This window comes from Rhodopila globiformis, assembly GCF_002937115.1.
GTDB classification, from domain to species: Bacteria; Pseudomonadota; Alphaproteobacteria; order Acetobacterales; family Acetobacteraceae; genus Rhodopila; species Rhodopila globiformis.
Genome location: NZ_NHRY01000229.1, coordinates 1 through 54,760, shown reverse-complemented (window position 1 = coordinate 54,760; position 54,760 = coordinate 1). Strand labels below are relative to the sequence as shown.

General features: G+C 67.8%; 52 protein-coding genes and 3 pseudogenes. 26 read left to right on the top strand and 29 right to left on the bottom strand.

Annotation, left to right across the window (positions count from 1 at the left end; translation table 11 throughout):
• Positions 1-845: 845 nt before the first annotated feature.
• The 3 genes from CCS01_RS22345 to CCS01_RS22335 all read right to left on the bottom strand — a co-directional run bounded on the left by CCS01_RS22345 (position 846) and on the right by CCS01_RS22335 (position 3,582).
• Positions 846-1,271, bottom strand: a complete 426-nt coding sequence (locus CCS01_RS22345) for a hypothetical protein (protein WP_104520975.1) — start codon at positions 1,269-1,271, stop codon at positions 846-848.
• Between the two features lie 455 nt (positions 1,272-1,726).
• Complete coding sequence (locus CCS01_RS22340) at positions 1,727-2,566, bottom strand: aldo/keto reductase (protein ID WP_104520974.1); 840 nt, start codon at positions 2,564-2,566, stop codon at positions 1,727-1,729.
• Positions 2,566-3,582, bottom strand: a complete 1,017-nt coding sequence (locus CCS01_RS22335; RefSeq protein ID WP_239992352.1) for a dipeptidase — start codon at positions 3,580-3,582, stop codon at positions 2,566-2,568. Before CCS01_RS22335 ends, CCS01_RS22340 begins: the two co-directional genes overlap by 1 nt.
• Before the next feature lie 10 nt (positions 3,583-3,592).
• On the opposite strand from CCS01_RS22335, the gene CCS01_RS22330 reads away from it, so the two are divergent.
• Together CCS01_RS22330 and CCS01_RS22325 are read left to right on the top strand one after the other, a co-directional pair.
• Positions 3,593-4,333 carry a hypothetical protein gene (locus CCS01_RS22330; RefSeq protein ID WP_104520972.1) on the top strand — a complete coding sequence of 247 codons (741 nt, stop codon included), beginning with the start codon at positions 3,593-3,595 and terminating at the stop codon, positions 4,331-4,333.
• 198 nt (positions 4,334-4,531) lie between these two features.
• Entirely contained in the window at positions 4,532-4,747 is a 216-nt protein-coding gene (locus tag CCS01_RS22325) for a hypothetical protein (protein ID WP_204848394.1), read from the top strand.
• A gap of 271 nt (positions 4,748-5,018) precedes the next feature.
• Here CCS01_RS22325 and CCS01_RS22320 read toward each other — a convergent pair whose 3' ends face one another.
• Positions 5,019-7,616: a CaiB/BaiF CoA-transferase family protein gene (locus CCS01_RS22320; RefSeq protein WP_204848393.1), complete on the bottom strand. Its 2,598-nt coding sequence runs from the start codon at positions 7,614-7,616 to the stop codon at positions 5,019-5,021.
• Between the two features lie 27 nt (positions 7,617-7,643).
• A complete protein-coding gene (locus tag CCS01_RS22315; protein ID WP_104520970.1) occupies positions 7,644-8,510 on the bottom strand; it encodes an alpha/beta fold hydrolase in 867 nt (288 codons plus the stop codon).
• A gap of 113 nt (positions 8,511-8,623) precedes the next feature.
• On the opposite strand from CCS01_RS22315, the gene CCS01_RS22310 reads away from it, so the two are divergent.
• The 3 genes from CCS01_RS22310 to CCS01_RS22300 all read left to right on the top strand — a co-directional run bounded on the left by CCS01_RS22310 (position 8,624) and on the right by CCS01_RS22300 (position 10,349).
• Positions 8,624-9,217 (top strand): metallophosphoesterase family protein, encoded by a 594-nt coding sequence (locus CCS01_RS22310; RefSeq protein ID WP_158258545.1) that lies wholly within the window; start codon positions 8,624-8,626, stop codon positions 9,215-9,217.
• Between the two features lie 464 nt (positions 9,218-9,681).
• Complete coding sequence (locus tag CCS01_RS22305; RefSeq protein WP_104520968.1) at positions 9,682-9,930, top strand: type II toxin-antitoxin system Phd/YefM family antitoxin; 249 nt, start codon at positions 9,682-9,684, stop codon at positions 9,928-9,930.
• Positions 9,927-10,349: a type II toxin-antitoxin system VapC family toxin gene (locus CCS01_RS22300; protein ID WP_204848392.1), complete on the top strand. Its 423-nt coding sequence runs from the start codon at positions 9,927-9,929 to the stop codon at positions 10,347-10,349. Before CCS01_RS22305 ends, CCS01_RS22300 begins: the two co-directional genes overlap by 4 nt.
• Here the strand turns inward: CCS01_RS22300 and CCS01_RS22295 are convergent.
• The 5 genes and pseudogenes from CCS01_RS22295 to rplU form a co-directional block, all read right to left on the bottom strand.
• Entirely contained in the window at positions 10,346-10,702 is a 357-nt protein-coding gene (locus CCS01_RS22295; protein ID WP_158258544.1) for a VOC family protein, read from the bottom strand. The two genes, CCS01_RS22300 and CCS01_RS22295, sit on opposite strands and share 4 nt — an antisense overlap.
• Positions 10,703-10,905: 203 nt before the next feature.
• Complete coding sequence (gene proB, locus CCS01_RS22290; protein ID WP_104520965.1) at positions 10,906-12,021, bottom strand: glutamate 5-kinase; 1,116 nt, start codon at positions 12,019-12,021, stop codon at positions 10,906-10,908.
• Entirely contained in the window at positions 12,018-13,043 is a 1,026-nt protein-coding gene (gene obgE / locus CCS01_RS22285) for a GTPase ObgE (protein WP_104520964.1), read from the bottom strand. Before obgE ends, proB begins: the two co-directional genes overlap by 4 nt.
• 69 nt (positions 13,044-13,112) lie before the next feature.
• A complete protein-coding gene (gene rpmA / locus CCS01_RS22280; protein WP_104520963.1) occupies positions 13,113-13,382 on the bottom strand; it encodes a 50S ribosomal protein L27 in 270 nt (89 codons plus the stop codon).
• Between the two features lie 126 nt (positions 13,383-13,508).
• Positions 13,509-13,817: pseudogene (gene rplU / locus CCS01_RS22275) on the bottom strand (50S ribosomal protein L21); the annotation flags it as partial.
• Positions 13,818-14,119: 302 nt separating this feature from the next.
• Between rplU and CCS01_RS22270 the strand changes: the two are divergent.
• From CCS01_RS22270 to CCS01_RS22255, 4 genes are all read left to right on the top strand, one after another.
• Positions 14,120-15,352, top strand: a complete 1,233-nt coding sequence (locus tag CCS01_RS22270; protein WP_158258543.1) for an MFS transporter — start codon at positions 14,120-14,122, stop codon at positions 15,350-15,352.
• A gap of 919 nt (positions 15,353-16,271) precedes the next feature.
• A complete protein-coding gene (locus CCS01_RS22265; RefSeq protein WP_104520960.1) occupies positions 16,272-17,030 on the top strand; it encodes a hypothetical protein in 759 nt (252 codons plus the stop codon).
• 122 nt (positions 17,031-17,152) lie between these two features.
• Positions 17,153-18,124, top strand: coding sequence for an FkbM family methyltransferase (locus CCS01_RS22260; protein ID WP_158258542.1), 972 nt, complete (start codon positions 17,153-17,155; stop codon positions 18,122-18,124).
• A complete protein-coding gene (locus CCS01_RS22255) occupies positions 18,117-18,935 on the top strand; it encodes a glycosyltransferase family 9 protein (RefSeq protein WP_104520958.1) in 819 nt (272 codons plus the stop codon). The genes CCS01_RS22260 and CCS01_RS22255 overlap by 8 nt, the downstream gene beginning before the upstream one ends.
• Before the next feature lie 99 nt (positions 18,936-19,034).
• Here CCS01_RS22255 and serA read toward each other — a convergent pair whose 3' ends face one another.
• Both serA and CCS01_RS22245 read right to left on the bottom strand, forming a co-directional pair.
• Complete coding sequence (gene serA / locus CCS01_RS22250) at positions 19,035-20,621, bottom strand: phosphoglycerate dehydrogenase (RefSeq protein WP_104520957.1); 1,587 nt, start codon at positions 20,619-20,621, stop codon at positions 19,035-19,037.
• Between the two features lie 36 nt (positions 20,622-20,657).
• On the bottom strand, positions 20,658-21,833 hold the full coding sequence (locus CCS01_RS22245; protein ID WP_104520956.1) for a phosphoserine transaminase: 1,176 nt from the start codon (positions 21,831-21,833) through the stop codon (positions 20,658-20,660).
• A 267-nt stretch (positions 21,834-22,100) separates the two neighbouring features.
• Here CCS01_RS22245 and CCS01_RS22240 point away from each other — a divergent pair, with 267 nt between their 5' ends.
• On the top strand, positions 22,101-22,373 hold the full coding sequence (locus CCS01_RS22240; protein WP_146101900.1) for a hypothetical protein: 273 nt from the start codon (positions 22,101-22,103) through the stop codon (positions 22,371-22,373).
• Positions 22,374-22,420: 47 nt separating this feature from the next.
• Complete coding sequence (locus tag CCS01_RS22235) at positions 22,421-22,738, top strand: hypothetical protein (RefSeq protein ID WP_104520954.1); 318 nt, start codon at positions 22,421-22,423, stop codon at positions 22,736-22,738.
• 1,131 nt (positions 22,739-23,869) lie between these two features.
• Here CCS01_RS22235 and CCS01_RS22230 read toward each other — a convergent pair.
• The 4 genes from CCS01_RS22230 to CCS01_RS22215 are packed head-to-tail and all read right to left on the bottom strand — an operon-like array spanning position 23,870 to position 27,472.
• Positions 23,870-24,982: a DegT/DnrJ/EryC1/StrS family aminotransferase gene (locus tag CCS01_RS22230; protein ID WP_104520953.1), complete on the bottom strand. Its 1,113-nt coding sequence runs from the start codon at positions 24,980-24,982 to the stop codon at positions 23,870-23,872.
• Entirely contained in the window at positions 24,979-25,950 is a 972-nt protein-coding gene (locus tag CCS01_RS22225; protein WP_104520952.1) for an NAD-dependent epimerase/dehydratase family protein, read from the bottom strand. Before CCS01_RS22225 ends, CCS01_RS22230 begins: the two co-directional genes overlap by 4 nt.
• Positions 25,951-26,003: 53 nt before the next feature.
• Complete coding sequence (locus tag CCS01_RS22220; RefSeq protein ID WP_104520951.1) at positions 26,004-26,852, bottom strand: metal ABC transporter permease; 849 nt, start codon at positions 26,850-26,852, stop codon at positions 26,004-26,006.
• On the bottom strand, positions 26,852-27,472 hold the full coding sequence (locus CCS01_RS22215; protein ID WP_239992351.1) for a metal ABC transporter ATP-binding protein: 621 nt from the start codon (positions 27,470-27,472) through the stop codon (positions 26,852-26,854). Before CCS01_RS22215 ends, CCS01_RS22220 begins: the two co-directional genes overlap by 1 nt.
• A 218-nt stretch (positions 27,473-27,690) precedes the next feature.
• On the opposite strand from CCS01_RS22215, the gene CCS01_RS22210 reads away from it, so the two are divergent.
• Positions 27,691-28,962: a DUF445 domain-containing protein gene (locus tag CCS01_RS22210; protein WP_104520949.1), complete on the top strand. Its 1,272-nt coding sequence runs from the start codon at positions 27,691-27,693 to the stop codon at positions 28,960-28,962.
• Positions 28,963-28,978: 16 nt separating this feature from the next.
• The gene (locus CCS01_RS22205; protein ID WP_104520977.1) at positions 28,979-30,010 is read left to right on the top strand and encodes an LLM class flavin-dependent oxidoreductase; all 1,032 of its coding nucleotides are present in this window, start codon (positions 28,979-28,981) and stop codon (positions 30,008-30,010) included.
• Here the strand turns inward: CCS01_RS22205 and CCS01_RS22200 are convergent.
• Entirely contained in the window at positions 29,975-30,250 is a 276-nt protein-coding gene (locus CCS01_RS22200; protein WP_104520948.1) for a hypothetical protein, read from the bottom strand. The two genes, CCS01_RS22205 and CCS01_RS22200, sit on opposite strands and share 36 nt — an antisense overlap.
• A 686-nt stretch (positions 30,251-30,936) precedes the next feature.
• Here CCS01_RS22200 and CCS01_RS22190 point away from each other — a divergent pair.
• Positions 30,937-33,372, top strand: a complete 2,436-nt coding sequence (locus CCS01_RS22190; protein WP_104520946.1) for a TonB-dependent receptor — start codon at positions 30,937-30,939, stop codon at positions 33,370-33,372.
• A gap of 95 nt (positions 33,373-33,467) precedes the next feature.
• On the opposite strand, the gene CCS01_RS22185 is transcribed toward CCS01_RS22190, so the two are convergent.
• The 3 genes from CCS01_RS22185 to CCS01_RS22175 all read right to left on the bottom strand — a co-directional run bounded on the left by CCS01_RS22185 (position 33,468) and on the right by CCS01_RS22175 (position 35,682).
• Positions 33,468-33,884 (bottom strand): EF-hand domain-containing protein, encoded by a 417-nt coding sequence (locus tag CCS01_RS22185; protein ID WP_104520945.1) that lies wholly within the window; start codon positions 33,882-33,884, stop codon positions 33,468-33,470.
• 224 nt (positions 33,885-34,108) lie between these two features.
• The gene (locus tag CCS01_RS22180) at positions 34,109-34,687 is read right to left on the bottom strand and encodes a hypothetical protein (protein WP_104520944.1); all 579 of its coding nucleotides are present in this window, start codon (positions 34,685-34,687) and stop codon (positions 34,109-34,111) included.
• A 215-nt stretch (positions 34,688-34,902) separates the two neighbouring features.
• Complete coding sequence (locus CCS01_RS22175; RefSeq protein ID WP_239992350.1) at positions 34,903-35,682, bottom strand: inositol monophosphatase family protein; 780 nt, start codon at positions 35,680-35,682, stop codon at positions 34,903-34,905.
• A gap of 169 nt (positions 35,683-35,851) precedes the next feature.
• On the opposite strand from CCS01_RS22175, the gene CCS01_RS22170 reads away from it, so the two are divergent.
• Genes CCS01_RS22170 through CCS01_RS22155 form a run of 4 tightly spaced genes read left to right on the top strand, consistent with a single transcriptional unit; the run spans position 35,852 to position 38,652 of the window.
• Positions 35,852-36,586: a 3-deoxy-manno-octulosonate cytidylyltransferase gene (locus tag CCS01_RS22170; RefSeq protein WP_275112946.1), complete on the top strand. Its 735-nt coding sequence runs from the start codon at positions 35,852-35,854 to the stop codon at positions 36,584-36,586.
• The gene (locus CCS01_RS22165) at positions 36,583-37,437 is read left to right on the top strand and encodes a prephenate dehydratase (RefSeq protein ID WP_104520942.1); all 855 of its coding nucleotides are present in this window, start codon (positions 36,583-36,585) and stop codon (positions 37,435-37,437) included. The genes CCS01_RS22170 and CCS01_RS22165 overlap by 4 nt, the downstream gene beginning before the upstream one ends.
• A complete protein-coding gene (locus CCS01_RS22160) occupies positions 37,437-38,219 on the top strand; it encodes an enoyl-CoA hydratase-related protein (protein ID WP_104520941.1) in 783 nt (260 codons plus the stop codon). Before CCS01_RS22165 ends, CCS01_RS22160 begins: the two co-directional genes overlap by 1 nt.
• A gap of 52 nt (positions 38,220-38,271) precedes the next feature.
• Positions 38,272-38,652, top strand: coding sequence for a PRC-barrel domain-containing protein (locus tag CCS01_RS22155; protein WP_104520940.1), 381 nt, complete (start codon positions 38,272-38,274; stop codon positions 38,650-38,652).
• A gap of 174 nt (positions 38,653-38,826) precedes the next feature.
• Here CCS01_RS22155 and CCS01_RS22150 read toward each other — a convergent pair.
• Positions 38,827-39,398, bottom strand: a pseudogene (locus tag CCS01_RS22150) (aldo/keto reductase).
• Positions 39,399-39,591: 193 nt separating this feature from the next.
• On the bottom strand, positions 39,592-39,987 hold the full coding sequence (locus CCS01_RS22145) for a (R)-mandelonitrile lyase (RefSeq protein ID WP_104520939.1): 396 nt from the start codon (positions 39,985-39,987) through the stop codon (positions 39,592-39,594).
• 125 nt (positions 39,988-40,112) lie between these two features.
• Between CCS01_RS22145 and CCS01_RS22140 the strand changes: the two genes are divergently transcribed.
• From CCS01_RS22140 to CCS01_RS22120, 5 genes and pseudogenes are all read left to right on the top strand, one after another.
• The gene (locus tag CCS01_RS22140; RefSeq protein ID WP_104520938.1) at positions 40,113-41,030 is read left to right on the top strand and encodes a LysR family transcriptional regulator; all 918 of its coding nucleotides are present in this window, start codon (positions 40,113-40,115) and stop codon (positions 41,028-41,030) included.
• A gap of 90 nt (positions 41,031-41,120) precedes the next feature.
• On the top strand, positions 41,121-41,744 hold the full coding sequence (locus CCS01_RS22135) for an enolase-like domain-containing protein (RefSeq protein WP_104520937.1): 624 nt from the start codon (positions 41,121-41,123) through the stop codon (positions 41,742-41,744).
• Positions 41,745-41,756: 12 nt separating this feature from the next.
• A pseudogene (locus CCS01_RS22130) lies at positions 41,757-42,296 on the top strand (enolase C-terminal domain-like protein); the annotation flags it as partial.
• A gap of 17 nt (positions 42,297-42,313) precedes the next feature.
• Positions 42,314-43,360 carry a C-terminal binding protein gene (locus tag CCS01_RS22125; protein WP_104520935.1) on the top strand — a complete coding sequence of 349 codons (1,047 nt, stop codon included), beginning with the start codon at positions 42,314-42,316 and terminating at the stop codon, positions 43,358-43,360.
• A 174-nt stretch (positions 43,361-43,534) separates the two neighbouring features.
• On the top strand, positions 43,535-44,548 hold the full coding sequence (locus CCS01_RS22120) for an LLM class flavin-dependent oxidoreductase (RefSeq protein ID WP_104520934.1): 1,014 nt from the start codon (positions 43,535-43,537) through the stop codon (positions 44,546-44,548).
• 67 nt (positions 44,549-44,615) lie between these two features.
• Here the strand turns inward: CCS01_RS22120 and fghA are convergent, their stop codons facing one another.
• Complete coding sequence (gene fghA / locus CCS01_RS22115) at positions 44,616-45,506, bottom strand: S-formylglutathione hydrolase (protein ID WP_104520933.1); 891 nt, start codon at positions 45,504-45,506, stop codon at positions 44,616-44,618.
• Between the two features lie 360 nt (positions 45,507-45,866).
• Here fghA and CCS01_RS22110 point away from each other — a divergent pair, with 360 nt between their 5' ends.
• Complete coding sequence (locus CCS01_RS22110; RefSeq protein WP_104520932.1) at positions 45,867-47,180, top strand: MFS transporter; 1,314 nt, start codon at positions 45,867-45,869, stop codon at positions 47,178-47,180.
• Positions 47,181-47,531: 351 nt separating this feature from the next.
• On the top strand, positions 47,532-48,086 hold the full coding sequence (locus CCS01_RS22105) for a tetratricopeptide repeat protein (RefSeq protein WP_158258541.1): 555 nt from the start codon (positions 47,532-47,534) through the stop codon (positions 48,084-48,086).
• Between the two features lie 46 nt (positions 48,087-48,132).
• Here CCS01_RS22105 and CCS01_RS22100 read toward each other — a convergent pair whose 3' ends face one another.
• From CCS01_RS22100 to CCS01_RS33095, 5 genes are all read right to left on the bottom strand, one after another.
• Positions 48,133-48,426 (bottom strand): antibiotic biosynthesis monooxygenase, encoded by a 294-nt coding sequence (locus tag CCS01_RS22100; RefSeq protein ID WP_104520930.1) that lies wholly within the window; start codon positions 48,424-48,426, stop codon positions 48,133-48,135.
• A 180-nt stretch (positions 48,427-48,606) separates the two neighbouring features.
• Positions 48,607-50,178, bottom strand: coding sequence for a Ppx/GppA family phosphatase (locus CCS01_RS22095; RefSeq protein ID WP_104520929.1), 1,572 nt, complete (start codon positions 50,176-50,178; stop codon positions 48,607-48,609).
• A gap of 370 nt (positions 50,179-50,548) precedes the next feature.
• Complete coding sequence (locus CCS01_RS22090; protein ID WP_193540161.1) at positions 50,549-51,154, bottom strand: c-type cytochrome; 606 nt, start codon at positions 51,152-51,154, stop codon at positions 50,549-50,551.
• A gap of 259 nt (positions 51,155-51,413) precedes the next feature.
• Positions 51,414-52,649, bottom strand: a complete 1,236-nt coding sequence (locus CCS01_RS22085) for a PQQ-dependent sugar dehydrogenase (RefSeq protein ID WP_204848391.1) — start codon at positions 52,647-52,649, stop codon at positions 51,414-51,416.
• Between the two features lie 434 nt (positions 52,650-53,083).
• Entirely contained in the window at positions 53,084-53,386 is a 303-nt protein-coding gene (locus CCS01_RS33095) for a hypothetical protein (RefSeq protein ID WP_146101899.1), read from the bottom strand.
• Positions 53,387-53,467: 81 nt separating this feature from the next.
• Here CCS01_RS33095 and CCS01_RS22080 point away from each other — a divergent pair, with 81 nt between their 5' ends.
• A complete protein-coding gene (locus tag CCS01_RS22080) occupies positions 53,468-54,265 on the top strand; it encodes an IS5 family transposase (protein WP_104520926.1) in 798 nt (265 codons plus the stop codon).
• A gap of 319 nt (positions 54,266-54,584) precedes the next feature.
• On the opposite strand, the gene CCS01_RS22075 is transcribed toward CCS01_RS22080, so the two are convergent.
• A partial coding sequence (locus CCS01_RS22075) for a transposase (protein ID WP_146101497.1) occupies positions 54,585-54,760 on the bottom strand: 176 nt, incomplete at its 5' end.

The following is a 54,760-nucleotide window of genomic DNA, read 5'->3' as shown; positions in this document are numbered from 1 at the left end:
CTGAACCGGCCACTTTAGTGGCCAACTGAACCCGGGACCGCGTTAGCGGTCCCGCTTGCCGCTTTGAGCGGCTCACACTCAACGGGCCGCGTCAGCGACCCGCCCGGCCGCTTTGAGCGGCCAACACTATAAAGCCCCCGGCTCTGCCGGGGGATATTTACTTGCGACTGATTTGTGACGGCGGGTGGCGGGCCTGGACAGAAACGTTTCGAATGAAACGCCCGTCCACAGTCAAATGGCCACCGTTTCGGCCTTGCGTCCGCCGCTCGATCAAGCCAATGCCCAGGCCACGAATGCCAAAATGCGAAGGCTGTTGTCGGGTTCCGGGGTGGTCGGGTGAGGCGTTTCACGGTCCCGCAATCCAACCGGAACCGTGCTGAAAAGGTCCACGACAATGCCCTGTCGGACGACGTGCGCCCCCGCTGCGGCAACAGCCCTGCTGCATTTGCGTTCATCTGCGGTTCCATTTCTCCTTTGGAGCAGCACGCAGGCGTCGGAACATCCCTCCCGCCGCCACGCTGATTCAGGAACCGCAGATGAACGCAAATGAACGCAAATGGCCCGGTGGTGAAACGGACCTCCGAACGTACTGTCGGCCGCGCGCCGATCGTTGCCAGGGCGCTCGGTTGCGGTTTTCAAGGCTCCTGCCGGGTTCCGGATGGGCGGTGAAGCGTCTCACCACCCCGAAATCAAGAGCCAATGCGAATTGCCGGGTCGTGCCGATGGTGGTTCACCGCCGTGGATGACGCACGCGAGGCGCCACCATGCCGCCGCGCCGCCAGCCGCAGCGGGCGTCCGTCCGCGGCGGCATCCGTAGTGCCGCGGCGCCTCGGCGCTTGCCGCTGTCAGCGGTATTCCGGCGGGATCGGCAGGTTGTTCGCCGGGTTGGTGTCGTGCTTCGACAGCCGGGCGACGATCGCGCCGCCGGCGAGCGGGCGCAGGTCCGCGGCGAGCGCGTCCGCGGTGTCCTCGGGATACACCTCATGCCCGCGGACGTGCAGCGTGAACGAACGGCTGTGCTTCGCCGTCTTTTCCGGATCGTCCAGCGTCGCCTTGGTCCACTTGTAGAGCGGGAACTCGTCCGCGCCTTCCTTCTCCGCCTCCGCGACGTAGGCGGCGAATGCGTCAAGCTGGCATTTCAGCGTCGCGTGGTGCCGGTTCAGGATCTCCGTCAGCGGCTTCAGGGCGAGATTGCCGGGATCGCTGCGCGCCAGTCCGGCGTGGTCGTCGGTGAGATTGACCCGGATCTGGTATTGCCACGGCGCGCTCATCTCTGGCCTCCCTGCCTGTGGCGGAGGTTATAGCGCGGGCCAGCCGGCCGGAGCCAGATGGCATAACGGCCCTTGGTGGTGCGGCCGGCGGCCCGGGCGGTTGCCCTTCGTTACGGCCGGACGTACCCCCTGTGAGACATGCACATCCCGGAAGCGGTCGCCGCGGCGCGGGTTGGGACGGGCCGACGGCGCGCTTTCACCATCATGGTGGCCGCAGGGCCACCATCCACGCTTGCCACAAGCACACTCGGGACAGGCCGGTGCGGTGTGTTCCGTTGCGTTGACACAAGGATACGAAGCCGCCCCGAATGCGCCTGAACAGGCCGGCATGGCTCGGCCGAATCATTTTTTCCCCGTACTTTTCTGCATGCCGATCGCCTTACTGGGATAGGCACTCAGGCTGGTGATCCGCCGTTGTTATCTGGCCGGAACGGATTGGCTGCCGGGCCTCGCCGCTACAGCAGGTCGAGCGCCCGCTTGCGCTTCGGCGGCGGGTGCGCGGCATCGATCTCGGCCAGGTCCTGCGGCGTCAGCGCCAGCTCGGCCGCCGCCGCGTTCTCCCGCACATGCGCGGCATCCGCCGCCTTCGGGATCGAGATCACGTGGCCGTCGCGCAGCCCCCAGGCGATCGCCACCTGCGCCAGCGTCACCCCATGCCGATCGGCGACGGCCCGCAGCGCCGCCGACCGCGCCAGGCGCTGCACGTTGTGCCCCAGCGGCGAATACGCCATCACCGGCACCCCGCGCTGCGCGCACCACGGCAGCAGGTCGAACTCGATCCCGCGGCTGTCGGGATGGTACAGCACCTGGTCGGTCGCGCAGGCCGCGCCACCGGGCAGGCCTGCCACTTCCTCCATGTCGGCGACATCCAGGTTCGATACGCCCCAGTGGCGGATCTTGCCCGCCGCCCGCAGCGCCTCGAACGCCGCCACCGTCTCCGCCAGCCGGTGGCTGCCGCGCCAGTGCAGCAGGTACAGGTCGATCCGGTCGGTCCCAAGCCGCCTCAGGCTGCGCTCGCACGCCGCCGGCACGCCGCTGCGGGAGGCGTTCTGCGGCAACACCTTGCTGACGATGAACACCTTGTCCCGCTGGCCCGCCACCGCCCGGGCGACCACCTCCTCGGCGCCGCCCGAGGCGTACATCTCGGCGGTGTCGACCAGCGTCATGCCGAGGTCGATGCCCAGGCGCAGCGCGTCCGCCTCCCGCGCCGCCTGGTCCGCGCGTTCGCCCATGTTCCAGGTCCCCTGCCCGACCGCCGGAACCGTCTCGCCGCCTGGAAGCGTCACCGTGCGCATCAGCCTGCCACTCCCTCCGCTGCCCGCATGACTCGCAGGAAATTGCCGCCCCAGAGTTTTTCAAGGGCGCCGCGATCATAGCCGCGTTTCGCCAGTTCGATCGTGATGTTCGGCGTCTGCGCGGCGTCGTTCCAGTCGCTGATGCCGCCGCCGCCGTCGAAGTCCGACGAGATCCCGACATGGTCGATGCCGATGCGCCGCACGGCGTGGTCGATGTGATCGGCAAAGTCGGCGACCGTGACGTCCTCGGGCTTGGCGTTCAGCTTCAGGAACGCCGACACCGCGGTGATCTGGATCACCCCCTTGACGTCGCGGATCACGTCGAGCTGCCAGTCGGCCATGTTGCGCGAATGGTCGCACAGCGCGCTGACGCAGGAATGGCTGGAGACGATGGGCGAGCGGGATTCCTCCGCCGCCTGCAGCATGGTGTCGCGCGCGGTGTGCGCGACGTCGACCAGCATGCCGACGCGGTTCATCAGGGCGATCGCCGCCTTGCCGAAGGCCGACAGCCCGCCGTGCTCGACCTCCCGGTCGCCCAGGTCGCGGCGGGGGTTGCAGGAATCGCCCAGCGCGTTGTGGCCGTTGTGCGTCAGCGTCATATACACTGCACCGCGCGCCCGGAACTCCGCGATCCGCGCCAGGTCGGTGCCGATGGCGAAGCCGTTCTCCACGCAGGGGACGATGGCGACGACGTTGTCGCGCCGGGCGGCCTCGATCGCGTCGGCGCGCGGGGCGAGGCGCAGCGGCACCAGCGACGGCATGCGCGCCATGAGGTTGATGTGGTCCAGCATGGCCAGGGCGCGGGTATAGGCCGCCGTCTCGAACACCGGCGCCCGGGTGGACTGTGGGACGTAGGCGACGAAGCAGCCGGCGCGGAGGCCGCCGCGGGCCATCTTCGGCAGGTCGACCTTCCGGGCGCCGTCCTGGAACGGATCGGGCCCGGATGGCCAGGGTATGTCGATGTGTGTATCCAGCGTCAGCAGGGTACGGTGGATCGAAAGCGCGTCAGGCTGCATGGCATCATTCATGACCCAACGGTTGCAGATTACCGCGCGGCGCGGAAGAGGAGTCTGCGCCGGCGGATGGAAATGGCTGGGTGTCGCCGGCCTGCTTGCCTGCCTCACGGCACCGGACCCGGCCGCGGCCGCGGATGAATCCATCGGCAGCTGGATCCTGAGCTGCCGGGGCCAAGCCTGCGTGCTGCGCCACAAGGACCGGTTGCTCGATGCGGCCGGCATCGTCGCGGACCTGGAGGCGCGCGCCGCCGGCTCCGCCGCGGACCCACCGATTGGCGGCAAGCCTGTATCGACAGGTGCCGGCGGCACCCAACTGGTGCCGGTGATCGTGGTGCGCGGCGTGTCCGATGAGCTTCTGCTGGCGGCCACGGCGGCCGGCACGCTGCACGCCTCCCTGCAATTCCTCCGCGCGGCGCCCGTGGACCTGCCCTGCGCCCTGGATGCGGCCGGCTTTCTCTGCGCGCCGCGGGACGAGGCCGTGCCGGCGCTGGCGGCGGCGTTCATCCTGGCCCGGTCGCTGACGGTGCGGATGTCGCTGTCGCTTGCGGGATCCAACCCGTTGACCGTGAAGGACCGGACGCTCCCGCTGGCCCGGACGCCGAAGGCCCTGGCCCGGCTGCGCGCGGCCGGGCCTCCGCCGGCGGCGCCGGACGGCTGGCTGAGCCTGCTGGACCGCGGCCTGAAGGCCATCGGCTACCGGAACGGCATGGCCGATCTTCGGGCATTGCTGCTGGAATATCTGCGGCGCTGAGGCCGGCGGGCCGGGACAGCAAGGGCCCGCTTCCGCAGCCTGCCGGTCTGTGAAGCACTTCAGAGCCAGCCCCCGCACACGGTGATACTCGACAAGCCGGCGAGACGAATGCGCCGTAACCGGGAAATGGGGGGTATCATGTGGCATCGCCTTTCGACAGTGGCGACCGTGGCTTGCGTGCTGGGCGGATCCGCCGCAATGGCCGCGGAGCTGCCGACCTACGAAGTGATGGGATTTCCGGCCTCGCCGCATCAGCTCGCGGTGCTGAACACGGCCGCGGTTCAGGAGTCTCCGCCACGTCCTGAGCTGACACTGGACGGCATGCCGGCAAGCCCGCATCAGATCGCGGTCCTGACGCGGCGGCCGAAGCAGCAGATCGTGGCGCAGGAGCGCCAAGGGGCCGGCAGGGAATAACCGCTGCATTGGGTGCAGGGCACCGTCTTCTCCGCGTCATGGTCCGCGAAGGCGGGCCATGACGCGGAGGGGCCAGCGCGCCCGCTCCGGCGGACCGGTATTTCTCGCCAATGTTCAGGCGGCGAAAAGGCGCGCCGGACGCCTGGGCCATTCCAGCACAAAAACGCATTGGTTTGTTCCGGACCATGAAGCGGTGACCGGGGTTGATCCGTGCCTGCGTGAACTGTCCCGGGATCAGGACAACAAGGGCCGCCTGCGCATCCTGCCTGCATCATATCACGCCTTCCTCAGCCAGCCGCTCCACGTCAGACGCCGACATGCCCAGCAGTTCAGTCAGCAGCCATGCATTATCCTCGCCGTAGCACGGCGCGCCGCGGTTGATCGGGCCGCCGATATAGGCCGGCGTGCGCGACAGTTTCATCGGCAACTCATAGACCGGCCAGGTGCCGATCTTGCTGCCGGTGACTTCGGTGAGCCAGTTGAGGTGGCGAAGCTGCGGGTCGTGGTCGCAGCGGTCCTCGGCGTTCTGGCAGACCCCGGCGGGAACGCCAGCTTCCTGCAGCGCCATCATTGTTTCCTCGGCGGACCGAGTGATGGTCCACGCCCCAACCGCCTCATCCAGCGCCTCCTGGTGCGCCAGCCGATCGGCCAGCGTCATGAAGCGCCGATCGGCTAGCCAGCCGGGGTGATCGGCGACGCGGGCAAGGGACTGCCAGTCCGTCTCGGTGAAGCAGGCGATTGCCACCCAACGGTCGTTGCCCGCGCAACGATAGACGCCGTGCGGCGCCGCCGGCTTGTAGGGCGAGCGGTTGCCATGGCGGCGCCATTCCCGGCCGTTGGCCGCCCAGTCCAGGATCGCCGTGCCGGTGAGGAAAATGCCCGACTCGCACTGCGACGCGTCGATCCACTGGCCCTGCCCGGTGCGGTCGCGATGGTGCAGCGCGCCCAGCAGCGCCAGCGCGTAGCCGTAGGCGCCCATCCAGTCGAGATAGGAATAGCCCCATCCCACCGGCATCGCCGGCTCCGGCAGGCCGGACATGTCGGCCTGGCCAGCGAACGCCGCGGCGACGGGGCCGACGGTGCGCATCCGGCCATAGGTGCCGTGAGCGCCCATGCCGGCCTGCTGGATGTAGATGATGTCCGGGCGGATCTTGCGCATCACGTCGTAGCCGAGGCCGAGGCGTTGCAGCACGCCGGGCGAGAACCCCTCGGCCACGATATCGCAGAGGCGGACAAGGTCCTTCGCGATCGCCAGTCCCTTCGGATGGCGGATGTTCAGCGAAATGCCGCGCTTGCCGGCGTTCTTGTTGAGGAACTGCCCGCCCATGTCGGGGTCCTTCACCCCCGGCAGCGGTCCCGTCGCCGCCTGCCGCGCCGCGCGTCCGCCCACCGGCGCCATCGCGGCGAGGCGGGTGTCGGGATTGTCCTTCCACTCCACCTTGTAGCTCTCCGCCCCCAGCGCGGCGAGGAAGCGCGTGCCGCCGGCCGAGGCGAGGAACCAGGCGAAATCCAGGATCTTCACCCCTTGCAACGGAAACGGCTTGCCGTGCAGGGCAGAAACGACCGCCCCGGCGTCGCCCTTGGGCCGCGTGGGCACGGACGGTTGGCGCGGCGCCTCGGCCAGCAGCGCTTCGGTGTCCTCGCCCAGCAGCGGCGCCCGCCGGCCGATCTGCCAGCTTGTCTGCGTCGCCAGCCACTTGCTGGTGGGATAGAGGAACGAACGGCCGAGTTCCGGATGCGGCACCTCGGCGAAGGTCTTTCGTTTCAGCCAGTGCTCGTCAAGCGCGTTCTCATGCGGCTTGCGGATCGGCGCCCACAGCAGGCCGGCTTCCTGCGCCTCCAGCCACGGCATGTCGTGGTAGGTCCAGGCGCGGGCGAAGCGCTGCACGACGTCGAGCATGTGCGCCTTCGCCTCGTCCCCGACCGTGGAACCCGGCACCGCCCGCGCCTTCAGATCGGCGTCCGGCGGCGGCGGTTGCAGGTCCGCCTGCATGTCGTATTTTGACAGTAACGGCACCAGCGCCTTCAGGTCGCGCGCGCCCATGCCGTGCGAGATGTACCAGCGGCCGTCCTTGGTGTGCATGATGCTCGGCGAGTGGTTCGGCGTCTCCAGCGCATGCCGGCAGGTCAGCCGCCACAGCGGCACGCGGCGCATCACCCAGTGCATGATGTCGAGCTCCGGGTTCTTCGCCACCGCCTCGTGCACCGCGATCGAAACATCCTGGCCGAGGCCGTTGCGGCGCCGCGCGATCAGCGCCGCGACGACGCCGGCGGCAAGCTGCTCGCCGGCGATGTGGTACGCATGCCAGACCTGCGGCGCGATCGGCGGCGTGTCGTACTGCCAGTTCGGATCCGGATCGTAGCCGCAGTTCATCATCACTCCGCCGAGCGCGAGATGCACCAGGTCCGAGCCCTTGAAATGCGCCCATGGCCCGTCATCGCCGAACGGCGTCATCCGCGCGGTCACCAGCGTCGGGAAGCGCGCGTTCAGCGCATTCCGGTCCAGCCCGAGCGCGGTGTTCAAGGCGCCGCAGGAGGAATCCAGCAGGATGTCGGCGCCCTCCAGCAGCCGCAGCAGCGCCGCGGGCTGGGCCTGGATGTCCAGCACCACCGATTTCTTGGCGCGGTTATAGGCCCAGAAGAACAGCGAGCGTTCCAGCCCGGGCTGGTCGTCCAGGAACGGGCCGATGCGGCGGGTGGCGTTGCCCTCGGGCGGCTCGATCTTCACCACCTCGCAGCCCAGGCCGGCGAGCAGCAGGCCGGCATATTCGGCACGCTCGTCGGCGATTTCGATCACCCGCAGCCCCGCCAGCATGCCCGGGCCGGCGTTGCCCATCATCGCGCCGGGGCCGGTGGACAGCTCGGTCATTGTTTGTTCCCTCCAACGATTAGCCCTTCAGGGGCGGGTGCGCGCGAGCATGTCCAGCAGCGTGGCGTTGACGGTATCGGCGGCCTCGTAGGCGGCCCAGTGGCCGGTGGCGGGGATCAGCCGCACGTCGGCGTCCGGGCGGTGGGCGCGCAGGATGGCGACCCGTTCCGGTCCCTTCGGGTTGGCCGGCGCGTCGAGTTCGCCCCAGATGCCGTTCAGCGGTGATTGCAGGCGGTCGATGGCGCGCATGACGGCGCCGCTGCGGGAAAGCGCCGGGGTGCGCAGGCGCGAACGGATGGTGTTCCAGTCCTGGATCACCAGCGCCAGATCGTCGATTTTCCGCCGATCGGCGATCATCAGGCGATTGAGGTTGGTGCGGTGGGTTTCCCGGCGCTCGTCGCCTTCCAGGTGGCGCACCTTCTCCAGGTTGACGGCGGAGCCGAGCGCGCCGACGCCGGAGGAGCCGATGATCGTAACGGAACGAACCCGCTTGCCGCGCAGCGCGCCGACGCAGGCCGCCATGGTGCTGCCGAAGGAGAACCCGACGACGTCGTAGGACACGCCGGCGCCGATGATCGCGTCGATACCGTCTGCAACGATACCGGCGATGGCGTCGGCGTCGTCGCTGACGGGCGGCATGTCGGACTCGCCCAGGCCCGGCAGGTCGGGCACCAGCACGCGGTAGCGCGGCAGCAGCGCGGGGATGGTGCGGACCCAGTGCCGCCAGGACCCGGCGCCGCCGTGGAACAGCGCGACCACCGGGGCGGCGCCGCCGGATTCGTCCCACAGGTGCCAGATCATCCGGCCGTCGCCGCACGGCGTTTCATGCCGCGTGGCCTGGCGTTGCAGGCGGTCGAGGATGGTGTGCGGGTCCTCGGCAAGCTGGTCGTTCATCCTGGCGGCGTTCCTCTGTCCGGTTTCGGCGACAGCCTACAGACAGGCGGGCGGTGTCGCCAAATCCGCGGGCCGCGTGCTATGGCCTGGGACAGCGGAACGGGAGGACATTGTTGAAAGTCGGTATCGTATCGGATCTTCACTGCAACATCCAGGGGCTGGACCTGGCGCTGGCGGCGATGGGCAGCGTCGACGAGCTGCTGTGCCTCGGCGACAGTATCTTTGAATACCAGTTTTCCAACGCCGTCGTCGCCCGGCTGCGCGAGCGTGGGGCGCATGTCATCCAGGGCAACCACGAGGAAGTTTTTCTTTCCGACGCCGGCGCGCGGGCGCGGGAGCGGCCGGGGATCGATCCGGAGCTGCTGGGTTTCCTCGCCGCGCAGCCGCATCGGAAATATCTGGAATTGGGGCGGAAGCGCCTGCTGCTGATCCACTCCACGCCGTGGGAGCCGCGTGGGGACTATGTGCATCCGCATAGCCCGAAGCTGGACCGGTTCGCGGAGGCAGATGCGGATATCGTGCTGTATGGACATACGCACTGCCAGGTGGTCAGACGTATCGGTGGCGTTCTGGTCATCAACCCGGGCTCGGCCGGGGACGCGCGCGACAGCCGGAACGACCGGCAGCTCAGTTGTGCCGTGCTCGATACGGATACCGAGGAGGTGAGCGTTATCGATTATTCCGATCCGCGCTTTGCCGCGCGCTGAGGACGGCAGCTGCCGATCCGGGCCGCATTGCCCTGAATGCCGGGCCGCGAGTTGCAACAGGAACAGCCCGGCCGCGGCCGCGCCACCGCGACCGTTGGCCGCCTGATTCCTTCTCTGCGTGCTCTGCGCCCCGCTTTGCGAACTCTGCGTTGAAGCGCGGTGGTCGGGGCGCCACCGGCGCTTCGGGTTGGGCGGCTCACCGGCAACGCGGCTCTTTGTTGCGGCGCCGCATTTTTGCAACGCAGAGCGCGCAGAGCGGCGCGCAGAGCACGCAGAGAAGAAATTGGGGCGGCCTGCGGCCGCGACGGCTGTGCGTTGATCACCGCGCCTTCATGGCCAGGATAGTGAGGGCCGGACCTGTCAGCAGCAGCCAGGGCCGAACCGTGGATCACATCGACCGACCGGGCCGCAACGCCTCGGAGAGCGCTTGAAAATAGCCATCGGATGGTTATAATTCACCCGCCATGACCCAGCACAGCGTCGCCGAAGCCAAGAATCAGCTTTCCGATCTGATCGACCGGACCCTGGCCGGAGAGGATATCGTCATCACCCGGCATGGTCATCCGGTCGTGGCACTCAAGGCCATCCGGCCGCCTGTCAGGCCACTGACCCGGGACGATCTGGCATGGCTGGCCGCGAATCGGGTCCGCTCATCAGCCACTACCGATGCCGGGACGCTTCTGAGCCAAATGCGCGACGAAGACGAGCGGTGAGACTGTATCTCGACGCAAGCGTTCTCGTTGCGCTTGTTTCAGCCGATCCTTTCACGGCACGCGCCGAGGCACGCCTGGGCGCCGGTACGCATGTGCTGGTGGTCAGTGACTTCGCGGCCGCGGAGGTGGCATCTGCGATCGCCCGCCGTGTGCGCATGCGCGAAATGATTGAGACGGAGGCGCGCAATGCCTTTGCGCTTTTCGATGCCCTGGTGCTACGGGTTGCCGAACGGGTCGTGACAGATCCCAGTGATGTGAGAGCCGCAGAGGCGGCACTGCGCCGGCTTGACTTGCCGTTGCGTACCCCGGATGCACTGAACATCGCCATTGCGCAGCGGGTTGATGCGACTCTGTTAACCTTCGACATGAAAATGGCCGAGGCAGCCCAGGCGCTCGGCCTGGAAGTCGTGGCGGGCTAGATCTTTTCGATCACCTCCATCTGCGCGCCGTCGGTGGCGGCGACGAAGGCGACGCGGTTACCTTTCTCGCCTTTCAGTTCCTCCAGCACCGCTACGCCGTTCTCCCGCAGCTTCGCCAGGGTGCCGGGATAGTCGTCGGTGACCACCGCCATGTGCTCGATGCCGTATTGCTGCTCGTGCTTCTGCTCGGCGATGATGCCGGTGATGTTGAGCTGGGTGCCGTGCAGGTCGAGCTGCCAGCCGCGGCCGGGGATTTCTGCTTTCCGCGTGGCGCCGAAATTGTCGATGTAATACTGCACGGTCGCCTGCACGTCGCGGGTCTTCAGGTGCACGTGCTGGAAGGTGAGGGCCATCGGCGTCTTTCCTGTCGGTAGGAGCGAAGCGCGGATGGTCGCCGGTTTCGGCACAGGCTGCAAGCACCGGCACCGCCGGGACGCTGGTGGGCAAAGCAGGTTCGTCTGTTCATCGGCATCGCCGGGCGTCCCGGCCATCCACCCCCGACCGTCGAAGCGCGGATGGTCGGGACAAACCCAACCATGACGGAAAAGAAACGGCCCTAACCCAGCACCAGGTCGTCGCGATGCACCATCTCGTCGCGGCCGCGCCAGCCCAGGATCCTCTCGATCTGGTCCGACCGGTGCCCGGCAATGCGGTCCGCGTCGACGCTGGCATAGGCCGACAGCCCGCGCCCCAGTACCGCCCCGTCCGGCCCGGCGATCGTCACCGGGTCGCCGCGCTCGAAGGTGCCCTCCACGCCGCGCACGCCGGCCGGCAGCAGCGAGCGGCCGCAGCGCAGGGCCTTGACCGCGCCGGCGTCCACCGTCAGCACGCCCTGCGGCGACAGGCTGCCGGCGATCCAGCGTTTCCGGGAGGTCCGTCCCTCCGGCGCCGGCAGGAACCAGGTGCAGCGGGCGCCGTCCAGCAGCGCGCGCAGGGGGCGCTCGACGTTGCCGATGGCGATCGCCATGGCGCAGCCGGCCTGGGTGGCGATCCGCGCCGCGACCAGCTTGGTGCGCATGCCGCCGGAGGAATATCCCGGCGGCGGTTCGCCACCCATCGCCTCGATTTCGGGAGTCAGCGCCTCCACCACCGGGATGTGCTGCGCGCCCGGATCGCGCCTGGGATCGGCCGTGTACAACCCGTCGATGTCGGACAGCAAAATCAGCTGATCGGCTTTCACCATCTCCGCCACCCGGGCGGCGAGGCGGTCGTTGTCGCCGAAGCGGATTTCCGCGGTGGCGACGGTGTCGTTCTCGTTGATCACCGGCACGCAGCCCAGGTTCAGCAGCGTGTCCAGCGTCTCGCGCGCGTTCAGGTAGCGCCGGCGGTCTTCCGTATCGTCCAGCGTCAGCAGCAACTGCGCCGCGGTCAGGCCGAGCGCCGACAACGCCTGGCTCCAGGCCTGGGCCAGCCGAATCTGCCCGACGGCGGCGGCGGCCTGCTTCTCCTCCAGCCGCAGCCGCTTCTGCGTCAGGTTCAGCGTCCGCCGCGCCAGGGCGATGGCGCCGGAGGACACCACGATCACATCGGTCCCCCGCGCCCGCAGCGCGTCGATATCGGCGGCGACGCTGTCCAGCCAGACGGCGCGCGGCGCGCCCTGCGCCTGGTCCACCACCAGGGCGCTGCCGATCTTGACGACGATGCGGTGGGCGGTGGTGAGGGAGGGAGTCACGCGGCGTGCTCCCGCTCCGCCCGGTCGCGGCGGGCCTCGTGGACCGTGTCCTGCAGGACCCGCAGCACCTCCGGCACGCCCTGGCCGGTGGCGCCCGACAGCAGGTACACTGGCCGGCCGGAGACCTTGCGCAGCGCCGACAGGCGGGCCGACGCCTCGCGCGGGGTCATCGCGTCGGCCTTGTTCAGGCCGATGATTTCCGGCTTGTCGGCCAGGCCGCCGCCATATGCCTCCATCTCGCCGCGCACGGTGCGCCAGGCCCGGACCACGTCGCCGGCGGCGCCATCCACCAGGTGCAGCAGCACGGCGCAGCGCTCGACATGGCCCAGGAAGCGGTCGCCCAGCCCCGCGCCTTCGTGGGCGCCCTCGATCAGGCCGGGGATGTCGGCCAGTACGAATTCCTCGGAAGCCGACAGGCGGATGACGCCAAGTTGCGGGTGCAGCGTGGTGAACGGGTAATCGGCGATCTTCGGCCGCGCCGCCGAGACCACCGACAGGAAGGTGGACTTGCCGGCATTCGGCAGCCCCACCAGGCCGGCATCGGCGATCAGCTTCAGCCGCAGCCAGACCCACATCTCCTGCCCCGGGAAACCCTTGATGGCATGGCGCGGCGCGCGATTGGTGGAACTCTTGAAATGCGCGTTGCCGAACCCGCCGTCGCCGCCGCGCAGCAGCGTCACCCGCTTGCCGGCCGTGGCCAAGTCCGCCAGCAGCGTCTCCTGGTCGTCCGCGAGGATCTGCGTGCCGACCGGGACCTTGATCACCACGTCGGACGCCCCTGCCCCGGTGCGGTCGGAGCCCGAGCCGTTGCCGCCCTTGGCGGCGCGGAAATGCTGGGTGTAGCGGAAATCAATCAGCGTATTGAGATTGTGCTCAGCCACGAACACGATGTCGCCGCCCTTGCCGCCGTTGCCGCCATCGGGGCCGCCGAACTCGATGTATTTCTCTCGCCGGAAGGCGACCACCCCGTCGCCGCCGTCGCCGGAGCGCAGGTAGATCTTGGCCTGGTCGAGGAATTTCATAACAAATCACCAAACAGAACGGGGGCCGGCACGCACCGACCCCCGTCCGGAAAACTGAGGCAGGCGCGGTTACTCGGCGGCGGCCGGGAACGGCTCGACCGAAATATGCACCTTGCCCTCAGCCTTGCGGGCGAACTTCACCCGGCCGTCGATCAGGGCGAAGATGGTGTGGTCGCGGCCGAGGCCGACATTGGTACCAGGATACCACTTGGTGCCGCGCTGGCGCACCAGGATGTTGCCGGCGAGGACCTTCTCGCCGCCGAACTTCTTGATGCCGAGGCGCCGGCCTTCGGTATCGCGCCCGTTGCGGGATGAACCGCCTGCCTTTTTATGTGCCATGGCTGATTACTCCTGCGTTTCGACGGCTTCCGGGTTCTCGCCGGAGACGACGGCGGCCGACTCGGCGGCATCCAGCGCGGCGGGCGGCACGGTCTCGGCCTGCGGGGCGGTGTAGGTCTGGCCGTTGGCGTTGATGCCGGCGACCCGCAGCACGGTGACATGCTGGCGGTGGCCGTTGCGGCGGCGGCTGTTCTGCCGGCGGCGCTTCTTGAAGATGATCACCTTGTCCAGGCGGTCCTGGGCGATCACGGTGGCGGTCACCGACGCATCGGCGACAGTCGGGGCGCCGACGGTCAGGTTGCCGTCCACGCCGACGGCGAGGACGTCGGTGAACGTGACGGTGCCGCCGGCCTCGGCATCCAGCTTCTCTACCTTCAGGACCGCGTTGGGTGACACGCGGTACTGTTTTCCGCCGGTGCGGATGACAGCAAACATGGGGTCAAACTTTCAACACACTACAAATGGGCCGCGCGGGACGCGATTGCACCCCGGCGGCCGGAAGCGCGCGTTATAGCGACGCGGACGCGCGTGTCAACCACAATGGGCGCGAAAATCGTTGGTGCGTCAGCAACTTGCCGATGTCACCCGGATGTGCGCCGGTTCGTTGCGAAGGCTGGGCGAAGCCCGGGCCATCCCCGCGGCCGCGGGGTGGTGGCCATCGGAAACCGTATCGGCGAAAGCGCCTGCTCGCCGAATGGCGACTTGCCGTGACCTGGCGGAACGGGATTATCCGCCGGATGACAGCATCGCCCCCGATCCGCCGTCTCATGTGGTTCTTCGCCATCGTCTATGCGGTGGAGGGCATCGGACAGGCCAAGGCCGGCATCCTGGGACAGCCGGTGACGTACTTCCTGAAGCAGGTCTGCCACTGGGACCCGGTGCGGATCAGCGTCTCGCTGGCAGCGCTGGATATCCCGTGGGTCATCAAGCCGCTCTGGGGGGCGATCTCGGATTTCGTGCCGCTGTTCGGCTATCGCCGCCGGCCCTACCTGGTCATCGCCAATGCCGGCGCGGTGGCGGCGTTCGTCACCCTGGCGCTGATCGATGACCCTGCGACGCTGATCCCGGTCCTGGTGATGACGGCGGTCGCCATGGCGGTGTCGTCCACGCTGTGCGGCGCGCTCCTGGTCGAGACCGGGCAGCGGCACAACAGCAACGCGCAGTTCGTCAACCAGCAATGGCTGTGGTTCAACATCGCGCAGATGCTGTCGGTGCTGGCCGCCGGATTCCTGATCGAGATCTTCTCCCCCACCGGCGCGCTGCATGTGGCTGCCTGGATCGCCGCGGTGGCGCCGCTGACCGTGTTGGGCAGCCTGCGGCTGATCCAGGAACAGCACGCCGGGATCGACCTGGCGGCGTTCCGCAGCCGGCTGGGCGCGCTGCTGCTGGCGTTCCGGACGCGGAACCTGTGGCTGGTCGCGGCGTTCCTGTTCCTCTACTACTTCAGCCCGGGGCTGGGCACGCCGCTGTATTTCGAGATGACCGATCGGCTGGGATTCTCGCAGGGCTTCATCGGCCTGCTGGCCTCGATCAGCGCCGGCGGATGGATTCTGGGCGGCGTGCTCTACAGGGCGTGGCTGCATAACCTGTCCCACGTGGACCTGCTGCGCTTCAGCATCATCGGCGGCATGCTGGCCACGCTGGGCTATCTGCTGCTGGCGAGCCCGGGCAGCGCCGTGGCGATCTGGGTCTTCAACGGCATGGCGGCAATGATCACGATGATCGCGACCATGACGCTGGCGGCGGATGCCTGTCCGCGGGGTGTCGAGGGCTTCGCGTTCGCCGGCCTGATGTCGGTGTTGAACCTGACCTACCCGCTGCACGATGCGCTGGGATCATTGCTTTACGAGCATGTGTTCAATCGCCAACTGACGCCGCTGATCCTGGTGTCGGCCACGGCAACCGGGGCAGTCCTGTTTCTGATCCCCCTGGTCACGGCCCGATCCAGCTCGGGTACCGAGGTGACGTAGGGAAACGGTCAGCAGGTCCAGCGGCTGGGCATCCCGCCCTCAGCGACGGTTGGACGATGGGCCTGTCGCCTGCGCTCCGGCAGGGACGCGGTTGGGTCATACCCCAAGCGCGCCACAGCAAACCGCAAATGGGTTGGGATGAGCCGATGGCGTGCCTTCATCGCCATGGCCGGTACCCGGGACAAGCCCGCACGGGGGTTATTGCGTTGGCCTGCATTGTCCTGAACGCCGGGCTCCGGGACTGCCACAGGCGCATGCCGATCGGCATCGATTCACCGGGGGCGCAGGCCGCAACACGATCGACTCTGCGCGCTCTGCGCTCCGCTCAGCTATCTCTGTGTTTCAAAGGCGGTGGCCGAGGCGCCACCGGCGTTTGCGGCCGGACGACTCATTGGCAACGCCGTTCTTGGTTGCGGCACCGCTTTTAAAGCACAGAGATCGCTGAGCGGAGCGCAGAGTCCGCAGAGAAAGGATTCGGGCGGCCTGCGGTCGCGTTGGCGGCGCCGCGACAGCCGTGCCTTGTGCATCAAGGCCGGAGCAGCCGAGCGGCCGCGGCAACAAGCGCAACCAAAGGCATCGCCGTTCCGGCCACATGAAAGCCCAGACCCAGACACCGCCTGGCTGATGCCGGCGCGGCATGGGATCACGACACGGTCCATGCGACTCTCCATCCGGGCGACTCTCCATCCGGCAGGTGCGGTCTTCCCGCCGGTTCCGGGCGATGTCGAACGGTGCGGAAGGAATGGCGATGTGATCACCATTACGGACCCGTTCTGCGCCGATAACATCAAATGGTTAATAACTCGCTAACATCTCTTTGCTGTTTTTTTGCCCGGGCACAGGCTGGTCTCCAGAATCTACTTGCATTGTGTATGCTTCATCCTTCATTTTGCCGGTCGTTACATGCAGGAGGGTTCGCTTGCGCTGTTTCATCGGTTTCTTCGGCCTGACACGATCGCTGAAGCAGACCGTGGACTCGATCCGCAGCGGATTCTATGCGCCGCTCTTCGCCGCCGGCATCCCGATGCTGCGCGCGGGCCATTTCAATCTGCCCGATTGCATCGACAATCCCCGTTCCGGCGAGGCCGCGCTTGTCCCTGACCGCCGCGAGACCGCGCTTCTCGACCTCGATCTCTGCTGGGTCGAGCCGCAATCCGACGCCATGATCGCCGAGGCCTGGCAATTCGCCCGCGCCTATCCCGATGCGTTCGGCGACGGGTACCGCAGCCTCGCCAACCTGTGCCACCAGTTGCACAGCCTGCGACGGCTGTGGTCGCTGCTGCGCATGCTGGGCGCCGAACGGCGTGACATCGTGCTGCTGCTGCGCCCCGATCTGCTTTACCTGGATGTCCTCGATATCGAGGCGCACGTGCAGCCGCTGCTGTCGGGCCAGGCCGACATCATCGTGCCAGGCTGGCAAGGCTGGGGCGGCCTGAACGACCGGTTCGCTTTCTGCACCGGCCATGCCGCCAGCCTCTACGCAACCCGTTTGCGGCGCTTCCGGGACGGATGCAGGGCGATTGGGACCATGCACGCCGAAACCTTCCTCAAATGGCTGCTGCAGGAACAGGAGCTTCGTGTCATGACCACCGGCTTACGGGCCGTGCGGCTGCGCGCCAATGGCGCGATCGCCGCCAACGATAGGCCGATGGCGCAGGGCTTCGTGGCGGCCGGTTGACCATGCCTGGCACAGCTCGCCACCTGGCCGGGACAGATGCCGCGCTGCCTGGAAGCGCGGCTGGGTAAATCCACCGTGGCGATCGAATGACGTCGATGGAACGCAGATCGGAGAGGTCGCAAATGGGCGAAACGATTAATCCGGCGCCGACCGATGCAGCCAGCCGGGATGTCGAGCTTTGGCGAATGAATGGTCTGGTCGGCACAGCGCTGACCCGGCACGGGCCTATGCTGTTCTTCAAGAATGACTGCGGCGCGCTGACCAGTTCACTGCAAGCTTACGGCGAATGGGCGGAGCATGAAATCATGTTCTGCAAACGCTTTCTCAGCCAGGGAGATATCGTCCTGGACGTTGGCGCGTATATCGGAAGTCACTCGCTGGCATTCGCGCAGTTTGTCGGGCCGACGGGTCACGTGTATGGCTTCGAAGCCCAGCCGGCATCGTTCGCACTGCTGGTGCAGAATCTGCTTGCGGCGCGAATTACTAATGTGACGGCAAGAAACGCGGCGGTAGGCGCCGTCGATGCCGAGACACTGATCGCTCTCGACGAGATCGACATAGCCCGGCAATGCAGCTTCGGCAGCACAGCCGTCTCAGCGACGGGTGATGCAGGTCTTCGAACGCAGGTTCCAGCGACATCGCTCGACCAGCTGGATCTCGGACGTTGTTCATTCATGAAAATCGACGTTGAGGGCATGGAGGACCGAGTCCTGGCCGGCGCGCAGCGATTGCTGCGCTCATGTGCGCCGGTGGTCTATGCCGAATGCAACACCGTTGATGCTGGAAGCCGGACCATCGCGCAGTTGCGGGCCGCCGGATATGATGTCTGGCTGCATGCGGCTGCAGCATTCAACCCGGAAAACTGGCGAACAAATCCGGTGAACATATTTGGCGACGCCAAAGAGATGGCGCTGGTCGGCGTGCCACCCCACCTGGGTGCAGCGTGCGGATCATTACGGGTCGGTGTGCATGAACGGTTCTTTGCCATAAATACAATCGACGATCTTGTCGCCGGCATGTTGCTTAAGCCGCAGTATCCGCGGGAAGTCCTTTTGCGCACGACAGCATGTCAGGCAGACGGGCGCCATGTCTGAATTCAGCGTGCGTGTCGATATCGTTCATACCGAAACCAAACTGGGCGACACGCTCTGCGTATTGCCGCTGATCATGCAAATGGCTGATGAATATGCGATGGCGATACACGTGGCGGGCGCATTTGCAGAGCCGGCCAAAGCGCTGCTGTCCCGCCTTCCGATCCGGTTCGCCGCATGCAACCACAGCAGCGCCGTGAACGTGCGGGTGGATATTCAAGCAGCCTATAATCAAGGCCGAGGGTTGAACCAGCACATGGCCGCCTCGATCTGCCGGCTGGCCGGCTGGCCGCTACCGATGCTGCCGATCACGATCGACCTGTCTTCGGCGCCGGCCAGGCTGCCTTCGGGCATTGTAATCAGCCCGTTCAGCGGCTCAAGGAACCCGTGGTACAAAGCCTGGCCGCTCGACCGTTGGCTGATGGTCGTGCGTCACTTTGCGGCAAGCCAAGGCGAACCGATCTATGTCGTTGCTGCCTCTGGCGAAAATGCCGTGCCATTCATCCATGCCGGCGCCATCCCACTGGTCGGGCTCGGGTTGCCTGAGGTGCTTGACGTCATGCGGCAGGCCACGTTGTTCGCTTCGATCGACAACGGCCTCTCACATCTCGCCCATTTTGGGAATGTCAAACGACACCTGCTGCTCTACCCCGAACTCTTGCCGCCGAATCTGGTCATGAATCCGCGTGCGCACGTGCTGCGAGGACGCCCCGAACACATCCAGGCCGAGACCGTGATCGCTCATATCGACACACTGCTGCGGACCGAGACAGGACTGATGGACCGCAACATGCAGCCGGCCTGCAGCCCGTAGTACTGCAGCCGGCCTGCAGCCCGTAGTACTGCAGCCGGCTACAGCTTGAGGGGGCGGGTCCAGCAGGACACCGCCCTCGCAGCAGCCGCTACGCCCGTCTCAGAACGCCAGACCGGTCGCCTGCACGACCAGCGGCAGGCCGCGGACCGTGGCCAGCACCGCTTCCGGCACCGGCTCGTCGACCGAAACCAGGCAGATCGCATCCCCGCCCTGGGCGGCGCGGCCCAGGTGGAAGGTCGCGATGTTGATGCCGTGCTCGGCCAGCGTCACGCCGAACCGGCCGATGAAGCCCGGCTTGTCCTGGTTGGTGACATATAGCATGTACCGCGCGAAGTCGGCCTCGACCTTGATGCCCTTGATCTCGACGATGCGCGGCCGCTGCCCGGCGAACAGCGTGCCGGCCACCGAGCGGGTCATCTTGTCGGTCTCCACCGTCACCCGCACCAGCGTCAGGTACTCGGTCGGACGGTCATGCACGGTCTCCGCCACCTCGATGCCGTGCTCGCGCGCCATGACGCCGGCGTTGACCATGTTGACGCCTTCCATCATCGGCGACACCAGGCCGGCAAGCATCGCCGCGGTCAGCGGCTTGGTGTTCAGATGGGCGGCCTGGCCCTCGTACTCGATGGTCACCTTGCGCAGCATGCCCTCGCGCGCCTGGGTCAGCTGGCCGGCGAAGGCGCCCAGCGACTTGCACAGATCGAGGTACGGCTTCAGCCGCGGCGCGTCCTCGGCCGAGACCGAGGCCATGTTAATGGCATTCGTCACCGCGCCGGTCAGCAGGAAGTCGCTCATCTGCTCGGCCACCTGCAGCGCCACGTTCTCCTGCGCTTCGGCGGTGGAGGCGCCCAGATGCGGGGTGCAGACGACGTTCTCCAGCGCGAACAGCGGCGACTCCTTGGCCGGCTCGACCTCGAACACGTCCAGCGCCGCGCCGGCAATGTGCCCCGACTTGATCAGGTCCGCCAGCGCTTCCTCGTCCACCAGGCCACCACGGGCACAGTTGATGATCCGCACGCCCTTCTTGGTGCGCGACAGCGTCTCCCGCGACAGGATGTTGCGGGTCGATTCGGTCAGCGGCGTGTGCAGCGTGATGAAGTCCGCCCGCGCCAGGATGGCGTCGAGATCCGCCTTCTCCACGCCCAGCTCCAGCGCCCGCTTCTCCGACAGGTACGGGTCATAGGCCAGCACGCGCATCTTCAGGCCGACGGCGCGGTCTGCGACGATCGAGCCGATGTTGCCGCAGCCAATCAGGCCGAGCACCTTGGCGGTCAGCTCCACGCCCATGAAGCGGTTCTTCTCCCACTTCCCGGCCTTGGTGGAGGCGGACGCCTCCGGCAGCTGCCGCGCCAGGGCGAACATCATGGCGATGGCGTGTTCCGCCGTCGTGATGGTGTTGCCGAGCGGCGTGTTCATCACCACCACGCCGCGGGCGGTGGCCGAGCGGACATCGACGTTGTCCACGCCGATGCCGGCGCGGCCGACGACCTTCAGGTTGGCGGCGACGTCGAGCAGTTCCTTCGTCACCTTGGTGGCCGAGCGGATCGCCAGCCCGTCATACTCGCCGATGATAGCGCGCAAATCGGCCGGGGACAGCCCGGTCTTGATGTCCACTTCGATGCCGCGGCTGCGGAAAATCTCGACAGCAGCGGGCGACAGCTTATCGCTGATCAGAACTTTCGGCATGATACTTGTCCGGAAAGGATCGTTACTGGCCAGGCCCTATTGGGCAGGCGCGAGGGAAGCGGCGACGGTGGCGGCCGCCCAGTCGAGCCACGGCAGCAGCGCGACGACGTCCGACGTCTCGACCGTGGCGCCGGCCCAGATGCGCAGGCCGGGCGGGGCATCGCGATAGGCGCCGATGTCGAAGGCCACGCCCTGCTTCTCCAGCAGCGAGGCCAGCTGCTTCGCCGCCTTCGCCTGGCCTTCGGCCGGCAGCGCGGTGAACCAGGGGGCAACGATCTTCAGGCAGATCGAGGTGCAGGAGCGCGTCGCCGGCTCCTCGGCCAGGAAGTCGGCCCAGTCGGACTGCGCCACCCAGTCGGCCACCGCCTTCAGGCTGGCTTCCGAACGGCCCATCAGCGCCTTCAGGCCGCCGATGTTCTGCGCCCAGCGCAGGCCATCCAGCGCGTCTTCCGCGCACAACATGGACGGGGTGTTGATGGTCTCGCCCTTGAACACGCCCTCGGCGATCTTGCCCTTGGAGGTCAGGCGGAAGATCTTCGGCAGCGGCCAGGCCGGGGTGTAGGTCTCCAGCCGCTCCACCGCGCGCGGCGACAGCGCCAGCATGCCGTGGGCCGCCTCGCCGCCCAGCACCTTCTGCCAGGACCAGGTGACCACATCCAGCTTGTCCCACGCCAGGTCCATGGCGAACGCCGCTGAGGTCGCGTCGCAGATCGCCAGGCCTTCGCGGTTGGCCGGGATCCAGTCGGCGTTGGGGACGCGCACACCGGAGGTGGTGCCGTTCCAGGTGAAGACGATGTCGTTCGCCGGGTTGACCGCGCTCAGGTCCGGCAGCTTGCCATAAGGCGCGGACAGGACGCGGGCGTCCTTCAGCTTCAGGTGCTTGACGATGTCGGTCGCCCAGCCCTCGCCGAAGCTCTCGAACGTCAGGATGTCAACGCCGCGGGCGCCGAGCAGCGACCACAGCGCCATCTCGACCGCGCCGGTGTCAGAAGCCGGAACGATGCCCAGCCGCCAGTCGGCCGGCATGCCCAGGATGCTGCGCGAGAGGGTGATGATTTCGGCCAGGCGGGCCTTCGGTTCGGCGGCGCGATGGCTGCGGCCGAGGAACGCTCCGGCGAGCGCGTCGAGCGTGAAGCCGGGACGCTTGGCGCAGGGGCCGGATGAGAAATTGGGATTGTTCGGACGAAGGTCCGGTTTCGCGATGTCTGCCATATGCAGCTCCCCCTTTCAGAAGAGAAGCGTCCCGGTGGGGGGACGTGACCCGGCGCGGCATGTAGCGGCCGCTCGCGAACACGTCAATCGGATATTGTTGCATGACGATAAAATAACTGACGGGTAGCGATTTCATCCCCCCGAGAGCGATTTCGCCCGGGCGGGCGGTAAAGCTCACGATTCCGTTAGAATGCGCGTTTGGCAGTCGGGTTTGGCATACGATAGTGCTATGCAGCGCGCCATCAGCCACTCATGCAGGAGATTGCGATGTCGGAGAGTGATGACATCTCCGCACGCCTGACCGCGCTTGAAACCGTGGTGAGCCAGTTGATCACCCACCTTGCCGTTCGCTCGGACGATCCGGCGGGCTGGGTGGAGACGCGCAAGGTGCTGGCCCTGACTGCGGTCAACGCGCGGGAAGTCGCGGGCGTGGCGCGGCTGCGCGACGCGGTGTCCGGATTCTTCCACCAGGCCGAGTCGGTGGCGGAGGACTACAGCTATCCGTCCGGACGGGGAACGCCGCGTCCGTTCGCGCGTTAGCCCGGCAACGGCGCATCCGGCGCCGGAAACCGGATGGAACTTGTGCCATGATGCGCACTGCTTGGCTGATCGCATTGACCATCGCCGCCGCCCCGGCGCTGGCGCAGAATCCGCAGCCGGCGCCGCCGGCCAGCCCGCGGGCGCCGCTTGCCCCGCCGAACGCGCCGTCGCCGCCGCCGGAGAAGATCGCGCCGCCGGCGGACGGCACCCTGAGCCATCAACTGTCGCGGCAGAAAGGCGCGATCAAGCCGCCGAATGTCGATCCCGGGATGACGGTGCGGCCGCCGGCCAGGGGGACCGCCACCACGCCGGTCATCCCGCCGCCGGGCTCGCCGGGTGGGAATCCATCGGTGGTCCCGAAGTAGGAGTTGGGGAGGTTCTGGGCGTGGGGTGACGGTTGGGCTGGGCCACATGGAGGCCCGTGCATCAAAGGAATGGCCTGCGGTGGCGGCTCTACCGATTGTTTTAATACAGAGATAAAATGAGAGGCCCCCCTGAGGACCACAGAGGTGGCTGATCCGGAGCCGGTGTACTTGACGCTTTGGCGCCGCTGTTGATGGACCGCGGGCGGCTGGATGACATGCAGTTCGTGCAACTTGGCAAGTTGCAAGCATGCGCAGGCAAATGTTGAACATACAGGAGCCTGATATTTCATCTGTTCCGGAAGCAAGGTGCGCCGCCGCTGCCTCCTCGAATAAAAGAACAAGAAATTTCCACAGCAACAGCAATCTTAATGCCGTAGGTCTGTAACGTTATCGAGCCGGCCCGCTTCGCCTTGAAAGCCGGAGTCATGGACGACGTCATGCTGTGATGGCTCTGACTGAGGGGAAGGTTCCCATGGCGGCTGGAACAGGCAACGTTTTTCGTTGCGTGCATGATGATCATTCGGCCGTCCTGGCTTTGATGACCAAGGCACGTCGACCGAGGCGAAGTCAACGCGGCCATGGGCCGTCCGAATCCCTTCTCTGCGTGCTCTGCGCTCCGCTCTGCGAACTCTGCGTTTTAAAAAGCGGTGGTCGGGGCGCCACGGGCGTTCGGCGTTGGGCGGCTCACCGGAAATGCCGGTCTTTGCGGCAGCACCGCATTTTTAAAACGCAGAGCGCGCAGAGCGGAGCGCAGAGCACGCGGAGAAGATTTTGTTACGATCCGCGGTCGCGGTGGCTCAATGGCGATTGATATGTGCCTGTGGCAACCCTGGGCCTGGCGTTCAAGACCATGCAAGCCAACCCAATAACGCCCACGGTGCCGCGGCACGGGCCTGTCCCAGGGGCACCGTGCAACCAAGGCAAGGCCCGTACGATACAATATGGTCTGTTGTTTCAACGCAAAGATACCAAGCCACTGAGATCTGTTGCGCCCGTCGCATCATCGGCGCAGGGGCGACCGGCTGATCTGTCATAAGGCCTCCGGCGGCTCCGTGGGATGGCTGCGAGACGGCGGCCCGCAGGACAGGCAAGCCATCATGATCCAGAAACTTCCGTGCCGCCCAGCGGACCTCACAATCCACGCAGCGCTTCGCAGACTGTCGCCACCTCATCGTCCGTCAACTCCGGATACAGCGGCAGGCTGAGGATTTCCCGCGCGGCCGCCTCGGTTTCGGGACAGCCGCCCGGGCCCGGGGCGACCCGGCCCTGGTAGGCGGGCTGACGATGCACCGGCACCGGGTAGTGGATGCCGGTGCCGATCGCCTTTTCCCGCAGCAGCGCCTGGATGGCGTCACGCTGCGGCGTCCGGGTGACGTAGAGGTGAAACACCGGCTCCGCGCCGGCGCGGATTTGCGGCGCAGCAAGCGGACCATCAGCCAGCGCGGCGCCATAAGCAGAAGCAATCGCGCGGCGCCTCGCGTTCTGGCTGTCCAGATGCGCCAGCTTGACGCGCAGGATCGCCGCCTGGACCTCGTCCAATCGGCTGTTCACGCCGGCTTCGTCGCTGATGTAGTGCCGGTGCCAGCCGTACTGCCGCAGCGCCGCGATCCGTGCCGCCAGCCCGGCATCGGCGACCGCCACCGCGCCGCCGTCGCCCAGGGCACCCAGGTTCTTCGTCGGATAGAAGCTGAACGTCGCCGCATCACCGAACGTGCCGACACGTTGCCCGTGCAGGCGGGCGCCATGCGCCTGCGCGCAATCCTCGATCAGCGCCACCCCATGCGCCCGGCACAGCGGGACGATGCAATCCAGGTCCACCGGCTGTCCATACAAATGCACAGCCACCACCGCGGCAACCGGCGGCAGGCCGGGCGGCGGCTGCTCCAGCGCGCGGCGTAGCGCGTCGGGGTCTATGGTGTAGTGCACCGGGTCGATATCGACCAGCAACGGCGTCGCCCCGGCCATCTCGATCGCCGCCACCGTCGCGACAGCGGTGTGCGAGACCGTCACCACCGTGTGGCCCGCCCCGATGCCCAGCCCACGCAGCGCCAGCGCGATCGCGTCGGTGCCGTTGCCGCAGCCGACGACGGCAGCCGCGCCGAGCCAGGCGGCGAACTCGGCCTCGAACGCCTGCCCCTCGTTGCCGAGGATGTACCAGCCCGAGGCCAGCGCCCGCGCCACGGCCGCGTCGATCGCCGGCTTCAGCGCCTGGTAGCCGGCGCCGGGATTGGCCTGCGGGATCACAGGTAATCCTCCAGCCGGGTGCGATACCAATCCAGGGTGCGGCCGATGCCCTCCTCCAGATCGACCAGCGGCCGCCAGCCGGAGGCGGCGCGGAACGCGCTGTCGTCGGCGTGGTAGCTGCCGATGTCGATCCGCGCCCTGTCGGCAGGGAACGTCCGCGTCGTGTAGCTGGCCGCACCGCCGGAGAGCCGGACAACCAGCTCCGCCAGCGCATGCAGCGAGGCCGGCGGCGAGCCGCCGATGTTGAAGATCTGGCCATGACAGGCCGGGTTCTCCGCCGCCGCCAGGAAGGCGCCGGTCACGTCGTCCACATAGGTCAGGTCGCGCAGCTGCTCGCCGCCCCAGACCTCGAACGGCTGGCCCTGCAGCACGCAGCGGATCCAGATGCCCAGGAAGGTCTGCCGGGCGTCGCGGATGCGCAGGCGCGGGCCGTAGCAGTTGGTCAGGCGCAGCGACACCACGGGGCGGTTGCGCACGCGGTGCTCCAGCATCCAGTACTGCTCGCCGGCGAATTTCGACACGCCGTTGGCGTCGGGCGGCGCCACCGGCTGGGTCTCGGCGACCGGCAGCGTCTCGACCCGGCCGTAGAACTGCCGGGTGGAGGCATGCACCACGACGGCATCCGGCGCCGCCTCCCGCGCCGCCTGGATCAGCCGCACCTGCGCCACGGCGTTCACCGCGATGTCGGCCAGCGGGTCCGCCTGCCCGCCCATGTGGCTGGTCTGCGCCGCCATGTTGAAGATGACCGACGCCCCCTCGCACAGCGGCCGCAGGTCGATGTCGCGTATGTCGCCGCGCACGAACTCCACGTCCGCGCCATCGAGGTTGCGCGGGTTGGCGCCGCCGCCGAACAGGAACCCATCCAGCGCGACCACCCGTGCGCCGCGCTGCGCCAGCGCATGGCAGAGGTTGGAGCCGAGGAACCCGGCGCCACCCGTGACGAAGACCCGTCGGCCCGTCCAGTCCATCACTCGTTATCCTTCAAGATCAGCCCGGCTCTTGCCGTACTATCCTGGCAACATTAGGCATCCGTCATGGCCCGTTGCCACAAACGCGCCCGCCGCCCGGCGAGCAGGCTGATGATCCACAGGCCGCCGGCGGTCAAGACGATCGCCGGCCCGGCCGGAATATCGCGGTAGAATGACAGTTCCAGTCCGCCAACGGAGGCCAGGCAGGCCAGCGCCACGGCCGCGCGGACCTGGCCGGCCAGCGAATCGGACCAGTGCCGCGCGGCGATCGCCGGCAGCATCATCAGTCCAACCGCCATCAAGGTGCCCAGCGCGACGAATCCGGACACCACGCACAGCACCACCAGCACCAGGAACACCAGGTGCGCCAGCCCGCCGCGCCCGGCGGTCGCCGCCATGAAGCCGGGATCGAGGCTTTCCAGCACCAGCGGCCGCCAGATCAGCGCCAGCACCGGCAGCGTCACCGTCGCCACGCCCGCCATGCCCAGCAGCGCCGCCCGGTCCACCGCCAGCACGTTGCCGAACAGCAGGTGCGTCAGGTCGATGCTGTGCTGTGTCGAGATCAGCGCCACGCCGGCGGCCAGCGCCACCAGGTACATGCCGGCCAACTGGCTGTCCTCGCGCCCGCCGGTGCGCCGCGCCAGCCAGCCGGCCAGCAGCGCCACCAGCAGCCCGGCCGCCACGCCGCCCAGGCCCATCGCCCAGACCGACAGGCCGGAGAAAATCGCACCGATGGCGATGCCGGGCAGCACGCCGTGCTGAAGGACGTCGCTCATCAGGCTCATGCGGCGCAGCACCAGGAACACGCCCAGTGGCGGCGCGGCGACCGACAGGGCGAGGCATCCGGCCAGCGCGCGGCGCATGAAGCCGAGCGTGAACGGCTCCAGCAGGAGTTGCAGCATCAGGCAGCCTGCAGGGCGCGGTCCGGCAGGACGTCCCACGTACCGGTGGCGTCGGTCAGGCTCAGGGTACGCGGGAAGTGGCGGCGCACCAGCTCCAGGTCGTGCAGCACGGCGATGACGGTCCGGCCCTGGGCATGCCAGTCCCTGATCACCGACAGCAGCAGGCAGGTGGTCGCGGCGTCGACGGCGGTGAACGGCTCGTCCAGCAGGATCAGCGACGCCTCCTGCACGATGGTCCGGGCGAACAGCACGCGCTGGAACTGGCCGGCGGACAGCGCCTGGATCTGCCGATGCTCCATCCCCGCCAGGCCGACGCGGTCGAGCGCGGCGCGGGCTGCGGCCCATCGCTTGGCGTCGACGGCGCGGAACGGGCCCAGGCGGGAGCCGCCCAGCGCCACGACCTCCTCGCAGGTGATCGGGAAGGCGCGGTCGAGATGGCTGCCCTGCGCCAGCAGCGCGATGTCCCGCGGCCGCAGCCCGCCGCGGTCGATCCGCCCGGCGGCCAGCGGATGCAAACCGGCCAGCGCCCGCAGCAGCGTGGTCTTGCCGGAGCCGTTGGCGCCCACCAGCGCCGTCAGGCTGCCCGGGGCGAACGTTCCCGACAGGCCGGACACGATCACGCGCGCGCCATGCCGCAGCTCTACGTTATGGAGCGTTACAGCCGGGACCGCGGTCATAGCGCCCACAGCACCGCCAGCCACAACGCGGCCAGCACCATCGCGGCCAGGAGCAGACGCGCACCGGCGCCGGCGGTCGGGGACAACGGATCGGTCATGGTTACAGTATAACGTTGCATGCCGTTGGACGGAAGGCCCGGCGCCGCCTAAACAGGAGGCCGATGACTGAACTGAACCCCGATACCCTCGCCCGGGAGTCGCTCCAGCGCCATCGCCTGGTCGCGACCGGCCTGCTGGTGCTGATGGCCGTGCTGACCCTGTTCAGCTACCGGATGCCGCACACCTGGACGACGGAGCTGCTGCAATCGGCCGCCAAGGCCGGGTTTGTCGGCGGCATTGCCGATTGGTTCGCGATCACCGCGCTGTTCCGCCATCCGCTCGGCATACCAATTCCGCACACCGCCATCATCCCCAACCAGCGCGAGCGGCTGGGCCGGGCGCTGGGCCGATTCGTCGCCAATCACGTTTTCACCAGCCAGGAAGTGGCCAACGTGCTGGGGCGGCTCGACCTGCCCGGCATCGTCCACCGCTTCCTGGCGGACCCGGAGGCGGCGCGGCCGGCGGCGATTGGCCTCGCCGGGATGCTGCCGAAGCTGCTGTCCAGCGTCGAGGACGGGCGGGCGCGGCGGATCGTCCGGCGGATGGTGCCGCATGTGCTGGGCGGTCCCGCCGCCGGGCACGTGATCGCCCGGGCGCTGCACAACCTGGTGGACAGCGGCCGCCACCAGGAGGTGTTCGGCTTCATCCTGGCGCAGATGAAGGCGACGCTGGCCGGCCGGGAGAGCGCGCTGCGCTACGCCATCGAGGAACGGGTGCGCGAACAGGGCGGGCGGCTCGTCGGCTGGGCGCTCGGCGCCTCGATCGCACGGCGGGTGCTGTCGCTGGTCAACGCCGAGCTGGACAAGATGAGCCCCGACGGGTCGGAGCTGCGGGAAGCGTTCGACGAGTGGATCCGGCGGGAGATCCAGCGCATGGAAACCGATCCCGCCCGCGCCGCGGAAATCGGGTCCGCCATCCGCCGGGTGGTGGCGCACGAGACGATCCAGGTCTGGCTGTGGGACCTGTGGGGGCGGCTGCGGCTGGCGCTGGAAGAGGACCTGGGGCGGCCGAGCAGCCGCACCGTGGCCTATATTGAGGCGGCTCTGGCCAATTTGGGCACCATCCTGGAAAACGACCCCGTTGCCCGGGCGCGGCTGCAGACGGCGGTGGAGAAAGTCGTCGCGACGGTGCTGCCCGACGCCCAGGCGCGGTTGGCCGAGTTCATCGCCCAGGTGGTCGCCAACTGGGATACCGAGACGATCGTCGATCGCCTGGAACTGCGCATCGGCCGGGACTTGCAATATATCCGGATGAACGGGACCATCGTCGGGTTCCTGATTGGCGGCCTGCTGTTCGCGCTGCTGGACTCGCTGTTCGGTTATACCAGCTTCTGATCTGAGGGAGGACGTGGTGCGGCTGTCGGTCCTGGACCAATCGACCATCGTCACCGGCCGCTCCCCCGACGCCTCGATCCGCGAGAGCATCGCCCTGGCGCGGCACTGCGAGGCGCTGGGCTATCACCGCTACTGGTGCGCCGAGCACCACAACTCCGACAGCCAGGCCGGCACGGCGCCGGAGATCCTGATCGCCGCCATCGCCGCGACGACGCGGTATATCCGTGTCGGCTCGGCCGGGGTGATGCTGCCGCACTATGCGGCGCTGAAGGTGGCGGAACAGTTCCGCGTGCTGGAGGCGATCGCGCCGGGCCGGATCGACCTGGGGCTCGGCCGCGCGCCGGGCTCGGACGGGTTGACCGCTTACGCGCTGAACCCGCTGGCGGACAAGGCGGCGGAGCAGTTCCCCGCCACGGTGCGCGACCTGCTGGCCTGGGTGTCGGGGGAAAAGCCGGTGGAGGGACACCCGTTCCGCGACGTCCGCGCCCAGCCGGCGGGGCCGACGGCGCCGGAGGTGTGGATCCTCGGCAGTTCGGATTACGGTGCGCAGGTCGCGGCGTATTTCGGCCTGCCGTTCTGCTTCGCGCATTTCATCACCGACGGGCGCGGCGCCGCCGAGGCGCTGTCGATCTATCGCGACACCTACCGGCCGAGCGCACGGCATCCGGCGCCGCACGCCGCCATCTGCGTCTGGGCATTGGCGGCGGACACACCGGAAGAGGCGGCGCATCTGTTCCGCTCGCGTGAGCTATGGCGGCTTGGGCGCGACCGCGGCGTGTATGCCGCCCTGCCCTCGCCCGAGGAAGCTGCCGCGCATATTTATTCCGAGGACGAGCTGACGCGGCTCGGCCGGCTGCGGGAGCGGGCGTTGTATGGCACGCCGGACGTGGTCATGAAGAAGCTGCGGGCGCTGGCGGCGATGCACCAGGCTGAGGAAATCGCCATCCTGACGACGCTGCATGATGCGGCGGCGCGGCAGCGCTCCTACACGCTGCTGGCCCGGACGTGCGGCCTACGGGCGCCAGAGGTCGGGCTGGCGGCCAACTGAAATCCCGGCCCGCCACAGCCGGTAGCGATACACGACATAGGCGACGACCAGCGCGCCGAGTACAATCGGCAGGACGCTGAGCGCGACCCACAGGGCCAGCGCGGCGATGCAGACGGCGCCCGCGATAGCGGCGGTGACAACGGCCCAGAACATGATCCGCGTGGTCAACGGCGGCGTGGGTGGTGAGACGAATTCACCCTCCAGCGTCATCTCCAGGTCGGGTGGAGGTTTCTTGTCCATGGGCGAAATGTGGCCCGGCGCTGGCCGCGGTTCAAGGGTGCCTCTGTCCCGCCGCCGACCGGACAGAAGGCGGGGGCGTGAAAGCCGGTCTGTTCATCGCCGCCCCGTAGCCGCAGGACGTCGGCATAATGGGCGGCGGCGTGGCTGATGGCGGTGCGTACCTGGCCTCGCCGGTGCCGTTTCGCCTACCGGTTTTCAACACGGAGAAAAGCGAAGGACACAAGGGCCACAGGGAAGACCCTTTTGCGCTACGCGCGAAGCGCACGACAACCGGCACCGCCGCACCAGGCATCGCCGCATGGCCGGATCGGTGAAGCTGCCTGACATGACAGCAATATCCGCACCAGACTGCGCAGCATCCCCCTGACGCTCCGCGGCCCTCCATCGCCCTCCGTCATTCTCTGTGCGAACAGGAATGCACCATCAACCACACCGGCCCAGCCGGGGACGCACCGCCTCACCTCCCGGGGACGCACCACCTCACCACTCCAGGACTCCCCGCCCAACTCGTCCCGACGTGATGAGCCTGCGGCAAATCGGGACGTTTTCCCGGCGATTCCGGGAATGCCTGCCATCGACGCGCCACCGCCGGTGCGGCATCTATACCTGACATGGAAGGAATACCGGGGGATTCGATCATGGCACCACGCGGACCGCACGCCGCGCCCCGAACCGCACGCCGAATCATGCGCTGGATTGCGCGCCATCTGGTCGGTGCGGCCGCGCTTGGCATCCTGGCCTGCCTCCCGGCCCAGGCGCAGCAGCCGGGCGGCGACCCGGTCCAGGGACAGCCCCAGGGATCGCCCCAGGGATCGCCCCAGGGATCGCCCCAGGGATCGCCCCAGGGCCAAACCGAGCCGCAGGCCCAGGGGCAATCGCCGGCGATCAGCCTGCCGCAGGTCGACATCATCGCCCCGTCGCCACTGCTCGGCTCCGGCATTGATCGCAACACCGTGCCGGCCCAGACCAACGTGGTGAGCGGCCCTGCCCTGACGCGCGGCGGCACCACCACGCCCAACGCCGTCCGCGCGCTGAACGAAACCGTTGGCGGGGTCAACGTCGACTCCGCCTCGGGCAACCCGTACCAGCCGACGTTCTTCTACCACGGCTACCAGGCCTCGCCCTTGCAAGGCACGCCGCAGGGCCTCGCCGCCTACGTCAACGGCATCCGCTTCAACGAGCCGTTCGGCGACACGGTCAATTTCGACCTGCTGCCCGAGGTGGCGATCAGCACGATCGACCTTGTGGGCTCGAACCCGGTGTTCGGGCTGAACGCGCTGGGCGGCGCGCTGAACATCCAGCTGAAGAATGGCTTCACCTACCAGGGTGCCGAGATCGAGGTGCGCGGCGGCTCGTTCGGCACGCTCGGCGGCTATCTCCAGTACGGCAAGCAGAGCGGCAACACCGCGGTCTATGTCGCCGGCAGCGGCGTGCGGCAGGCGGGCTGGCGCGACGACCAGAACTCGTCGCTGGAGAACTTCTACGGCGACATCGGCTGGCGCAGCGACACCGCCGAGCTGCACGTCAGCACGCTGCTGGCGCATTCGGCGCTGAACGGCCCGGGAACCTCACCGGTCGAGCTGCTGGCGGTGGATCCGGCGGCGCAATTCACGGAGCCGAACTTCATCAGCAACCAGATGATGCAGCTCAGCCTGAACGGCAACGTGCAGATCAACGACTACGACTCGGTGCAGGCGGTTGCCTACTACAACAACTTCCTGCAGCGCGCCTCCAACGGCAACGCGCCGAACGACACGCCATGCACCGATGGCTCGGGCCTGCTGTGCACCAACAGCGGTCCCAGCACCACGCTGGGCGGCGCGACGATCCCGGCGTTCCTCGGCCCCAGCCCGTTCGCCTATTCCGAGCTGGACAACCAGACGACCAACACCAACGGCTACGGCGCCTCGCTGCAGGTGACCGACACGCGCGACGTGTTCGGGCGGAAGAACCATTTCGTTGCCGGCTTCAGCTTCGACGGCGCGCAGACCATGTTCACCGCGGCCGGCCTCATCGGCGGCCTCACGCCGCTGACCCGCGCCTTCGTCGGCCCCGGCGTGGTCATCGACGAGCCGGGCACCAACTCACCGGTGCGGGTCGCGATCAGTGATGCGTATTACGGTGTGTTCTTCGCCGACACGCTGAACCTGACCGACAAGCTGGCGCTGACCGCCTCGGGCCGGTTCAACACCGCGCAGATCGACCTGAGCGACCAGAACGGCGGCGACCTGAGCGGCAACCATGACTACGCGCACTTCAATCCCGCGGGCGGCCTGACCTATCAGTTTGCGCCGTGGCTGACCGCTTATGCCGGCTATGCCGAGGCCAACCGCGCGCCGACGCCGGCGGAACTGTCCTGCGCCGGGCCGGCCAACGCCTGCAGCCTGGCGAACTTCTTCACCGGCGATCCGAATCTGCAGCAGGTGGTGGCGCATACGGTCGAGTTCGGATTGCGCGGCAAGGTGGCCACCGGCGCGGGCAGCCGGCTGAGCTATGACCTGGACGTCTACCGCAGCAACCTCGACAACGACATCGCCTTCGTCAACAGCGTGACGCTGAACCGGGCGTTCTTCACCAATGTCGGACAGACCCGCCGGCAAGGCATCGATGCCAGCCTGCGCTACACCGCGCCGCGCTGGTCGGCCTATGTCGCCTATACCTACACCGACGCCACCTTCCAGACCGGCTTCGTGCAGGCCGCCGGCAACAATCCGGCAGCCGATGCCAACGGCAACATCACGGTCCGCCCAGGCAACCAGTTGCCTGGCATTCCGGCGCAGCAGGGCAAGCTGGGCATGACCTACAACGCCACCGACGCCTGGACGCTGGCCGCCGCCATGATCGTGCAGAGCGGGTCGTACCTGTTCGGCGACGATCCCAACCTGACGCCGAAGCTGCCGCCGTTCTTCACCCTGACGCTGAGCACGAGCTACCAGGTCACGCCGCATGTGCAGCTGTTCGCCGAGGTCGACAACGTGACCAACCAACGCTATTACACCTACGGCACGTTCTCGCCGACGAGCTCGGTGTTCCTGGCGCAGGCGCCGGGCGCGACCAACCCGCGGGCGTACAGCATTGCCGCGCCGGTGGCCGGGTTCGGCGGGATACGGATTACGTTCTGATCGTCCCCGTGGCAATTCCGTCCGGCGCCCTGGATCGCCGAGGCTGGCCCGAACACCCCGCCGGAGATACCCGGCCAGGACGCGGGGCAAGCGGGCTACTGCACCAGCTTCAGCAGGCGCATGCCGGCGGGCGAGGCCAGTTCCTTTGCGTCCAGCGTGCCGTCGCGGTTGGTGTCGGCGGCCTTGAAGCGCTGTTCCACCTGCGCCTCCCACTCCGTCTTGTCGAGTGTCTTGTCCTTGTCCGGATCCGCCTTCGGGAAGGTGGACTTCAGGAACGTGCCCTTGGTCTCCTGCAGCGTCAGCGTGCCGTCGTGATCGGCATCGAGGGCGTCGAACTTCCTGTCCGCGGCCGCCTTGGCCTCTTCGAGGCTGACCGTGCCGTCCTTGTCGGGGTCGAGCGCCGACAGCGGCGGCTTCAGCGGCGCCGCCGCCCCGGCCTGCACGGTGGCGAAGCCGCACAGGGCGATGACGATGCAGGCAGCTTGCACGGGCTTTATGTTTCGGTAATTCATTTAATCCTCCTTCGCATCGCAGCCGGCACCGCGGCAGGCGCCGGGGGCCTGCCGCTGCGCGACCATCAAACCATTCAGTCCGACGCATGGCATCCATGAATCAACCGGGCGGTCAACACAACAGCGGATGTCGTGGCAAGAGAAGAGGACAGGACGATTGCAGTTCAACAAATAACGATCTGCCGGGACCGGACCCTGCCCTGGTACGCCGTACGACAGCCCCGCTACGAAGGCCAGTTGCAATGATAGCCATTTGGTATCGGATAACAGGCGGTCAGGGACCGGCTCGGCTGGCTGCCGCTCGACGCGCCGCCGTCCCCTGCCGCGCTGCGGCGGGCTGCCTCACGCGCCCGGGCTGCATCCGGCGGGCCGGAGGCAAGCGGCGCGGCGAACGAGGTAACGACACCCGGGAATCCGCCATTCAACGCGGTGCTGACGCCTGCTCCGAACGGCATCACGATGGGGCCGGTGAACGGAGGCACGATCGCGCCGGTTCCCCCGACGGGCGGAACGACGATCACCTCGGGCTGGATGGCCTCGGGCTGGATGGGCCGGGCGGCAAAGCGGCTCCGCCGGGCAAAGCCTGCGCCACCGGGAGCGCGCCCGCCGCCGCGAAGCACGAAACCGCCGGCCGCGGCACGCAGGCCGGCATGGCGGCCAAACCCGCTGCGTGCGGCAAAAATCCCGTGCGCGCCGAAGCCCGCGTGCCCGCCCCCGCCACCACGCGCCAGGGCGGGCGCCGGGACATGGCCCAGGCCGATGGCCGCGATGGCGATGACAGACAGGATCACACGCTGGCGCATGGCACGGCGTCCCGGCACGAATGGCCGGCAGACTCGGGTCCCGAACGAGTCCTGTCAAACGACAGCGCCGTGATCCGCGGCCGAATGCCGGCCAGGCGCCGCGGTTCAAGCGACGCCATGGCACGCGGCATGAGCCGCCGCCGCCCAGGCCGGGGCCTGACGAGGGGGCATGACACGCCAGGCCGCTGTGTCAGCGCCCGGACGGTGGAAACCGGCTACGGCCCCAGCACCGCCACCACGTCGGCCAGCAGCGCCGGATCGCCGACGGCGATGACCCGTCCATCGCCCTCGACCCGCGGCGGGTTGCCCTGCCAGTCGGTCAGCATCCCGCCGGCACCGCGCACCACCGGCAGCAGCGCCGCCCAGTCCCAGGGCTTCAGGTCGCACTCGACGATCACGTCGATCTGCCCCAGCGCCAGCAGCCCATAGGCGTAGCAATCGCCGCCCCAGTAGTTGCGCCGCACCCGCGCCGCCAGAAGCTGCCAGCGCGCCATGTCGCTGCCCAGCATCTCCGGGCTGGTGCAGGACAGCTCGGCGTGCGCCAGGTCCGCACACGGGCGTGTGCCAATTGCCCCGCCCAGGCCGCCGGCAAACACTGTCGGAGCGTCGGCGCGGCCGATCCAGCGCTCGCGGGTGACGGGTTGGTCGATGATGCCGACCAGGGGGGAGTCGCCGTCCAGCAGCGCGACCAGCGAGCCGAAGGTGGGGCGGCCGGTTATGAAGGCGCGGGTGCCGTCGATCGGGTCCAGCACCCAGCGCAGCCGGGCCTCGGGCCGCTCCAGCCCGTATTCCTCGCCCAGGATGCCGCACTCGGGGCACAGCCGGTTCAGCACCGCCCGCATCGCCAGCTCGGCATTCCGGTCGGCCACCGTCACCGGCGACTGATCGGCCTTGATGTCGGCCGGGATGGCGGCGCGGAAGAACGGGCGGATGACGTCGGCGGCGGCATCGGCCGCAGCGATGGCGGCTGCCACATACGGGGTGAGGTCGTCCATGCCGCGTCCTGGTCCTTGCAGGCCCGCCGTTGCGCCGGGGCGGGCAGGTCCGTATTGTCGCCGGACCATAGGGAAACGAAACATCGCCTTCAACCCACCGCCGGACCGCCGTAGCCGGGAGCTGGAACCCGTGCCGCCAAGTGGTTCCTGTCTCAGGATTTCCTCGCGCGTGAACCCGATCGTCGTCATTCCCGCCCGCATGGCCTCGACGCGCCTGCCCGGCAAGCCGCTCGCCGACATCAACGGCAAGCCCATGATCCTGCACATGCTCGACCGCGGTCGGCAGGCCGGCATCGGCCCGGTCGCCGTCGCCAGCGGCGATCCCGAGATCGCCGCGGTGGTGCGGGCGGCCGGCGGCCGGGTGGTGCTGACCGACCCGGCGCTGCCCTCCGGCTCCGACCGGGTGCACGCGGCGCTGGCGGAACTCGATCCGGATCGCCGGCACGATGTGGTGGTCAACCTGCAGGGCGATTTCCCGACCCTGGACCCTGCGGGGCTGCGCCTGGTGATCACGCCGCTGGCCAATCCCAGCGTGGACATCGGCACGCTGGTGGTGCCGATCGGCGACGAGGCCGAGGCCGCGACGGAGTCCTTCGTCAAGGCCGCCTGCGCCTTCGGGCCGGACGAGGCGGTCGCGCCGGCGCTGTATTTCTCCCGCCTGCCCATCCCGTGGGGGCCGGGGCCACGCTGGCACCATGTCGGCATCTATGCCTGGCGACGGGCGGCGCTCGACCGCTTCGTCGCGCTGCCGCCAAGCCCGCTGGAGCGGCGCGAAAGCCTGGAGCAACTGCGGGCGCTGGAGCATGGCATGCGGATCGCCTGCGCGCGCATGGAGCACGGACCGTTCGGGGTCGACACGCCGGAGGACCTGGAACGCGCCCGCGCCTGGCTGGCTCGCCGATGAGCGGGGTGATCGCCTTCCAGGGCATTCCGGGCGCCTACTCCGACCTGGCCTGCCGCGCCGCCTATCCCGAGATGCGGACCCTGCCCTGCCTGTCCTTCCCGGTGGCGATCGAGGCGGTGCGGGAGGCGCGCGCCGATCTGGGCATGCTGCCGTGCGAGAACAGCCTGGCCGGGCGGGTGTCGGACATCCACGCGCTGCTGCCGGACTCGAAGCTGTTCATCATCGCCGAGCAGTTCCAGCGGGTGGAGCACTGTCTGCTGGGCGTGCCGGGCGCGACGCTGAGCGACATCAGGCGGGCGCACTCGCACTCCGTGGCGCTGGGCCAGGTGCGGCGGATCATGGCGGAGCTGAACCTGGCGCCGGTGGTGGAGGCGGACACCGCCGGCTCGGCGCAGCTCGTGGCGCAATGGGGCAACAAGGAGGACGCGGCGATCGCGTCGTCGCTGGCGGCGGAGATCTACGGGCTGCAGATCCTGCGCGCCAATGTCGAGGACGCGGCGCACAACACCACGCGGTTCTACGTCGTCTCGCGCCGGCCGGTGATCCTGGATCCGGCCACGCCGAAATTGATGACGACGTTCATCTTCAGGGTCCGCAACGTGCCGGCCGCGCTGTATAAGGCGCTGGGCGGGTTCGCCACCAACGGGGTCAACATGACCAAGCTGGAAAGCTACATGCTGGGCGGGCAGTTCGCAGCGACTCAGTTCCTGTGCGACGTCGAGGGCCACCCCGAGCAGCCGGCGCTGCGCCGGGCGCTGGAGGAACTGTCGTTCTTCTCGACCGAGGTGCGCGTGCTGGGGGTCTATCCGATGGCGGAATTCCGGCTGGCGCAAGGCGGAGGCGACGACTGATGGACGACATCCGGGTCGAGACGCATGACGGCTGGCGGGGGCTGGTGCTGAACCGGCCGGACAAGCTGAACGCCGTCACCCGGGACATGCTGGTCCGCCTGCTGGCGGCGATCGACGCGGCCGAGGCGGATGCGTCCTGCCGCGCCGTGGTGCTGACCGGCGAAGGCCGCGGCTTCTGCGCCGGCCAGGAAGTCGGCCCCGAGTTCCAGCCCGGCCCGGACGGCCCGCCCGACCTGGAGGCGCTGGCGAACGGCTTCCACCACCAGGTGGTGCGGCGCATCCGGGGTTCGCGGCTGCCGTTCGTCGCCGCGGTGAACGGCGTGGCGGCCGGGGCGGGCGCGGGGTTCGCGCTGGCCTGCGACATCGTGCTGGCGGCGCGGTCCGCCCGCTTCGTGCAGGCGTTCATCCGCCTGGGGCTGGTGCCGGACAGCGGCTGCAGCTTCTTCCTGGCGCACGGCGTCGGCGAGGCCCGGGCGCGGGCGCTGGCGATGCTGGGCGACGCCATCGACGCCGACACCGCGGCCGCGTGGGGCATGATCTGGAAGGCGGTGGACGACACCGCTCTGGCCGCCGAGGCCGAGGCGCTGGCGGCGCGGCTGAGCCAGGCGCCGGCCGCGGCCCTGGCGGCGACCAAGCGGCTGTTCGCGGCCATGCCGGGCAACACGCTGGAGCGGCAGCTTGACCTGGAGGCCTCGCTGCAAGGTGAAGCCGGACGGTCCGCGGATTTTGCCGAGGGCGTGCGCGCCTTCATGGAAAAACGGCCGCCGCGCTACGGTGCCTGACACCGCCGCGCCCGGCCCGCGTTGAACACGGTAGCAACGACAGGAGCTGAGCATGGCGAGTCTGGACGACACCACGAACCCCTCCGGCCGCCTGATCGCCGCGAAGAAGGTGCAGGACGCGACCGTCTACAACACCGCGCTGGAAAAGCTGGGGACGCTCGAGGACGTCATGATCGACAAGGAAACCGGCCGGATCGCCTATGCCGTCCTGGCGCATGGCGGTTTCCTGGGCATCGGGGACAAGTACTTTCCGCTGCCGTGGGAGAAGCTGCGCTACGATCCCGAGGTGGGCGGCTATATCGTGGACATCAGCCAGGACGTGCTGCAGGGCGCGCCGTCCTATACCGACGAGGCGACGGCGACCTGGCATGACGAGGACTGGAGCCGCAGCATCTACGCGCATTACGGGGTGGAGCCGTTCTGGACGCGGTGAAGCGGGTGGCGGGTTCACCCGTGTGCGTACCGGGGTAAGCGGACCGGCGGAGCGAGGTCGTCTCTCTATCGTCATGGCCGGGCGTGTCAGGTTAAGCGAGCCGGCGGAGCAAGGGCCTCTCCCTCACCGTCATAGCCGGGACATGCCCGGCCATGACGGAGAAGCAACGGGCCTTCAACGCATGGGTCCGCCCCCCGTGACGGCCCGGCGGTCGTTATAGGGGATCGTATCCGGGCTTCTTGTACAGCGTGTCCGGCCTGACAACGATGTCCGGCTTGTAAACCTTTTCGGCCCAGTCGGCGGGCTCGACATCCTCAATGCTGACCGAGACGTCAGCGTCCTCAGGTCCCGCAGGCTGAAATTGCTCACCCCGATGGCACGTACCCGTCCCTCGGCGAGCAGCTTTCCGGCAGCCCGGTACGCGGCGATTGTCGTTTCGAAGTCCGAGGGAACCGGCCAGTGGAGGAGATACAGGTCCACATACTCCAGCCCAAGCCGGCGCAGGCTTGCCGCGCAGGCCTGAAGGGTGGGCTCGTAGCCATAGTCACTCATCCAGGCTTCGTCGTGACGAAAATCTCGGAGCGGTCGCTGCCGCTGCGCGCGATACCCTCGCCGACCTGCCGCTCGTTGCCATAGGCGGCTGCGGTGTCAATGAGCCGATAGCCGTTCGCGATCGCGGTCTCCACCGCACGCGCGGTCTGCGCGATCGCGCTCCGGTCCAGGACGCCGAGCCCCAGGGCCGGCATGGCGACGCCGTTGTTCAGGGTGATGAGAAGGCTTTTTCCGGTCATTCTCGCTGCCTCCTACGTGGACATCGGCTGGCCTGGAGCGTTCGGGACTCATTTGTCCCGCGCAACCTCTCCGCGACCTGCCCATTGGAGCGAACTTGGCCTGATGCCTTGACGGGACCGTGTCCCCGTCCGGCACCAGCAGCGGCCGTTACCGCCGATACTGGTCCTCGCTGACGTGTTCCATCCAGGTGACCGGGCTGCCGTTCAGCTTCTCCTGGATCGCGATATGGCTCATGGCCGTGGTCGGCGTGGCGCCGTGCCAGTGCTTCTCCCCTGGCGCGAACCAGACCACGTCGCCCGGCCGGATGTCCTCGATCGGCCCGCCCTCGCGCTGGATCCAGCCGCAGCCGGCGGTGACGATCAGGGTCTGGCCGAGCGGGTGCGTGTGCCAGGCGGTGCGGGCGCCGGGCTCGAACGTCACCAGGGCGCCGGCCACGCGCGCCGGGTCGGGCGGGCTGAACAGCGGGTCGATGCGCACCGTGCCGGTGAAATACGCCTCCGGTCCCTTGCCGGAAGGCTGCGAGCCCGCTCGCCTGATTTCCATTGTCCCTCTCCTCCGATTGCCGGTGGCCTCCTGCGGCCTGTTGCGCCGCTGGTGATCAGGTAGCGGCTGCGGGGGCCGTAGATTAGATGGTAGAACACGAATGAACTTATAAACCAGATTTATGAATGCCGCGGGAGAACCTGAACGACCTGTCCGCCTTCATCGCCGTCGCGCGCGAGGGCAGCTTCACCCGCGCCGCCGCCCGGCTCGGCGTGTCCCAGCCGGCGCTGAGCCATACCATCCGGCAGCTTGAGGCGCGCCTCGGGCTGCGGCTGCTCACCCGGACCACGCGCAGCCTGGCGCCAACCGAGGCGGGTCAACGCCTGTTGCGCACGGTGGGACCGCGGCTCGAGGAAATCGACGCCGAACTGGCGGCGCTGAGCGAACTGCGCGAGAAACCCGCCGGCACCATCCGCATCGCGGCGACCGAGAACGCGGCCGAAACGATCCTGTGGCCGGCGCTGCAACGGTTGTTGCCGGATTATCCCGACATCCGGGTGGAGATCGTCATCGACTACGGCCTGACCGACATCGCCGCCGAGGGCTACGACGCAGGCGTGCGCCCGGGCGGCAATGTCTCGAAGGGCATGATCGCCGTGCCCATCGGGCCGGACATGCGCATGGCCGTTGTCGGCGCGCCCGCCTATTTCGCCAGGCACGCGGCGCCGCGGACGCCGCAGGATCTGACAGCCCATGCCTGCATCAACCTCCGGCTGCCAACCCACGGCGGCCTCTACGTCTGGGAGTTCGAAAAGGGCCGGCGTGAGTTGCGGGTGCGGGTCGAGGGGCAGCTTGTGTTCAACACCGCCGCCCTGATCCTGACCGCGACCCTGGCCGGGTTCGGGCTGGCCTACCTGCCGGAGAAGCAGGTGGAGCAGCACCTGGCGGACGGACGGCTCGTCCAAGTGCTGGCGGATTGGTGCGCGCCGTTCCCGGGCTACCATATTTATTATCCGAGCGGCCGACAGCATTCGCCGGCCTTTGCCCTGCTGATCAGGGCGCTGCGGTACCGGGGACCGTCCAGGCTACCGCAGGCCTCGTGAAGGCCGCGACTGTGCCAGCCGGAATCTTGCCCCCGGCGGCCGGGCGTGCTGGACTTTGCCCGGACGCGGCGCCGCCGGCGGGAGGAAACCATGAAGATCACCGGGGTCGAGACCCTGCAGGCCGATGCCGGCTGGCGGATGTTCTCCTTCCTGAAGGTCACCACCAGCGACGGCATCACCGGCTGGTCGGAATACAACGAAAGTTTCGGCAGCACCGGCCTTTCCGGCGTCATCAACGGCCTGTCGCCGCTGCTGATCGGCCGCGATCCGTTGCGGTTCGAGCAGGTGACGCAGCACCTGCACGTGCTGACCCGGCAGTCGCGCGGCGGGCTGAACCAGCAGGCGATTGCGGCGATCGAGAACGCGCTGCTGGACGTCGCCGGCAAGGCCTATGGCGTGCCGGTGGCGGCGCTGTTCGGCGGGCCGATCCGGGAACGGATCCCAGTGTACTGGTCGCATTTCGGAACGTACCGGGTGCGCAGCAGCGCGCTGATGGGCACACCGCCTCTGGAAACCTACGACGACCTGGCGCGGCACGCGCAGGAGGTGCGGGACCGCGGCTTCCGCGCGCTGAAGACCAACATCCTGCCGATGATCGACGGGCGGCTGGCGTACTACGTCCCCGGCTTCGGCCGCACGCCGGGCTGGCCGGAACTGAATTGGGACAACCGCCTGGTCCGCGGCGTGACCGAGCAGCTTGCGGTGCTGCGCTAGGCGGTCGGCGCTGACATGGGGATCCACCTCGACGTCAACTTCAACTTCAAGACCGAGGGCTACAAGCGCATCGCCGACGCCGTTGCGGACGCGAACCTGACCTGGCTGGAGATCGACACGCATGACGCGCCGGCGCTGGCGGAAATCAAGCGCGGCGCCCCCTGCCCGATCGCCTCGTGCGAAACCCTGCACGGGCGGCGGGAATTCAAGCCGTTCCTGGATCTTTACGCCACCGACGTGGCGATCGTGGACGTGGTGTGGAACGGGCTGCTGGAATCGGCAAAGATCGCGTCGATGGCGGACGTGTACGAGATCAACGTCGCGCCGCACAACTTCTACGGCCACCTGTGCAGCGCGATCAGCGCGACGTTCAGCGCCATCGTGCCGAATTTCCGGGTGATGGAGATCGACATCGACAGCGCGCCCTGGCGCGACGAGTTCTACAGCAGCGTCCCGGTGATCGACAACGGCGACCTCATCCTGCCAACCGGCCCCGGCTGGGGCATCGACGTCAACGAGAAAGCGGTCCGGGCACACCCGCCGAAACGCTGAAACACAGGAGGAAAGACGTGGCAAAATTCAAGATCGCCACCCCCGCCGGGGCCAGCTTCACCACCGCCGGCGGCGGCTACGAGTACGAAATGGAGCCGCTGGAAGGGATCGACGCCGAAATCGTCGAGGGCCCGACGGACGAGGACGGGTTCATCAAGTTCGCCCGGGACGCCGACGTGATCTATGGCAAGGGCATCCGCTTCACCAGGAAGATCGTCGAGTCCCTGCCGCAGCAGTGCCGCGCCATCGTGCTGGGCAGCGTCGGCGTGGACAGCGTCGACGTCGCCGCGGCGACGGCGCGCGGCATGCCGGTGACCAACTGCCCGGACACCTTCATCGAGGAAGTGGCCGATCACGCCATGATGCTGCTGCTGGCGGGGCACCGGCGCACCATCGAGCAGGACCGCATGGTGCGCGAAGGTCGCTGGCGCGAAGGCCGCCCGGCGCTACTGCAGATTCCGCGGATCATGGGGCAGACCCTGGGCCTGATTTCCTTCGGCCATGTGGCGCGGGCGGTGGCGAAGCGGGCCAGGCCGTTCGGGCTGCGCATCATCGCCTACGATCCGTACATCGAGGAATTGGTGATGGTCGAGCACGGCGTGCTGCCGGCGACGCTGGAGGAGGTGCTGTCGCAGTCGGACTTCGTCTCGATGCACGCGCCGGCGACGCCGGAGGCGGAGGGAATGCTGATGGAGAAGCATTTCCGCCTGATGAAAAAGACCGCGGTGTTCATCAACACCGGCCGCGGGCCGACGGTGCAGGAGGCGGCGTTGATCAAGGCGCTGCAGGAAGGCTGGATCGCCCATGCCGGCCTGGACGTGCTGGAGATCGAGCCGCCCGGCAACAACAACCCGATCCTGTCGATGGCGAACGTAACGCTGTCGGCGCACACCGCGTCCGCCTCGGCGCGGTTCGATCCGGCACGGAAACGGCATGTCGGGCGGGAACTGGCGCTGGTGCTGAGCGGCCGGTGGCCGATGAGCTGCGTCAATCCGGCGGTGCTGCTGAATTCGCAACTGCGGCGCTGGCAGCCGGTGTCGATGGAACGCGGGCCGAACAGCTAGAGGCGGGGCCGGGTCGCCTCCCCATCGTCATGGCCGGGCGTGTCCCGGCCATCTGCGCTTCAACGGTGGGGGGTGGATGGTCGGGACACGCCCGGCCATGACGAAGAAGAAACGGTCGTGGCGCCCGGCATCCGCCCTGTGCCAGGCGACGCCGATATCCGGGGAGGAAACCACATGAAGTTCGGCATTTTCGAACACATGGACTATGCCGGCGTGCCGCTCCGGCAGCAGATCGAACAGCGGCTGCAACTCATCGAAGCCTATGATCGGCTTGGGTTCCATGCCTACCACCTCGCCGAGCACCACGGCACGCCGCTCGGCCTCGCGCCGTCACCCGGCATTTTCATGGCCGCCGTGGCACAGCGCACCCGGCGGCTGCGCTTCGGGCCGCTGGTCTATCTGCTGCCGCTCTACCATCCGCTCCGGCTGATCGAGGAAATCTGCATGCTCGACCACATGAGCGGCGGACGTTACGAAGTCGGCGTCGGCAAGGGCGTTTCTCCGATCGAGGTGGGTTTTTTCGGCATCGATCCAAGCCAGGGCCAGCGGCAGTATGTCGAGGCGCTGCAGGTGATCCGGCAGGGGCTGACGTCGGACCAACTGATCCATGCCGGCGAATTCTACCGTTTCGACAAAGTTCCGATGGTGCTGAAGCCGCTGCAGCAGCCGCATCCGCCGCTGTGGTATGGCGTGCTCAACCCGGAAACCAGCGTGTGGGCCGCGGCCAACGACGTCAACCTGGTGACGCTGCTGCCGGCCGAGGCGACACGCGCCGTCACCGACCGCTATCGTCACGAATGGGCCGCTCTCGGCAAGCCGCCGGAGAAACTCCCGCTGCTCGGGCTGATCCGCCACATGGTCCTGGCCGAGGACGAAGCCAGCGCCCTTCGCGCGGCCGAGCACGGCTATCGGCTATGGCGGCGGAATATGGAGATTCTCTGGGTGCAGCACGGCATGGTCCTGCCGCTGCCGCTGCCGCCTGAATTCGAGCCGCTGCGCGACCACGGCGGCGCCTTCGCCGGCACGCCCGCCGCAGCCAGGGACTACGTCGCCGCGCAGGTCGAAGCGGCCGGCGTCAACTACTTCGTTGCCGATGTGGCGTTCGGCGACCTGACCTTCGACGACGCAATGCGCACCGCCGACCTGCTCGCGCGCGAGGTGATGCCGGCCTTCGCAGATCGCGCATAGGCCCGCCTGCCGCGCCGTTGGCCACCCGGGCAAACGGTCTTTGGTTCCAGACAGGCCTGGACGCTTGTCAGGAGGCAGCCGCCGACAGCGCGCGGGCGTGCCAGCGCAGATGGTCCTCGACGAAGCTGGCGATGAAGAAATAGGAGTGATCGTAACCTTCCTGCCGCCGCAACGTCAGCGGAATTCCGGCTTTCGCGCAGGCGGCTTCCAGCAGGTCCGGCTTCAACTGGTTCTGCAGGAAACCGTCGGCGGTGCCCTGGTCCACGAGAAGCGCCCGCAGGCGTGCCCCGTCCTCGATCAGCGCGCACGCGTCATGCGCCCGCCATGCGGCCCGGTCCGCGCCGAGGTAGGCGCCCAGCGCCTTTTCTCCCCACGGACAGTTCATCGGCGAGGCGATCGGCGCGAAGGCCGAAACGGAAGCAAAACGGCCCGGGTGGCGCAGCGCCAGCGTCAGCGCGCCATGCCCACCCATCGAGTGCCCCATGATCCCCTGCCGCGTCATGTCGGCGGGCACGGCGCCGGCAACGACCTCGGGCAGTTCGCGGATGATGTAGCTTTCCATCCGATAGTGCCGCGCCCAGGGAGGCTGCGTGGCGTCGAGGTAGAAGCCCGCGCCGAGGCCGAAATCATAGGCGCCATCGGGATCATCCGGCACGTCCTCGCCACGCGGCGAGGTGTCCGGGGCGATCAGGACCAGGCCGAGCTCGGCCGCGACGCGCTGGGCGCCGGCCTTGACCGTGAAGTTTTCCTCGGTGCAGGTCAGCCCGGCGAGGAACCAGACGACCGGCCGCTTGCCCGTCTCGCCCTGTGGCGGAACGAAAGCGGCGAAGCGCATGTCGGTGCCGGTCGTCTCCGACCGATGACGGAAGACGTACTGCGTGCCGCCGAAGCAGCGGGACGTCAGGACGGCCTCGGGCGCGCCCGGTTTGGGATTTGCACTGGGATTTGCAGCGGCCATCGGTGGTTTACCTCCAGCCAAATCACGTCGCTCGCAATGCGGCAGCGTCAACCCGGGATCGGCGTGCGGGCCAGGCTCCACCGAAACTGTGATGCCCGGCCGTGGTTCGCCCCCGGGGCGCCGAAACCGGATCAGCGCGCCGTTTCGTTGCAGGCCAGCTTCAGGACGCGTCATCTGAGTCAACAAAAAGCGGCGATTTTCCAGGGTATAATGTGAACGGAAAACAAAAGCGACAGCACCCGCCCCTGCCCTTGCCGCCTCCACCCGATCAGCTAACCTTAACGGACGGAATATTGCAAATCCGTCAAGAACGGCGCGCGACGCCGTGCGATGAACCAATAAACCGGGGGAGAAGCTGTCATGTCCGGAATGGCCGGAGCCGCGCCGAACGTTTCCTGGTGGAAGGAGCCCACCAGGGACCAATGGTACGCCTATTTCGCCGCCTGGATGGGGTGGACGCTCGATGCCTTCGACTTCACCATTTTCCTGCTGATCATGCTGCCGATCAGCCAGGAGTTCCACGTGCCGTTGACGGCGGTGACGGCGGTGTTCGCGGTCACGCTGTGGTTGCGCCTGCTGGGCGCCACCGCCGCGGGATGGCTGGCCGATCGCTGGGGGCGCAAGGCGCCGCTGATGATTTCGATCCTGTGGTATTCGATCTGCAACCTGCTGGCCGGCTTTTCGCCGAGCTTCGGCGTCCTGTTCCTGTTCCGGGCGCTGCTCGGCATCGGCATGGGCGCGGAATGGCCGGCCGGCGCGGCGCTCGCCATGGAATCCTGGCCGGCGCGCTCGCGGGGCCTGATGTCGGGGGTGCTGCAAGGATCCTGGGGCCTGGGCTACGCGCTGTCGGCCGCGGCGTACGGGTTCCTCTACGCGCCGCTGGAGGCCATGGGCAAGGGCTACGGCTGGCGCGGCATGCTGATCCTGGGCGTGCTGCCGGCGCTGGCCTGCGTCTGGATCCGCCTCTACGTGAAAGAGCCCGAGGTCTGGGCGGGGAACCAGCGGATCCAGGCCCAGACGAAGCGGGAAGTGAAGCTGCCGCTGCTTGCCATCTTCAGGCGGCAGTACCTGTGGAACACCCTGACCGGGTGCCTGTGGATGGCGGCGAATTTCTGCGTCTATTACGCGATCTGGGCGCTGCCGGGCACGTATTTGCAGAAGGAACTGGGCTGGACGCCGGCGATGGTGGCGACGCCGCTGTTCTGGGGCAACATTCTGGTGTTCATCTCGTCCACCTTCTGGGGCGGGCTGTCGGACCGGATCGGGCGGCGCTGGGCGCTGATGATCCCGTGCACCGTGGCCATTTTCATTACGCCGATCTACCTGACCACCACGGCCCCGCTGGTGTTCACGTTCGGCTTCCTGCTGCAGGCGCTGATCGTCGGCGGGAAGGACACCCTGAACCCGGCCTGGCTGTCGGAACGGTTCCCAACCGAAATCCGCGCCACGGCGGCGGGCTTCGTCTACCACCAGGGCGCCATCTGGGGCGGCTTCGTCGCGCCGGTGCTGACGTGGCTCGCGGTGAACCAGGGAATGGGCTTTGCCAAACCAATGATGTTCGCGACCATGGGCTCGCTCGTGGTCCTGGTCATCGCGGTGTTCCTGGGGCCCGAAACCAAAGGGAAGGTGCTGACGGCCGACCTGGAGATCTTCGAACGGGAGGAGTATCCTTAACGAAAACAAAACGGACGCTTAACCGTCATGACCAGCGAAGGCCGGCCATCCACGCCTTACGGTGTCAATATCGGCAAAAGGCGCGGATGGTGGGCCTTCGCCCCATGGGCGTTAAAATAGGGCTGGCTGTTGCCTCCTCGTCATGGCCCGGCTTGTCCGGGCCACCTGTCGCGGCACAGTGCTGGAATAGGTGGCCCGGACAAGCCGGGCCATGACGGAATGGCAAGCATCGTGCCGCCGCCACGCTATTTTAACGCCAATGGGGCCAGCGCCCGCCATGACGCGGAGGGGCCGGTGCGCCGGCTCCGGCCGATCGAGGCGTCAAAACCCGTTACTGGTGGGAGAGCGTGCATGCATCCTCGTTGGATCCTGGCTCTGGCCATGGCAAGCTGTACCGCCGCCGCAACGCCGGCGGCGGCGGACCAGCATGACCCGCGCCTCGACGCGCTGCTGGCGGCTCTCCCTACCGCGCCGCCCGGGCGGGCGCGGCAGATCGAGCACCAGGTCTGGGTGATCTGGGCCAACTCCGGGAACCCGGCGATCGACAGCCTGATGGCGGAGGGCACCGCCCGCCTGGACGAAGGCAACTACGACGCGGCGCTCAGGCTGTTCGATCGTGTCGTGGACCGGGCGCCCGGCTTCGCCGAGGGCTGGAACAAGCGCGCGACGACGCTTTACGCCATGGGGCTTTTCCAGAAGTCCGTGCAGGCCATCGACAAGGTGCTGGCGCTGGAGCCTCGTCACTTCGGCGCGCTGTCGGGCCTGGGTCTGTGCGACATGCGGCTGGGCAAGGACAAGGAGGCCCTGGCCGCCTTCCAGCGTGCCGCCGCAATCGATCCCAACCTGCCGGGCGTGCAGGCGCGTATCGCGGCCCTGAAGCAGCAATTGATCCGGGACTCAATCTGAGCGCGCCGCAGTATCGTTCCGGCTCGCGATGCGCTGCGGGCCGGCCTTACGCCAGGGTGTGGACGATCACCGGCCCCGCGACGGCGCTGACCGGTCCGGCCATCAGCGGCCGCAGTTTTTCCTCGACCCAGGCCAGCCCGCGCCGGTTGGATTCCTCGGCGCCGGCATAGCTCTCGAAGACGCTGATGGCCGTCACCGTGTCGTCCGGCGCGTAGATCACGTAATAGGCGCGGAAGCCTTCGACATCGCTGATGATCGGGACCGCGCCTTCCTTGATGGTCTGGGCCAGTTCCTCGGCATGTCCGGGCTTGGCTTTGCCCTGGCGGATGGCTGCGTACATCGTCGTTTCCTCCTGGCTGGTTCGGAGCGGGACGGGCAGGCTCCGGCGCCGCGTGGTATCCCGGGGCGGCGTCGGCCGGAAGCGCCTCCACCCTTGTGACGGTTCCTGAAAAAATCAAGGCGCCTTCCCGGTACGGTGAAGCAACAAGCGATCCGGCGGTTGTAGCCGCGGCGTCCCGGATCAGGACCCGCCATCGCGCCGGTCGCCCGGCTCCGCCTCGATCACCTCGATCCGGCGCACCCCGGCGGCGTTGGCCAGCAGTTTCAGGCGATCCGCGACCACCTCGCTCTCCGGCACGCGCGCCGCCGGCCGGACGATCAGCCGCACCCGCTTGTCGTCGATGTGCACGGCGGCCGCGGCCAGGATCTCCGGCACGCCGCCCGCCAGCCGGTAGCCAAGCAGCAGCGCCCGCCCCAGCAGTTGCGCGCGGCGCACCAGCTCCGGCCGCAGCAGGCCAATCGCCGGTGACAGCACCGGGTCGTCGGCGCTGCCGCCATAGCGCGCGTGGATCGCGGCGGCGAGGAACACGCGCTCGGCGTGGTCCAGGCCGATCAGCGGGAACTGCAGCAGGCGCCGGAAGCTTTCCGCCGCCCGCAGGCCGGCCTCGTCGCGCCAGGCATAATCGGACAGGGCGCAGGCGGCGACGCGCAGCCGCTGCTCGGCGCGGGTCTCGTTCGGGAACAGCCCCGCCGTCCACTGCGTCAGCGCCGGCGCGAAGGCCGGCACGCGGGCGAACGGCAGGCCGAACGACTGCGCGCCCTCGACCAGCGGATCGAGGTAGCGCTCGGCCTCGCTGAGTTGGGAATACAGCCATCCCTCCCGCACGCCCAGCATGGAGAACACGACCCGCTCGGGCCGCAGCCACTTCAGCGTGCGGTCCAGCACCAGGGCGGCGGCAGGCAGGGTGACGGCGCGCCGCCTCGGCAGGCCGGGCAGCGTGGCGATCTTCGCCGGCGACAGCTTCAGGATGGATTTGGCGAAGTCGCGCAGTTCGGCCGCGGGGACGGCGTGGCCGTGCACCACCTGCACCGGCGCCCGGCGCGCGGCCAGGTGCACCCGGGCGAAGGCGCGCCAGCCGCCGCCGACGGCGTAGAACGTGCCGCCGGACAGCTCCGGTGGAACGCCGTCGCGCAGCAGCGCGTCGATCCGCGCCTTCGCGCTGTCGAGGCCGGACTCCAGCAGCCGCCGCACCGGCAGCGCGCCGAGCGGCAGGCTGATGCGCTGCGATCCGACACGGTCATCGCGCACATCCGCGATTTCCAGGCTGCCCCCGCCCATGTCGCCGCTCAGCCCGGTGGGCCGGTAGAACCCGGATACGATGCCGAGCGCGCCAAAAAAAGCTTCCTCGTCGCCGCTCAGGACCCGCACCGGCAGGCCGGTCTGGGCGGTGATCTGGGCGACCAGGTCCGGGCCGTTGCTGGCCCGCCGCACCGCCTCGGTGGCGAGCACGTCGATCCGGCTGACCGCCATGGCGTCGGCAATGGCGTGGAAGCGGCGCAAGGCGGCGAGGGTCCGGGCGGCGCCGTCCGGCGTCAGGGCGCCGGTCCGCGCCAGGCCGTCGCCGAGCTGGCACAACGCCTTCTCGTTGAAGCGCGGGAATGGCGCTCGGCCGATCTCGTCATAGACGACGAGGCGGACGGAATTGGAGCCGATATCGATGACCGCATAGGCCGGCCGCCCGGTGCGGCTGAAGCGCTCCGGGGCGAGGCTCAACGGGCGGTCCGGTGCCGTGCCATGTTCGCCTGCGTCCATGGCCGTGTGTCCTCCCTGCCAGCTTGGTCGCCTCACAGCAGGGCGTTAGCCGCGTGTCAACCGGGCTGTTCGCGGCGTGCCGGGTTCAGGCGGCGCGACCGCTTGGTCGTCGTGGTGGCCGCAGGGCCGCCATCCAAGCCTTGCGGTGCCGATTTCAGCAGAAGGCGTGGATGCTGGGCCTTCCCACCATGACGATATAGCAACGCCGGCGCCCCCGATCCCGCCATTTTAACGTCAATGGTGTGAAGGCCACCATCCACGTCTTGCAGTGCTGACCGCGGCAAAGGCGTGGACGGCCGGTCTGCGCCGGACCAAACTGGATGCAGGCCAGCACGGACAGAGACAGGCAGGCTGCGCAACGACTCACCGGTTACCGTCCGGCCGGGCCGAGCATGGCGAGATAGGTTGCGATCGCCGCGATATCGTCGTCGCTAAGCCCCGACGCGGCCTCGGTCATCGCCGCCACGCCGACGCTGGGGCGGGCGGCCGAGCGGTAATCGGTCAACGCCTTGACCAGGTAGTCCTGACGCTGGTTGGCAAGCGAGGCCGCCGCACGCTCGCCGCGGAAACTGTCGGTATGGCAGTTCGCGCAGTGGTGCTGGGCGACGATCGCCTGTCCCCTGGCGCGCAGCGCTTCGTCCGGCCGCGTCGCCGCCGGCTGGGTATTGGGCGGCAGGCTGGCGAAGTAAGCCCCCAGGTCGCGTATGTCCCGGTCGCTGAGCTTGGCCAGGATCGGCACCATCACCGGATTCGGCCGCCGTCCGGAACGAAAGAACACAAGCTGCCACTGGAGAAACTGATCCCTCTGCCCTGCCAGCGACGGAATGCCCGGCCGGGACGAGATGCCGTTCTGCCCGTGGCACGGGGCGCACAGCCTGGCCTTTTCCCGTCCTGCGTTGACGTCGCCCGCCGCCGCCCGGGCGCCGGCGAACGGCAGCAGTGTCAGCATGGCGAGGACAAGACACGGGATAATCATGACGTTCCAATCAATGAGGCATACGGCCGCTGGACGTACGGGGCGCCGCCGGCGTTGCTATACCGTCATGGCCAGGCGTGGCCGGTCCATGACGGTATAGAAACTATCGTGCCTCCTGCCCGCTGGCGCAACACCAAGGAATGCCGGGCACCCACGCCCTGGCCGCCCCGCGCCTGTGCCAGGGCCTGACGCGGGTGCCGGCCATGACGCGCAGGCGCCGGCACCCCGGGATCGCAGTCAGCAGCCGTTGGCGCCAGGCTTATTTCTTGTAGCTGATGCGGTAGATCGCGCCGGCCCAGTCATCCGAGACCAGCAACGACCCGTCCGGAGCCTGCAGGATATCATCCGGCCGCCCGAAGTAGTCGCGGTCGCCGGTGATCCAGCCGCTGGCGAACACCTCCTGCCTGGCTGACTTGCCGCTGGGATCGACGATGACCCGCTCGATGCGCCCGCCCTGATACTTGTGGCGGTTCCAGGAGCCATGCTCGGCAATGAAGATGTTGTCTTTGTACTGGGCCGGGAACTGGCTGCCGGTATAGAACTTCATGCCGAGTGGGGCGACGTGCGCGCCCAGCTTGAGCACCGGCGGCGTGAATTCGCTGCACTTGTGACCGCGCGCGAATTTCGGGTCGGGCAGGTCGCCCTGGTGGCAGTACGGGTAGCCGAAATGCTGTCCGAGCCTGGTGATATGGTTCAGCTTGTCGCTGGGCAGGTCATCGCTGATCCAGTCGCGGGCATTTTCCGTGAACCAGTAGTCGCCGGTGCGCGGATCGATGTCACCACCGACGCTGTTGCGCACGCCCAGCGCGACGATTTCTGCCAGTCCCGTCTTCGGGTCGACGTGACGGATCTGCGACACGCTGGTCGGCGGGATGCCGATATTGAACGGCGGCCCGAACGGGATGTACATCCATCCATTCTTGTCGACGACGAGATACTTCCAGCCATGCGCGACATAATGCGGCATGTCGTCATAAACGACGACCGGGGCCGGCATGTGGTCCAGGTTGGCCTCGGGGTTGTCGTAGCGCAACAGCTTGTCAATGGCGACCACATACAGCGCGCCGTCGAGATAGGCGACGCCGGTCGGCATGTTGAGGCCCTTGAGGATGGTCTTCACCTCCCGCTTGCCGCCCACGTCCTTGACTGCATAGACGTTTGTCGCGTTGAACGACCCGACATACAGGGTGCCATCCTTGCCCCAGGCCATTTGCCGCGCCTCGGGCAGGCCGCTGGCATAGACCTCGATCCTGAAACCGGGCGGCAGCTTGATTCGCTTGAGATCGGCCTGCAGTTCATCGGGCGGCGTCGGCAGCGCCGGGCCGGACGGCGGCGCGAGCCCCTTCTGCGCCTCGGTCTCGTCGCCGAGGAACCAGTCCGGCGGCGGATGCTGCCAGAACGAGGGCTTGCTGGAATCGTAGCTTTTCAACTCGGCGGCTTTGGCGCCAACCGGCGACAACGCCGGGGCGGACAGCAGTGGAAGCGTTGCAAGCAAGCCGAGGTATCCAGGTCTGAAGACCATATTATTCTCCTGGCCCAAAATGGGCGTTTCAACCCTAGCCAAAAATAATTCTGTTCTTGCCGCGAAGACGTGTCAATCCGGCCGTTCCGCTCACGGGTCCGGCAACAGGCGCCCTGGCATGGCAGGATCGGCCTGCCCGGCGGGCGGCAGCGGATGAGGAAGCCGGCCGTTACAGCCGGCAGGCGTGACGCCGGAGCCGGTTCCGATCGTTGGAAACCGGTTTGAACCGCGATGGCTTCGGCTGCGGCCGGCGCCAATCAGGGGCGGGGAAACCGGCAGTGCCTTCATCCCGTTCGCAAAAATTTGTCGTACTCGTGACGGCGGCCTCGGCGGCACGTGCTGTTCCCTGACGGACGCACATCGAGCAATGCATGCCGACGGCCTGGACCTTGGATTCATCTGTTGCGTCACCGTGACGGCCTCCTGCGGCCCGCCCGCGTGCCCGGACAGAACACGCCGAAGCGAAACCGTTTGTGCAGTCGTGTTGATTTGGGGTCGAATTCATTAATATTAATTAATAACTGTGCTGCATCCCGGTCTGAGTGTCTGTCCGGGAAGATCCTGAATGTAGTCAATGGATTACCACTTTCACCGGTAATAGGGGCAAAACCCCGGGCACGCATGTGCAGCATACGCTCGAAACTGGGACGACAGGCACGGAATTCCGCCATTTTTTTGGCATCCAACTGCGGAACGATATGGGCAATCACCAAATTCGCCCGGGGTTTTGCCCCTATTACTTTCACCGTATGTGGACCAAGTAGAACCGCCCGCTCTACGACCGTAGCCACCTGCGTTATGAGAGCGACCTGACAGATGCCGAGTGGGCCCTGGTGGCCCCGCTGATCCCGCCGGCCAAGCACGGCGGCGCCCACCGCACCGTGGACGTACGCGAGGTCGTCAACGGGATCATGTACATCCTGAGCGCCGGCTGCCAATGGCGGGCGATCCCCAAGGACCTGCCACCGCGCAGCACCGTGCACGACTATCTCAACCGCTGGGACAACGACGGCACATTGGAACGCCTCCATTATGCTCTGTACGTGCAGTGCCGCGAGCAGGCCGGGCGGCAAGCCAGCCCGACGGTTGCGATCATCGACAGCCAAAGCGTGAAGAGCGCCGAAAAAGGCGGCCGGACCATCGACCCGGCGGGATACGATTCAGGCAAGAAAATCAACGGCAAGAAGCGTCATCTGCTGGTCGACACCGAGGGCATGGTGCTCCAGGTCATCGTGCATGCCGCCGACATCCAGGACCGCGACGGCGGCGCTCTGCTGTTGGCGACCTTGTTCGGCTTGTTCCCGTTCCTGCGCAAGCTCTACGCCGATGCCGGCTACCAGGGACCGAAGTTCCAGAAGGCGCTGAAACGGGTGCTGCGGCAGGTCAAGCTGGAGATCGTCAAGCGGTCCGATGCCGCCAAGGGCTTCGTCGTGCTGCCGAAACGTTGGATCGTTGAGCGAACGATTGCCTGGCTCAATCGCTGCCGTCGCCTGGCCAAGGACTGGGAGAACCTGAACCGGAAAGCGCTCGCCTTTGTGCGTCTTGCCTCGATCCGCCTGATGGTCAGAAGGCTTTGTAAAGGCACGTGAACTTCCCGGACAGACACTGAGCGTCGACAGTTGCCCTGCGCCACGCTGGGAAAGCGTCGGTGCGGAATCACAAATGAACACGCGCCGTCGGCCCGGCCCCAACCGGCCTGCGGTTTGCTGTCGTGTCCCGGATGCCGTCAGGTGCCTTGTATGGTTCCCGGGGAATTTCGGCCATTTTCCCGAAACCCTTGGTGCGGCTCGCGTCGACCTGGGGAGTGATGGATCGGGCAATTTTCCCCGGGAACCGCATGCCCTCTATCGCGGCAGGCGGTGGCCTGAAAGCGATGATCCTGGCGTCTTGGCGTTTTAGGGCGTGTCGTCAATTAAGCCAAACGACGGCGGCGGCGAGGTGGACCGCGGCGAGGAAGTTGCGGGCAGTCTTGTCATAGCGGGTTGCGATGGCACGGAACTGCTTGAGCCTGGCGAAGAAATTTTCGATCAGATGGCGCGCCTTGTAGAGGTCGCGGTCGTAGGTCCGCGGCGAGCGGCGATTGG

What these genes read in the sequence shown, in the direction of transcription:
- CCS01_RS22345 (WP_104520975.1), bottom strand. Translation starts at nt 1,271, where the DNA reads ATGAGCGCGCCGTGGCAATACCAGATCCGGGTCAATCTCACCGACGAC.
- CCS01_RS22340 (WP_104520974.1), bottom strand. Translation starts at nt 2,566, where the DNA reads ATGCGCACGGTGACGCTTCCAGGCGGCGAGACGGTTCCGGCGGTCGGG.
- CCS01_RS22335 (WP_239992352.1), bottom strand. Translation starts at nt 3,582, where the DNA reads ATGCAGCCTGACGCGCTTTCGATCCACCGTACCCTGCTGACGCTGGAT.
- CCS01_RS22330 (WP_104520972.1), top strand. Translation starts at nt 3,593, where the DNA reads ATGACCCAACGGTTGCAGATTACCGCGCGGCGCGGAAGAGGAGTCTGC.
- CCS01_RS22325 (WP_204848394.1), top strand. Translation starts at nt 4,532, where the DNA reads ATGGCCGCGGAGCTGCCGACCTACGAAGTGATGGGATTTCCGGCCTCG.
- CCS01_RS22320 (WP_204848393.1), bottom strand. Translation starts at nt 7,616, where the DNA reads ATGACCGAGCTGTCCACCGGCCCCGGCGCGATGATGGGCAACGCCGGC.
- CCS01_RS22315 (WP_104520970.1), bottom strand. Translation starts at nt 8,510, where the DNA reads ATGAACGACCAGCTTGCCGAGGACCCGCACACCATCCTCGACCGCCTG.
- CCS01_RS22305 (WP_104520968.1), top strand. Translation starts at nt 9,682, where the DNA reads ATGACCCAGCACAGCGTCGCCGAAGCCAAGAATCAGCTTTCCGATCTG.
- CCS01_RS22295 (WP_158258544.1), bottom strand. Translation starts at nt 10,702, where the DNA reads ATGGCCCTCACCTTCCAGCACGTGCACCTGAAGACCCGCGACGTGCAG.
- obgE (WP_104520964.1), bottom strand. Translation starts at nt 13,043, where the DNA reads ATGAAATTCCTCGACCAGGCCAAGATCTACCTGCGCTCCGGCGACGGC.
- rpmA (WP_104520963.1), bottom strand. Translation starts at nt 13,382, where the DNA reads ATGGCACATAAAAAGGCAGGCGGTTCATCCCGCAACGGGCGCGATACC.
- CCS01_RS22270 (WP_158258543.1), top strand. Translation starts at nt 14,120, where the DNA reads ATGACAGCATCGCCCCCGATCCGCCGTCTCATGTGGTTCTTCGCCATC.
- CCS01_RS22260 (WP_158258542.1), top strand. Translation starts at nt 17,153, where the DNA reads ATGGGCGAAACGATTAATCCGGCGCCGACCGATGCAGCCAGCCGGGAT.
- CCS01_RS22255 (WP_104520958.1), top strand. Translation starts at nt 18,117, where the DNA reads ATGTCTGAATTCAGCGTGCGTGTCGATATCGTTCATACCGAAACCAAA.
- serA (WP_104520957.1), bottom strand. Translation starts at nt 20,621, where the DNA reads ATGCCGAAAGTTCTGATCAGCGATAAGCTGTCGCCCGCTGCTGTCGAG.
- CCS01_RS22245 (WP_104520956.1), bottom strand. Translation starts at nt 21,833, where the DNA reads ATGGCAGACATCGCGAAACCGGACCTTCGTCCGAACAATCCCAATTTC.
- CCS01_RS22240 (WP_146101900.1), top strand. Translation starts at nt 22,101, where the DNA reads ATGTCGGAGAGTGATGACATCTCCGCACGCCTGACCGCGCTTGAAACC.
- CCS01_RS22235 (WP_104520954.1), top strand. Translation starts at nt 22,421, where the DNA reads ATGATGCGCACTGCTTGGCTGATCGCATTGACCATCGCCGCCGCCCCG.
- CCS01_RS22225 (WP_104520952.1), bottom strand. Translation starts at nt 25,950, where the DNA reads ATGGACTGGACGGGCCGACGGGTCTTCGTCACGGGTGGCGCCGGGTTC.
- CCS01_RS22220 (WP_104520951.1), bottom strand. Translation starts at nt 26,852, where the DNA reads ATGCTGCAACTCCTGCTGGAGCCGTTCACGCTCGGCTTCATGCGCCGC.
- CCS01_RS22210 (WP_104520949.1), top strand. Translation starts at nt 27,691, where the DNA reads ATGACTGAACTGAACCCCGATACCCTCGCCCGGGAGTCGCTCCAGCGC.
- CCS01_RS22200 (WP_104520948.1), bottom strand. Translation starts at nt 30,250, where the DNA reads ATGGACAAGAAACCTCCACCCGACCTGGAGATGACGCTGGAGGGTGAA.
- CCS01_RS22190 (WP_104520946.1), top strand. Translation starts at nt 30,937, where the DNA reads ATGCGCTGGATTGCGCGCCATCTGGTCGGTGCGGCCGCGCTTGGCATC.
- CCS01_RS22185 (WP_104520945.1), bottom strand. Translation starts at nt 33,884, where the DNA reads ATGAATTACCGAAACATAAAGCCCGTGCAAGCTGCCTGCATCGTCATC.
- CCS01_RS22180 (WP_104520944.1), bottom strand. Translation starts at nt 34,687, where the DNA reads ATGCGCCAGCGTGTGATCCTGTCTGTCATCGCCATCGCGGCCATCGGC.
- CCS01_RS22175 (WP_239992350.1), bottom strand. Translation starts at nt 35,682, where the DNA reads ATGGACGACCTCACCCCGTATGTGGCAGCCGCCATCGCTGCGGCCGAT.
- CCS01_RS22165 (WP_104520942.1), top strand. Translation starts at nt 36,583, where the DNA reads ATGAGCGGGGTGATCGCCTTCCAGGGCATTCCGGGCGCCTACTCCGAC.
- CCS01_RS22160 (WP_104520941.1), top strand. Translation starts at nt 37,437, where the DNA reads ATGGACGACATCCGGGTCGAGACGCATGACGGCTGGCGGGGGCTGGTG.
- CCS01_RS22155 (WP_104520940.1), top strand. Translation starts at nt 38,272, where the DNA reads ATGGCGAGTCTGGACGACACCACGAACCCCTCCGGCCGCCTGATCGCC.
- CCS01_RS22145 (WP_104520939.1), bottom strand. Translation starts at nt 39,987, where the DNA reads ATGGAAATCAGGCGAGCGGGCTCGCAGCCTTCCGGCAAGGGACCGGAG.
- CCS01_RS22140 (WP_104520938.1), top strand. Translation starts at nt 40,113, where the DNA reads ATGCCGCGGGAGAACCTGAACGACCTGTCCGCCTTCATCGCCGTCGCG.
- CCS01_RS22135 (WP_104520937.1), top strand. Translation starts at nt 41,121, where the DNA reads ATGAAGATCACCGGGGTCGAGACCCTGCAGGCCGATGCCGGCTGGCGG.
- CCS01_RS22120 (WP_104520934.1), top strand. Translation starts at nt 43,535, where the DNA reads ATGAAGTTCGGCATTTTCGAACACATGGACTATGCCGGCGTGCCGCTC.
- fghA (WP_104520933.1), bottom strand. Translation starts at nt 45,506, where the DNA reads ATGGCCGCTGCAAATCCCAGTGCAAATCCCAAACCGGGCGCGCCCGAG.
- CCS01_RS22110 (WP_104520932.1), top strand. Translation starts at nt 45,867, where the DNA reads ATGTCCGGAATGGCCGGAGCCGCGCCGAACGTTTCCTGGTGGAAGGAG.
- CCS01_RS22105 (WP_158258541.1), top strand. Translation starts at nt 47,532, where the DNA reads ATGCATCCTCGTTGGATCCTGGCTCTGGCCATGGCAAGCTGTACCGCC.
- CCS01_RS22100 (WP_104520930.1), bottom strand. Translation starts at nt 48,426, where the DNA reads ATGTACGCAGCCATCCGCCAGGGCAAAGCCAAGCCCGGACATGCCGAG.
- CCS01_RS22095 (WP_104520929.1), bottom strand. Translation starts at nt 50,178, where the DNA reads ATGGACGCAGGCGAACATGGCACGGCACCGGACCGCCCGTTGAGCCTC.
- CCS01_RS22090 (WP_193540161.1), bottom strand. Translation starts at nt 51,154, where the DNA reads ATGATTATCCCGTGTCTTGTCCTCGCCATGCTGACACTGCTGCCGTTC.